The organism is Vibrio nigripulchritudo ATCC 27043, from assembly GCF_000222685.1.
GTDB lineage: Bacteria > Pseudomonadota > Gammaproteobacteria > Enterobacterales > Vibrionaceae > Vibrio > Vibrio nigripulchritudo.
This window is the reverse complement of sequence record NZ_AFWJ01000146.1, coordinates 1-57,373: the sequence shown is the minus strand read 5'-3', so window position 1 is coordinate 57,373 and position 57,373 is coordinate 1. Positions and strand designations below refer to the sequence as shown.

General features: G+C 43.8%; 44 protein-coding genes. 19 read left to right on the top strand and 25 right to left on the bottom strand.

Features of this window, described 5'->3' with window-relative positions; all coding sequences use genetic code 11:
• From RH89_RS13305 to RH89_RS13270, 8 genes are all read right to left on the bottom strand, one after another.
• Positions 1-2,878: zinc-dependent metalloprotease (locus RH89_RS13305; RefSeq protein WP_004402645.1), on the bottom strand; the 2,878-nt coding region annotated here is incomplete at its 3' end.
• A 29-nt stretch (positions 2,879-2,907) separates the two neighbouring features.
• A complete protein-coding gene (locus tag RH89_RS13300; RefSeq protein ID WP_004402643.1) occupies positions 2,908-3,765 on the bottom strand; it encodes a hypothetical protein in 858 nt (285 codons plus the stop codon).
• A gap of 570 nt (positions 3,766-4,335) precedes the next feature.
• On the bottom strand, positions 4,336-5,193 hold the full coding sequence (locus RH89_RS13295; RefSeq protein WP_004402640.1) for an ABC transporter ATP-binding protein: 858 nt from the start codon (positions 5,191-5,193) through the stop codon (positions 4,336-4,338).
• An 8-nt stretch (positions 5,194-5,201) separates the two neighbouring features.
• The gene (locus tag RH89_RS13290) at positions 5,202-6,068 is read right to left on the bottom strand and encodes an ABC transporter ATP-binding protein (protein ID WP_004402637.1); all 867 of its coding nucleotides are present in this window, start codon (positions 6,066-6,068) and stop codon (positions 5,202-5,204) included.
• Positions 6,069-6,091: 23 nt separating this feature from the next.
• Entirely contained in the window at positions 6,092-7,918 is a 1,827-nt protein-coding gene (locus RH89_RS13285) for an extracellular solute-binding protein (protein ID WP_004402634.1), read from the bottom strand.
• A 26-nt stretch (positions 7,919-7,944) separates the two neighbouring features.
• Positions 7,945-8,988, bottom strand: a complete 1,044-nt coding sequence (locus tag RH89_RS13280; RefSeq protein WP_004402632.1) for an ABC transporter permease — start codon at positions 8,986-8,988, stop codon at positions 7,945-7,947.
• A 2-nt stretch (positions 8,989-8,990) separates the two neighbouring features.
• The gene (locus tag RH89_RS13275; protein ID WP_004402631.1) at positions 8,991-10,016 is read right to left on the bottom strand and encodes an ABC transporter permease subunit; all 1,026 of its coding nucleotides are present in this window, start codon (positions 10,014-10,016) and stop codon (positions 8,991-8,993) included.
• 748 nt (positions 10,017-10,764) lie between these two features.
• The gene (locus RH89_RS13270; RefSeq protein WP_004402628.1) at positions 10,765-11,352 is read right to left on the bottom strand and encodes a TfoX/Sxy family DNA transformation protein; all 588 of its coding nucleotides are present in this window, start codon (positions 11,350-11,352) and stop codon (positions 10,765-10,767) included.
• A gap of 412 nt (positions 11,353-11,764) precedes the next feature.
• On the opposite strand from RH89_RS13270, the gene RH89_RS13265 reads away from it, so the two are divergent.
• The 4 genes from RH89_RS13265 (at position 11,765) to RH89_RS13250 (ending at position 16,543) form a co-directional block, all read left to right on the top strand.
• The gene (locus RH89_RS13265) at positions 11,765-12,688 is read left to right on the top strand and encodes an HDOD domain-containing protein (protein ID WP_004402627.1); all 924 of its coding nucleotides are present in this window, start codon (positions 11,765-11,767) and stop codon (positions 12,686-12,688) included.
• A gap of 355 nt (positions 12,689-13,043) precedes the next feature.
• Complete coding sequence (locus tag RH89_RS13260) at positions 13,044-13,556, top strand: hypothetical protein (protein WP_004402625.1); 513 nt, start codon at positions 13,044-13,046, stop codon at positions 13,554-13,556.
• Between the two features lie 125 nt (positions 13,557-13,681).
• Complete coding sequence (gene panP / locus RH89_RS13255; RefSeq protein WP_004402622.1) at positions 13,682-15,337, top strand: pyridoxal-dependent aspartate 1-decarboxylase PanP; 1,656 nt, start codon at positions 13,682-13,684, stop codon at positions 15,335-15,337.
• Positions 15,338-15,688: 351 nt separating this feature from the next.
• Positions 15,689-16,543 carry a MurR/RpiR family transcriptional regulator gene (locus tag RH89_RS13250; RefSeq protein ID WP_004402620.1) on the top strand — a complete coding sequence of 285 codons (855 nt, stop codon included), beginning with the start codon at positions 15,689-15,691 and terminating at the stop codon, positions 16,541-16,543.
• A 38-nt stretch (positions 16,544-16,581) separates the two neighbouring features.
• On the opposite strand, the gene RH89_RS13245 is transcribed toward RH89_RS13250, so the two are convergent.
• Positions 16,582-17,838: an iron-containing alcohol dehydrogenase gene (locus RH89_RS13245; RefSeq protein ID WP_004402618.1), complete on the bottom strand. Its 1,257-nt coding sequence runs from the start codon at positions 17,836-17,838 to the stop codon at positions 16,582-16,584.
• 378 nt (positions 17,839-18,216) lie between these two features.
• On the opposite strand from RH89_RS13245, the gene RH89_RS13240 reads away from it, so the two are divergent.
• The gene (locus RH89_RS13240) at positions 18,217-18,480 is read left to right on the top strand and encodes a GrxA family glutaredoxin (protein WP_004402615.1); all 264 of its coding nucleotides are present in this window, start codon (positions 18,217-18,219) and stop codon (positions 18,478-18,480) included.
• A gap of 178 nt (positions 18,481-18,658) precedes the next feature.
• Positions 18,659-20,341, top strand: coding sequence for an aspartate:alanine antiporter (locus RH89_RS13235; RefSeq protein WP_004402614.1), 1,683 nt, complete (start codon positions 18,659-18,661; stop codon positions 20,339-20,341).
• Positions 20,342-20,409: 68 nt separating this feature from the next.
• Here the strand turns inward: RH89_RS13235 and fabV are convergent, their stop codons facing one another.
• From fabV to psrA, 3 genes are all read right to left on the bottom strand, one after another.
• The gene (gene fabV, locus RH89_RS13230) at positions 20,410-21,612 is read right to left on the bottom strand and encodes an enoyl-ACP reductase FabV (RefSeq protein WP_004402612.1); all 1,203 of its coding nucleotides are present in this window, start codon (positions 21,610-21,612) and stop codon (positions 20,410-20,412) included.
• Between the two features lie 151 nt (positions 21,613-21,763).
• The gene (locus RH89_RS13225) at positions 21,764-24,055 is read right to left on the bottom strand and encodes an acyl-CoA dehydrogenase (RefSeq protein WP_004402610.1); all 2,292 of its coding nucleotides are present in this window, start codon (positions 24,053-24,055) and stop codon (positions 21,764-21,766) included.
• A gap of 65 nt (positions 24,056-24,120) precedes the next feature.
• Positions 24,121-24,747 carry a TetR family transcriptional repressor PsrA gene (gene psrA, locus RH89_RS13220; protein WP_004402609.1) on the bottom strand — a complete coding sequence of 209 codons (627 nt, stop codon included), beginning with the start codon at positions 24,745-24,747 and terminating at the stop codon, positions 24,121-24,123.
• A 516-nt stretch (positions 24,748-25,263) separates the two neighbouring features.
• On the opposite strand from psrA, the gene RH89_RS29915 reads away from it, so the two are divergent.
• Together RH89_RS29915 and RH89_RS13215 are read left to right on the top strand one after the other, a co-directional pair.
• Positions 25,264-25,422 (top strand): hypothetical protein, encoded by a 159-nt coding sequence (locus RH89_RS29915; RefSeq protein WP_004402606.1) that lies wholly within the window; start codon positions 25,264-25,266, stop codon positions 25,420-25,422.
• Complete coding sequence (locus tag RH89_RS13215; RefSeq protein WP_004402604.1) at positions 25,409-27,625, top strand: hypothetical protein; 2,217 nt, start codon at positions 25,409-25,411, stop codon at positions 27,623-27,625. The genes RH89_RS29915 and RH89_RS13215 overlap by 14 nt, the downstream gene beginning before the upstream one ends.
• A 65-nt stretch (positions 27,626-27,690) precedes the next feature.
• Here RH89_RS13215 and RH89_RS13210 read toward each other — a convergent pair whose 3' ends face one another.
• The 5 genes from RH89_RS13210 to RH89_RS13190 form a co-directional block, all read right to left on the bottom strand.
• Complete coding sequence (locus RH89_RS13210; RefSeq protein WP_004402602.1) at positions 27,691-28,368, bottom strand: ABC transporter permease; 678 nt, start codon at positions 28,366-28,368, stop codon at positions 27,691-27,693.
• 3 nt (positions 28,369-28,371) lie between these two features.
• Positions 28,372-29,112: an ABC transporter permease gene (locus tag RH89_RS13205; RefSeq protein WP_004402600.1), complete on the bottom strand. Its 741-nt coding sequence runs from the start codon at positions 29,110-29,112 to the stop codon at positions 28,372-28,374.
• 125 nt (positions 29,113-29,237) lie between these two features.
• Positions 29,238-30,005, bottom strand: a complete 768-nt coding sequence (locus tag RH89_RS13200) for an ABC transporter substrate-binding protein (protein WP_022550232.1) — start codon at positions 30,003-30,005, stop codon at positions 29,238-29,240.
• Positions 30,006-30,068: 63 nt separating this feature from the next.
• Positions 30,069-30,839 (bottom strand): ABC transporter ATP-binding protein, encoded by a 771-nt coding sequence (locus RH89_RS13195; protein ID WP_004402594.1) that lies wholly within the window; start codon positions 30,837-30,839, stop codon positions 30,069-30,071.
• Positions 30,840-31,098: 259 nt separating this feature from the next.
• Positions 31,099-32,613, bottom strand: coding sequence for a hypothetical protein (locus RH89_RS13190; protein ID WP_004402591.1), 1,515 nt, complete (start codon positions 32,611-32,613; stop codon positions 31,099-31,101).
• A 545-nt stretch (positions 32,614-33,158) separates the two neighbouring features.
• Between RH89_RS13190 and RH89_RS13180 the strand changes: the two genes are divergently transcribed.
• Together RH89_RS13180 and pflB are read left to right on the top strand one after the other, a co-directional pair.
• Positions 33,159-34,703 carry a DUF3360 family protein gene (locus RH89_RS13180; RefSeq protein WP_004402587.1) on the top strand — a complete coding sequence of 515 codons (1,545 nt, stop codon included), beginning with the start codon at positions 33,159-33,161 and terminating at the stop codon, positions 34,701-34,703.
• 287 nt (positions 34,704-34,990) lie between these two features.
• Complete coding sequence (pflB, locus tag RH89_RS13175) at positions 34,991-37,267, top strand: formate C-acetyltransferase (RefSeq protein ID WP_004402583.1); 2,277 nt, start codon at positions 34,991-34,993, stop codon at positions 37,265-37,267.
• A gap of 72 nt (positions 37,268-37,339) precedes the next feature.
• On the opposite strand, the gene RH89_RS13170 is transcribed toward pflB, so the two are convergent.
• Positions 37,340-39,220: a methyl-accepting chemotaxis protein gene (locus RH89_RS13170; protein ID WP_004402581.1), complete on the bottom strand. Its 1,881-nt coding sequence runs from the start codon at positions 39,218-39,220 to the stop codon at positions 37,340-37,342.
• 224 nt (positions 39,221-39,444) lie between these two features.
• Between RH89_RS13170 and RH89_RS13165 the strand changes: the two genes are divergently transcribed.
• From RH89_RS13165 to RH89_RS13135, 7 genes are all read left to right on the top strand, one after another.
• Entirely contained in the window at positions 39,445-40,395 is a 951-nt protein-coding gene (locus RH89_RS13165) for a lipid A deacylase LpxR family protein (RefSeq protein ID WP_004402580.1), read from the top strand.
• A 171-nt stretch (positions 40,396-40,566) separates the two neighbouring features.
• The gene (gene pflA / locus RH89_RS13160; RefSeq protein ID WP_004402578.1) at positions 40,567-41,307 is read left to right on the top strand and encodes a pyruvate formate lyase 1-activating protein; all 741 of its coding nucleotides are present in this window, start codon (positions 40,567-40,569) and stop codon (positions 41,305-41,307) included.
• A gap of 56 nt (positions 41,308-41,363) precedes the next feature.
• Positions 41,364-42,023, top strand: a complete 660-nt coding sequence (locus RH89_RS13155; RefSeq protein ID WP_004402577.1) for an energy-coupling factor ABC transporter permease — start codon at positions 41,364-41,366, stop codon at positions 42,021-42,023.
• Positions 42,024-42,185: 162 nt separating this feature from the next.
• Positions 42,186-42,686, top strand: a complete 501-nt coding sequence (locus RH89_RS13150) for a YfbU family protein (protein WP_004402575.1) — start codon at positions 42,186-42,188, stop codon at positions 42,684-42,686.
• 292 nt (positions 42,687-42,978) lie between these two features.
• A complete protein-coding gene (locus tag RH89_RS13145) occupies positions 42,979-44,913 on the top strand; it encodes a PrkA family serine protein kinase (protein ID WP_004402573.1) in 1,935 nt (644 codons plus the stop codon).
• Positions 44,914-45,004: 91 nt separating this feature from the next.
• On the top strand, positions 45,005-46,276 hold the full coding sequence (locus RH89_RS13140; protein WP_004402569.1) for a YeaH/YhbH family protein: 1,272 nt from the start codon (positions 45,005-45,007) through the stop codon (positions 46,274-46,276).
• An 11-nt stretch (positions 46,277-46,287) separates the two neighbouring features.
• Positions 46,288-47,832 carry a SpoVR family protein gene (locus RH89_RS13135; protein WP_004402568.1) on the top strand — a complete coding sequence of 515 codons (1,545 nt, stop codon included), beginning with the start codon at positions 46,288-46,290 and terminating at the stop codon, positions 47,830-47,832.
• 105 nt (positions 47,833-47,937) lie between these two features.
• Here the strand turns inward: RH89_RS13135 and RH89_RS30150 are convergent, their stop codons facing one another.
• The 3 genes from RH89_RS30150 to RH89_RS13120 all read right to left on the bottom strand — a co-directional run bounded on the left by RH89_RS30150 (position 47,938) and on the right by RH89_RS13120 (position 51,651).
• Positions 47,938-49,644, bottom strand: coding sequence for a hypothetical protein (locus RH89_RS30150; protein WP_004402566.1), 1,707 nt, complete (start codon positions 49,642-49,644; stop codon positions 47,938-47,940).
• Positions 49,645-49,895: 251 nt separating this feature from the next.
• Complete coding sequence (locus tag RH89_RS13125) at positions 49,896-51,332, bottom strand: hypothetical protein (protein WP_139063282.1); 1,437 nt, start codon at positions 51,330-51,332, stop codon at positions 49,896-49,898.
• Positions 51,333-51,354: 22 nt separating this feature from the next.
• A complete protein-coding gene (locus tag RH89_RS13120; protein WP_004402562.1) occupies positions 51,355-51,651 on the bottom strand; it encodes a hypothetical protein in 297 nt (98 codons plus the stop codon).
• A gap of 386 nt (positions 51,652-52,037) precedes the next feature.
• On the opposite strand from RH89_RS13120, the gene RH89_RS13115 reads away from it, so the two are divergent.
• Both RH89_RS13115 and RH89_RS13110 read left to right on the top strand, forming a co-directional pair.
• On the top strand, positions 52,038-53,066 hold the full coding sequence (locus RH89_RS13115; protein WP_004402560.1) for a glycosyltransferase family 2 protein: 1,029 nt from the start codon (positions 52,038-52,040) through the stop codon (positions 53,064-53,066).
• Complete coding sequence (locus RH89_RS13110) at positions 53,063-53,836, top strand: ChbG/HpnK family deacetylase (protein ID WP_004402558.1); 774 nt, start codon at positions 53,063-53,065, stop codon at positions 53,834-53,836. The genes RH89_RS13115 and RH89_RS13110 overlap by 4 nt, the downstream gene beginning before the upstream one ends.
• A 61-nt stretch (positions 53,837-53,897) precedes the next feature.
• Here RH89_RS13110 and kdsB read toward each other — a convergent pair whose 3' ends face one another.
• The 4 genes from kdsB to msbA form a co-directional block, all read right to left on the bottom strand.
• Positions 53,898-54,647 (bottom strand): 3-deoxy-manno-octulosonate cytidylyltransferase, encoded by a 750-nt coding sequence (kdsB, locus tag RH89_RS13105; protein ID WP_004402557.1) that lies wholly within the window; start codon positions 54,645-54,647, stop codon positions 53,898-53,900.
• Positions 54,648-54,827 (bottom strand): Trm112 family protein, encoded by a 180-nt coding sequence (locus RH89_RS13100; protein ID WP_004402555.1) that lies wholly within the window; start codon positions 54,825-54,827, stop codon positions 54,648-54,650.
• Positions 54,808-55,815 carry a tetraacyldisaccharide 4'-kinase gene (gene lpxK / locus RH89_RS13095; RefSeq protein WP_004402553.1) on the bottom strand — a complete coding sequence of 336 codons (1,008 nt, stop codon included), beginning with the start codon at positions 55,813-55,815 and terminating at the stop codon, positions 54,808-54,810. Before lpxK ends, RH89_RS13100 begins: the two co-directional genes overlap by 20 nt.
• A partial coding sequence (gene msbA, locus RH89_RS13090) for a lipid A ABC transporter ATP-binding protein/permease MsbA (RefSeq protein WP_004402552.1) occupies positions 55,816-57,373 on the bottom strand: 1,558 nt, incomplete at its 5' end.

Sequence of the window (57,373 nt, the reverse complement as noted above, 5' to 3'; positions counted from 1 at the left end):
GACCCATGTAGTCAATGAGATTTGAGTAGTTATTCTCTGCCGCTGACCGAGGTGCGCTACCGGAATTCAGATATTTACCAGTTTCTGCTACTGCAACTTGGTTAAAGCTCTCAAGAGTTTTAGTAACACTTGCATCAAAACAAGACGTTGGTACTTCATTAATGCCAAAGTTTCCAGCCTTACGGAAGTCACCGATGATATCTGCAAGTTTTTTGTGTGCAAAACTACCATCTGCATTTTTAACCTCACAATAATGATCTGGAGTCGACATAATCTCCAAGAGCTTGTCACGAACCATATCTACAGTTGCAGGTGTACCGTAATAAGGTCCCACAGCCCAATGCCACGGATGAGTGTTCGGGAAATCAGCATTGACAAACGATCTGATGAATATTTGGTGATCTTTATTAGTATCTCCCATAGAACGTTCGAAGTTGTGGGTGGAGTTTCTCCAATCCATGAACAAGTTTAGCCTTCTAAACAGATAGTTCGTTTGCGAGTATTCACTAAATGAGTCACGCATACCTCTGATTGTCGTGCGATAATAGCGCTCATCATATTTTCTGAATCGGTCTTTCATTATCTCAGCACGGTTTGCACCAGCGTCGAAACGGTTACAATCATCATTCAGTGAAACATGACCATCTGTACAGTACTTGTACACTCTAATCTTGCTTTCATCATGTGGAAGTTTTAGTTCAGGTTCACGACCGAGAACGCGTATAACACCGAATTCTGAAACGTCAGAGCGACCACCTAGAGGATCTAATGTTTCTTCTAGAAGCTTTTTGTCAAGAGTTTCAACACTTACAAAGTTGCTTTCAACGTTATACTTTTTGCTAAGACTATCAAGTTCAGGTTGAGTAGCTTGTACTTCAACTTGACGCTTATAACCAAAGCGAAGAGCCGCTAAGTCATATGGACCAAACACAGGTTCATCGTAGAAGGAGCCATTGTAATCCATGATGGAAGTGTAACCAGGTACAGTCCTTAGTTTGTGTTCAGCCAAATTGTCTTTAGCAAAAAAATTGCTAATGTCATTGCTTCCTTTGAAGTTATGGCGCAACCCTAAGTTATGCCCTAGTTCATGAACAAGAACTTGTGCATAGCTAACACCAGCAATAAATAGGCTTAATCGCTCCTGCTGTTCAGCAGTCAGTTCAGTCCAAACTTTCAGATAACCGGCTTTACCTGCATTTTGCGAGCCACCATTCCACCATTCTGGCGCTAGATAGTCGAAAGTGATACCACCGATCGCTTTAGGCAAGTTTGATACATGTATAATACCATGTGCCAAACTTTCTACTGGATACATGTTATTCTCAGCCCAAAGTCTCTTCTCTAGCGCATGAATTGACTCAGTTTGCTCGAACGTGTTGCCTTCATGAGAAATACGCGCCATTTCCTGTGTAACTATTTCTGCTACCTGTTCAATGCTCTCATACTCCTGAATTTCTGGAGTTCTAGCAGCATTGATAACATTCGCGTCGTCAGCATAGTAATCAACTACAGTAGATGACGAAAGCGGTATGCTACCTGAATTACTCGCAGATTGGACTTTCTCATCTTTAGGAGCCGTATCCACGCGCCCTTTGTTGAAGTCAGTCGCAATGCTATCCCAACGCCAAGAAGAACCAGCACGTATTACACCAGAATATTGGTTTACGTGACCGCTTATTATTTCACCTGTCAAAGGGTTAACCGCTGTTGGACCCAGTCCAGCCAAGCCGTTATCAAGTGGCTCATCAATCAAGTGAATAACGTTATAGCGTAAGTCACCTGCCTGCTTACCAGACGGCTCATGCAACTTGATTTGAGGAACTCCTACCTTGGTTATTTGAGAGTTCATTCTCTCAATCGTTTCTTGAGTTACTCTTTTAAAGAATTTGGATTCTTCGTTAACATTAAAGCTATCTGTTAAGTGGTAGTTGATAACTTCTTTGTTTGGGTTAAATCTGTGAAGATATTCGAATTCATTGTCCCACTCATTTCTAGAATAAGAGACATCGGGACGACCAACTTTATTGAAAAAATAACCAAAGCGGTCACTATCGTATCTCTGATAGACAACTGGCTCATAATCATCAGACTTCGATCGCACTAAATCTAATGGGACTAGAGAATAGAACTGAGAAACCGTGAATGAAAGGTTATCTAAATCTAGATCTTGCTGAACGTATTCACGGAGGAAACAGAAACCATCTTTTACTTTGAAGTCTTGTTCAACTTCGAAATTGATAACTCCATCAGCCGTAACTTCATATCCTTTCCAACCAGACTCCGGATTAGTCGCAAGTCTAGCTTTTCCAGAAGTTGAATAACAGTTATCTAAGCGTGTAGGTGCTAGAAAGTTAAATTGATGAACCTTTACATCCGCAAATTTTGGAAGGAAGTAATTTCTTAAATTCCAAGGTACTTCATTATTGTCTACTTTTTCTTCTTTGTTAGTACAATCACCATAGCTATCTTCTTTACACTGGTAATCAACAAAATCACCAGGAATTGTCAAGATTGGTTGAGCATTACTTTGCTCATCTAGCCATCGACCCAATTCATTACTATCTATTTCATTTTGGCTTATCAAATCTGGATTTAGTAACCTAGCCTTAAGTCCACCTGAAGTATCGTTATCAAAAGAACCTTCAAAAGATAAAGTCACCAGCTTCTCTTGACCTGGGTAAAAAGGCATCATACTCACAGCATATTTTGGCGCCTTAGCTAGAGACGGCATAAAGAGATAGACTTGATCAGTTTTAATGTTGCTTTTAGCAAACTGCTGTTCTGGTTTAGATACCGTATCATATGCTTGGTCATCAGCCCCACAGCCCACTAGCGCTGCTCCTACTGCTGTCACCAAGCTAAGTTTCTTAAAATTCATAAGTAACTACCTGTTGTTGTTTTTATTTCCTAAAAAGAGAATGTTGCAGTTGCAACATAGGTGGCACTCTCACTGTCAAACAGATCGATATTGCCTAATGTGCCTCGCTCAGCATCGGTGTATACACCACTAGAAGAAGCACTTAATGAAAGAGATAAGTAATCGGTGGCTTTGTAGCTGCCAGATAAGCTACCCGCATAGGTAAAACTGCTTCGTCTGGTGCCTTGATAACTTATAGAGTTACCGCCAAGCACTGAGGCACTGATTGAGAAGTCTCCCATTGAATAGCTCCCCCCAGCAGAGATGGAGTAGATCCACTCACTCAGAGAACTTCCGCCAGCTGTTTTGTAAGAATGGAAATTCTTTCTTAGCCTAGGGCTCACTGATAGGCTGACATCAGATACTTTTAAACTGATAGGTAGTGCCAGCCTTAAAGCGGTATTCAGATTCTGCTTTCTGGACGTTTCTGATGTCGGTACTGTAAGCTGACCGCTAATACCAACATTACCCGTCTCTCCAAATTTGCCGATACTCGAATATGAAAGTCCTATTGCTGTATCGGTAAAAAAGTCTCCAGTTCTGTCCTCAAGTGCTCGATAAGCACCTGTAGTGATAAACGTGGTTAACTTTCCTTCTGTAGCAGAGAACCTTGCATTCCAATTAAGTGCGCGCGAAGACCGATAATCGTCTGGGTGGTAGATGTTGGTTTGATAACCAAGCGACAAACTACCTCCGTATTTCGTTTCAACGACTTCTTCCTTAGCGACACTTTTCGCACCGTCGTCCTGCTCTGAGTTAACTGCTTCTTCAGCCATCGCATTAAACGAGGCTAGAGCTCCAGTCATCAGAACAAGTCCGGGCAACGAGGTTATTTTTGTGTGCTGCATAAACGTTTCCGTTTCGTTCCTGTTAAATTTCCTAAAATTTGAAGTGCAAGAGCCCTACCCTTAATTAACTAAAGGGTACAAAGGGTTATCCGAAAATATTCAGCCCTTAATCTTCAAAATATCAACAACATACTCAGAACGTAAAAGACCGCTTATTACTAAAATTCTAGCAATAAGGGTTAAGTACTTTGTATGTTTAAATAAATATTCAAATAAATTAAATAATTAAAGAAAAGTAATTACATCCTAAAAACATAACAACTTGTTACTTATTTTCATTATTTTAAATATTTAAATAGATCTATGATTCGATTTGATTATTTTTCATAAGCTATCCTGTAATTCCTTTTACATGTATCAAACTACTGGTGTAGTTGGTTAGCCTAGCCAAGACTTATATTTATTAGATGTGTAAAATAAGATAAAGCAGATTCCATACGCTTTATTTATTCTTTATATTGAAGGTAATTTCTAGTCTTTAATATCTCTTAATTACTTTCAAATTTCACTCTGTATATTGTTTCTAAGTATTAATATTCGAGTTAGTTCATCTTTTAAATGTAAATATTTTCAACCATCGATTAAAGAACGCTCGTTTTCTTCTTTTATTTTTTCTTTAGTATTCTTATGTTCTCTATATTTTGGATGAGTAATGGGTATTGCTGATAGAAGTTTCTTTGTGTAGTCCGCTTGAGGGTTATCGTAGATTTCTTTTACTCCACCCATTTCTACAATTTTTCCAAAATACATTACGGCAACTTTGTCCGAAATATGGCGAACGACAGAAAGATCATGAGAAATAAAAATCATCGCCAAATTCATCTCTTTCTGAAGACGAAGTAACAAGTTCAAAATCTGAGCCTGAACAGACACATCCAATGCAGAAACAGATTCGTCGCATATCAGAAGCTTGGGCTTAAGTGCGATAGCTCTCGCAATGCCAATTCGCTGTCTTTGCCCCCCAGAAAACTCATGAGGGTATCGCTCTGTTGAACTCGCTGGAAGACCGACTTTTTCTAGCAAGTCCAGTACCCATTGTTTTCTCTCTTTTGGTGTGCCGACACCGTGTATGATATAAGGCTCTTCCAAGATCATTCCGATGGTGTGTCTCTGGTTAAGTGACTCCATTGGGTCTTGAAAAACAATCTGCATGTCTTTACGAAGCAAGCGCATTTGTCTTGGTGAAAACTGAGTAATGTCCTCACCTTCAAAGAAAATTCGCCCTTCCGTCGGTTCAAATAACTTGAGTATGGTACGGCCGAGCGTACTTTTTCCGCATCCCGATTCCCCGACTAGGCCGAGTGTTTGCCCTCTCTCGACTGAAAATGAAACACCATCAACGGCTTTCACTGTGTAGCCTTTTTTAAACACACCTTTGCCAGAAACAAAGTGCTGTTTTAAATCAACAATTTTAAGTACTTCTTCCATTGCTGTGCTTACCCTTTGAACTCTGGAAACGCGGTAATATCGATAGGTTTAATCTCGATAGGCTGCTTGGGCTCGTTATCTAGGTTAGGCATAAGCCCCATCAATCGCTCGGTATATGGATGTTGAGGATTATCAAAAAGATCAAAGACATCAGCGAATTCGACCACTTTGCCGCCATACATCACCGCCACGTCATCACAAATCTCTGCAACCACACCTAAGTCATGAGTGATGAATATCATCGCCATTCCTGTTTCTTCCTGCAGTTCTCGCATAAGTTCAAGAATGGATGCCTGGACGGTTACGTCCAATGCCGTTGTAGGTTCATCACAAATCAAGATGTCTGGCTTACAAGCCAGTGCCATGGCAATCATGACTCGCTGGCGCATCCCGCCAGATAAGTTATGAGGATATTCATTCATCCTCTTCTCTGGCATTGGAATACGCACTTTTTTCAGCATTTCTAGCGAATAAGCGTTTCGCTCAGATTTTGATAAGTCTGGTCGGTGCAACTCCAACACTTCGTTAAGCTGTCGCCCTACGGTGTGAACAGGGTTTAACGCTGTCATCGGATCCTGAAAGATGATGGAGATATTATCTCCACGCATCTTATACATTTCCTCGGCTGGCAACGTCACCAAGTCGATCCCGCGATACAATATTTCGCCATTAGTCACCCGACCGTAAGGCTTGGGAAGCAGCCCCATGATCGACATGGAGGTAACACTCTTTCCACAACCCGACTCTCCAACTAAACCAAGTGTACGCCCCGCTTTCACATCGAAGTTAACACCATGAAGAATCTTCACCACACCATCATCGGTGGTGAATTCGGTTTCCAGATTTCTTACGCTTAATATTGTTTCCGCAGACATACGACTTCTCCTGACTGACTCATTTACAGCTTGTAGCGGGTGTCCATAACCGTAACCGGCTCGAACGTCTTTCCACTTTTCACTGCTTTTTTGGTTTCTTTCTTCATTTCAGAATCAATCCAGAATGTATGCAAACCTAAAACCCTGTTTGTTGGGAACATTGCCTCTGTCATTCGTGTCATCGCATTTTTCGGAAACTTAATGTAACGCCAGTGAGCTTCACGTGAATATGGCACCATGTAACCCGGCACGATGACATGGGCTTCTGTAATCTTCTGTTGAATTTGATGAGATAGGCTATGTCTCTTTTCTACATCAAATTCCTTTCTATATTGCTCGATAAGCTTGTCTAATTCTGGAGAACTAAAGTTGGTGTGGCTGTTAGTTTGAGCTTTATTTGCATTGGCTGAATGGAAGTATTCCCAGTAAGCTGGTACTTCTTTCCCGCCCATATTTAGGAATGCAAGTTCATGCTTTTTCTCTAAAACGAACTTAAATGCTGATGAGCCATCAACTAGATTAAGGTTAAACTCAATTCCGGCTTTCTTACCTTGCTCTTTCAAAAATGCAATTCTGGGTGTCCAAGAGTTGTAGCCATAAGTAATTGCAAAACTTAGGCGATCACCATTCGCGTTAACACGAATACCATCAGCTCCGATTTTGTCGAATCCAGCTTTGTTAAAGAATTCCCCAGCTAGCTCTGGATCAAATTTAGGAGGTACTGGATTAGGCTTGTCGTATTTCCCATGTCCAAATCCCATTGCATGCGGTTTGCGCGAGTAATCACCTCGAGTGATTTTCTCGATCATGCCGTCATAATCAGTTGCATGCATAATGCCCTGACGCAAATTGATGTCTCCAAGGTGCGTTTTTGACGTATTGATCCATAGACCACCAGCTCCCTGAGGTCTCTCATTGAACCCCCAGAAACGGTGTATGTAACCCTTCTGGTAAGGCTCAGAGTTGGTTTTTTCATGCCATACGCTTGGAAGAATAGTTGGGAATGCGTCTAGGTCACCCTTCTCAAAATGTTTACGTGCGATATCGTTATCGCGTATTACTTTGATTCGGATCTTATCCACATTGAAGCGATTCTTGTAATAAGGATTGCTGTATCCCCACCAGTCATCGCCAACGTGTTTGAATGTTAGGCTCTTACCTTTCTTTACTTTATCTAGGTAATAGGCGTAAGTCGTTGGTTCACCTTTGAAATTGTATTTACGGACAAAGTTATCATCAACTCCATCCCCATTTTCATCCTTTGAAGGCTTATAAAAGTGTTCTGGACGAGGGCGCAGAGAACCTAGAGCGTAAAGCAGGTCGTCCGGGTTCTTTTCCACACCCGAAACAGCTGCGATAGTATGCTCATCAATCTTGATTATTTCGTCGATCTGTTCTGAGTAGTAGGTGTTATACCAAGGTTCTACAATGTCTTTCGAGCGGTAGAAATTAAGCATAAAGACAAAGTCATCTGCGGTAACTTTCTCGCCGTCGGACCATTCTGCTTTTGGATTAAGTTTGAAATAGATGGTCTTATTATCACCTGCATAAGCCCATTCATTGGCTAGGTCAGGAATCCATTCAAGTGTGTCTGGATGCTTTCCAACCAGGGAAGGCACTTTATCTAAAAAGTAGTGGCGCAAGCCAGAGTTTGAATCCGGACCGACACTTCTTAGTGTCTGAGGAAAGCTAAGGATAAATGTTCGATAAGTTCCACCGCGTTCGGCTTCTTCCGAACCTATATTCGGTTCATCCCAATTGGTGTTCCAGGTCAACCCTTCAGGTAGTGTCGTTGCTTGTGCTGTAAACCCGACAGCAGAAAGCAGCGTAACCATTGCTAATTTTTTCATAAACATTCCCTATTTAATTATTCTAGTTATACGTAACGTGTAAATTTCTTAGGATCGAAGGCTGCACGTATCGCTTCGCCGATAAATGTCACCATAACCAATACAAAGACCAACGCAGTCACAACTGACGTAACAATCCACGGCGAATCCAAGTTTGACTTACCTTGCTGGAGCAATTCTCCCCAGCTTGGCGTTGGAGGACGAAGACCGAGTCCCAAGTAATCCAGCGCAGTCAGAGCAGCAATATTTCCTGCAATTGTGAAAGGTGCCAGAGTCACTATCATTACCATGGTATTAGGCAAAATGTGCCTGAATATGATTCTGAAGGTACTCGCCCCCAATGCACGCGCCGCCATTACGTACTCACGAGCAGATTCTTTGTAAGTCATGGTTCGCATATACCAGGTAATACCGATCCATCCGAACAATACGTTTATAGCAACGAAGAGAGTAAAAGTTGGCTGAGTGACCGAAACCAGAATCATGATCACATATAGGAATGGGACCAAAGACCAAACTTCTATCAGTCGTTGAGTGATCAAATCAAATTTGCCACCAAAGAAACCCATAGCACACCCCACAGCAGTCCCTATCGCGTAAGAGAATGCCATGGTAATCAGCGCAAACCCAATTGCTGTACGAAATCCGTATACCAGTCTCGCAAGAATGTCGCGACCGATAACGTCTGTCCCCAGATAATGCTTAGTTTCTGCGTCTGGTGCAGTAGGTGGGAAATCACCGCTAAAGTCCTGCTCATAAGGGTTCCAAGGGACTAACGGCATAACCACAAAGTTCTCTGAGTTTTGATCTTCAAAGGTCTGAGCCAGAAGCCTGTAATCCGCTTCCCCTGAATGCGTCTGACCAAAGCGTTCAGCTAAATGCACATCGCTCACGACCGGGAAGTACCAATCGCCTTCGTACTTAACGACTAAGGCTTTGCTGTTCACAAAAAATTCTGCAAGCAACGAGAGTAGGATCAATGCAGACAAAGTCAGAAATGACCAGTACCCGCGTTTAATCTCTTTGAAGCGTTTGATCTTTTTTCTTGTTAATGGAGTTAAGTTCAACATCTTTATTCTCCAAACTTCACACGAGGATCAACCAGTGCCACACAGATATCCGACACAATGTTTCCAATAAGTAATAAGACGGCATTGATAGCCACAATGCCCATAACCACTGGGTAGTCCCGTTCGATAATTGATTCGTAACCCAATAAACCAATGCCATCGATGTTAAAAATAACTTCGATAAGGAAAGAGCCCGTCATAAAGAATAAGAGAGAATTACCAAAGTGACTTGCAATCGGTATTAAGCTATTTCTAAGCGCGTGCTTTTTAACTGCTTGACGAAATGGTAGACCTTTTGCGATAGCGGTACGGATGTAATCTGAAGAAAGATTTTCCATCAGGTTATTTTTCATCGTCATGGTCAGTGTTGCGAAATCACCGATGAGATAACAAATTAGAGGCAATACCGCATGCCACATGATGTCTTGTGCGCGCTCGAAGAAAGTTTCGTAGTCGTCATAATCATCCCCTACGAATCCCCCCATAGGGAACCACTCTAGGTTATAACTAAACCAGGTAATGAGAAGCACACCGATAACGTAACCAGGCAATGCGTAGCCTAGGAAAATAAGAATGGATGAAGCGGAATCAAAAACACTGCCGTGTTTAAGCGCTTTAAAATAGCCGAGAGGAATAGAGATAAAGTAGCTAATAAAGAAAGTCATACCGCCGTAAAACAGAGATACGGGCAGCCTTTCTGCAATCATGTCACTGACTGGCTCGTAGTAGCGGGTTGACTCACCAAAGTCTAAAACTGCCAGCTTACTCAACCATTCAATATAAGCTTCAAAGACTGGCTTATCTAAGCCATAAAAAGCGTTGAGCTCCGCCATTTGCTCTTCAGAGAGTGCGGAGTTGTCTCCCGCTACTGATGAAGATTGTGCAGCATCACCCTGAGGCTGCATGTTGGCAAGCATACGCTCGACTGGACCACCAGGGACAAATCGAGTAATGGCAAATATTAAAATTGTTACTCCCAAAAACGTTGGAATAACAAGCGCTAAACGGCGTAAAAAATAAGATAACACGTACCGACCTTCTCCGAGTCTTATGTCCGCTTCGTCATAAAAGTGTCATCCTTTCAGGTTAAGTTAGGATTCGTACACTTCTAAGGAAGCCTAGTTGAACATCAATGTCCCAGTACCTTTTCGAATTCATCACATGAACTTTTTCGAGTTCAATTGGTCAGACAAAATCGAGACTACCTTATTCCATTATATTTATACGTCTTATGGATGATACTTGGTATCACTTTTGAAATTATGCCAAACGTTTACGCTAAATTCGCATCCATATCAGTCCTTATATCTACAAAATGATGACTATAAAGACTTATTGACCAACTAATAGATAAAATAAAAGTCAATTTTACTGACTAACAAATCAATATCAGCTTTCTTATCTTTATAAGGATCCGTTCACATAAACTGTCATATTACTTCATACCTCTGTCTGAATGTTAATAGACAGTCAATAAAGCCTGAGTAAGCATTCCGTATAGAATAATTCTCCACAAATAAACACTTAAACAGCCTCTGAGTTTAAGGTTCACTAAGTGGTTCACTTATTAATACCCTATTGACATATTAAACATAAATAGGTAAATAGTCAGAAAAGTCTATTTTTCACACAATTTCTGTGTCACGCCTAAATCATCAAAATATTCCGGCTTTGTTATTCTCTTTTGGTTGTTAGAAATATCCGTTTTCTTTTTATTTAGTTTTATAGAATTAAAAAAGGCTCGCATATGCGAGCCTTTATCAAACTAACTGAAATTTATACTTCCTGACACAAAGCGAGCAATTCTTCCTTTTGCTGCTCTTGAATCAGTTTCCAATGGCAACCTTTCACAGCACCAGCAAACTTCCAAAGTAAGCGAATATCAACTTCACCACCGTAAGTCTGCTTCACGCGTCTAAACACATCAACAGGACCTAAACGCATGAAAGTACTGACATCATCAATACCAGACTTCTTAACCATACGTTCCAGAGTCAACTGCATATTTGGAAGATCACGCAGTCTCCTGCTGTCTTTAGACTTTTGAAAAGCCCTTTGCTGCTTTGAAAAGTTGATAGATGCACGGACGATGCTTTCAAGCTCTTCATGCTGTGAATCGAACAAATCAGTAATATCGTAATAATTAACGATAGCTGTTGTTTGCTTCTTCACATGCTTATATTTTTCGCATCCGAGATCTGTCAATTTTTTGTCTAGGTTACCACCGCCACGAATAAAGATTGTTTCATTAGTCAGTAGTGCGTACATCGCTCCTTCATTGAATAAGCCAATTCCACCAAACATTGATCGCTTTTGATAACTGCCAAACTGATCAACAAAATCATAGAACATAGATTCCTTCATGTTCCGTAACCTCCAACTTATGTGTTAACCCCCCGATCAATACACAAGCGCCGATCATGAAATATCGACTTCAGAGACGTAACCAATAATCGGTTACAAAAATATTTCCATACCGGAAAATATACGATGAAGTTTATGACGAATAAGATCTTTATGAAACCGCATACTTAGCCCAATGAAATAAGTTAAGATGTTGCTCACAGTAAGCCCTCTGATCCGACCCAAAAAACGCATCAAAATCACAACTTAATGCAACAAGAAGTTAACCAATCAACAAAAATGATGTGAACGCTCTGTAATTTTGGGGTTTATTCACTGAATTACTGGACTTTTTTTCTAATGCGTTTTGTTGCGCGACCTTGCCATAGCACGTTAAACTGACCCTCAGAACAGATTGATCAAAGTACCCAAAATGAACCACTTATCATTTTACTGGTTACCTCATAACAACCAGTTACTTCTACAAGGACTTGAGTCCGAATTTGCTCAACTCGTTGAGCAATCCATAAACACTGGCAAGATCAGTCTTCCGCCTATTCCAGATGCTGTGCTTAAAATTCAGCAACTCTGTACGTCAGATACAACAGGGATTCCGGATATTGCAGAATGTCTGATGGAAGATCCTAGTCTCACTGCGGTGGTGATCCGTGTTGCTAACTCTGTTGTGTTCAACCGCAGAAACATCACCTGCACAGATCTCCAGACCGCAGTTTCGCGCTTAGGGATCTTAAGAGTGCGAGACATCGTGACAGCTCAGGCAATCGAGCAGCTTAAAAATTCGGTCAACCTGAATAAAGAATGCAACCATGTACTGACACACAGTGCGTCAGTTTCCCGACGCTTAGCGGCGACCATGGTGCTAGTCACACGCTCTTTCCTTGCAACTGAATCAGGTGAGAAATACGAATATTTGGAAGAAGAAAAAGCGCTTCTCAGTGGTTTACTTGCGGATATTGGTATTTTCTGTCTGGTCAACGAATACCACATGTATCTCGATAGAGGTAACTATCTGGACTATGACATTGCACTTCAGATTTTCCAGTCTCGCTGTGCGGTCACCAGCCAGTTAGTGCTAAACAGTTGGGGATTCGATCAAGATTTCTTAGAAGTTGCCACAAACAAACGAACTGAAACTCAGGAAGTTCCTGTCAGTTATTTGGATGTTGCCAGAATCGCAAACCACTTGCTGATGTTCAGAGACGACGACGATGCGATAGAAGAGCACGAAGTTGAGTTCGATGTGGATGGTGCTGAAGTGCTTTACGAATTGAGTAATCTATCTGATGCTGATTTCGAAAGCGAAATCAAAAAGATTATGAATTCTACTGGTTTTTAACCCTAAGTACTTTAGACAGGAAGCTATATACTCCGAGTCGCTTTCTTCAAAGATTCCATACGCCTTTGGTTTTCCTTTTTTAAAAACCAAAGGTGATTGTTTCAATCTTTCCATTTCTCACCTTTTCTTATTTGCTTCCAAATCGAACATAGAAAATCTCAAGCGTACCGAATAGCACTCGGAAATTCCTGTTCTACTGATTTTTTGGGTATCTGTTTCGGGTGTGTAAGCTATATCTCTCAAAGAGTTAGAGCTATGACGTTTACCAAAGTTTAACCAACGATTAATATAGGGTTATTCGGGTATAGAAAAATCAACACAATTCACCCGACATAAATAACCAAAGGAACATGTGATGAAACGTCTTGCTTTAGCCCTAATACTTGCCAGCTCGTCCACTACTGCGTTGGCAGATCAGACTTTATGCCTGGAAAAAAAATACGATTCTTATGTAGATGCTTCACTTAACTGGTATGAAGATCTTGTTGGAATTACTACTCAGCTTAACCCAGAGCTTACCGATGTAGGTCAATGGTTCTTAAAAGGCAGAACCAATCACTTCGAATTAAATCGCGAAGCAGTTCATTACTATTTATCTAACGATCCGAGTAAAGTCGCGACTGAGCAACCCGTTGAAGCCTGGCTAAAGCTGGAACAAAAAGAAATTAAAGTGCTGGCATCCAGAAGCGACAAATTAGGGCAGTTAGCGAAAAGAACGTTTGAAGATCGTCAGTCTAAACCTCATAACCAAAACTACGAGCTGAGAACGGCGTTTGCCGAATTGCTGAGCCATCCTAAAAAAATCGACAGCGCCCTGAACAAATACAACCAGTCTGTTACTAAACTGGAAGAACAGCGTTGCAATTAGCAGATTGCCACACTGCTCAAAAGTTCAACAAACATGCGGTTACCAAACAATAATAACGGGACTTTGCGCCCGTTTTCGTTTAGATTGACCCGCTCGCGAACGTAGAAATATAAGTAAATAAGGTTATGGTATCTGAGAATAAAACAGCAGATGTAAGCTTTGAAAGTTTGCTGAAAATCTTTACTGTGCCAGAAGCGCCAGATTCCACATTAGGTCATATCGAAAACAAACTCTCGCAAAACCTGAACCAGTTTTTGCGTGAACATATTGTTGCTGAAGAAAAACCGCTGGCCGATATTGAACAGCAGTTTTCAAACCCTTATTTGCCCGAACAACCTCAGTTTGTATCTGAACATACGCAGAACTTGCTCGATAACCTCGTTTCGCAGTCCGTTCATACCTCGGCACCCAGTTTCATCGGTCATATGACTTCAGCCCTGCCCTACTTTTTGATGCCACTATCAAAAATTATGATCGCGCTGAACCAAAACTTGGTGAAGATCGAAACCTCAAAAGCTTTCACCCCATTGGAAAGACAAGTTCTTGGTATGCTTCATGGTCTTATCTACCATGAAAAGCCAGAGTTTTATCAGCAATGGATGCACAGCGCCAATCATTCACTAGGCGCATTCTGCTCTGGTGGCACCATTGCGAATATCACTGCTCTCTGGGTTGCAAGGAACAACACGCTAAAAGCAGATGGAGAATTCAAAGGGGTAGAAAAAGAAGGCTTATTCAAAGCCATGAAGCATTATGGCTACGAGGGTTTAGCTATTTTAGTTTCAGAACGCGGGCACTACTCTTTGAAAAAAGCAGCAGATGTTTTGGGATTAGGTCAGGAATGCCTCGTTTCAGTCAAAACAAACAGCAAAAACAAACTGTGCCCTGACGACCTTGAACAAAAAATCGCCTTGCTTAAAAGCCAGAACATCAAACCATTTGCTATCGTCGGTGTCGCAGGTACTACCGAAACAGGAAACATTGATCCGCTAGAACGTATCGCGATGATCAGTCAGAAGCACGGCTGTCATTTCCATGTGGATGCCGCCTGGGGTGGCGCAACCCTGATGTCGAACAACTATCGCCATTTACTTAAAGGGATTGAGCTGGCAGATTCGGTCACCATTGATGCCCACAAGCAACTATACATACCAATGGGTGCTGGCATGGTTCTGTTTAAAGATCCAAGCGCTATGACCGCCATTGAGCATCACGCACAGTACATCCTCCGTAAAGGGTCGAAGGACTTAGGCAGTCATACACTGGAAGGCTCCCGTTCGGGAATGGCGATGCTGGTTTATTCGAGCATGCACATCATAAGTCGCCCAGGTTATGAACTCTTAATTGATCAGAGTATAGAAAAGGCAAAATACTTCGCCTCGCTGGTTTCTGAACAAGATGATTTTGAGCTGGTGACGGAACCAGAGCTTTGTCTTCTTACGTATCGCTATGTTCCAGAAGTAGCGAAAAAAGCGTTAGTTAATGCGAATGAAGACGAGAAAAATACCCTTCACGAAGCTTTGAACAATTTGACAAAGCAAATTCAAAAGAAGCAAAGGGAAACAGGTAAAACCTTTGTATCAAGAACCCGATTGAACCCAGTACAGTGGCAGCACAGAAATACCATTGTTTTCCGTGTAGTTCTGGCTAACCCACTTACTACACATGAAATATTGCAATCGGTATTATGTGAGCAAAGGGAAATTGCTGCCGGTTTTCCTAATCTGATGGCTCAAGTATCTGAGCTTTCTATGGAAATTTTGAATAAGAAGGCAAGCTAAGTTTTATAGCGCAACCCATCTCATATCTTTAGGTGGGTTACAGAAGTGAAATTTTCTTCCTAACATTGAAATTTGATCACACCAAATCGAGCGCAAATTTAGCGAATTGAGCGAAATCTCGATCAATAAGATTTCGGAACTGAAATTAAGTTTGAGGCTTGTCATATTATAGACATTTAATTCTCGTTTTGCGGGTCTTTTAGTCACTCAACGGACCTCGTTCGTTTATACTCGTTTGTATAAAAGCCACTGATCATACGAGATTATTCAGACTCGCTCTTTGCGAATCTCATCTTGTAAAAGATGACCAGATCCGGTCAGTGAAATGTTCTCTATGCCCTTGTGAACGTTATGAATACATTAGAAAAAATACAGAAAAATTTGGAGAACTTCAGTAAATCTGAGCGTAAAGTTGCTGAAGTAATTATGGCTTCTCCTCAAACTGCCATACACTCCAGCATTGCCACGCTTGCTAAGATGGCTGATGTCAGTGAGCCAACGGTTAACCGTTTCTGCCGTAGGTTAGACACCAAAGGATTTCCAGACTTCAAACTCCACTTAGCTCAGAGTTTGGCTAACGGTACACCTTATGTGAACCGTAATGTGGAAGAAGATGACGGTCCAGACGCTTACACACATAAGATTTTCGAATCGACTATGGCGTGTTTAGACGTTGCCAAAAACAGTATTGATGCAATGCAGGTTAACCGAGCGGTCGATTTGCTAACACAAGCCAAGCGTATCTCGTTTTTTGGCTTGGGCGCTTCGTCTGCCGTTGCCAAAGATGCACAAAACAAGTTCATTCGCTTCAATATACCTATCAGCTGCTTTGAAGATATCGTCATGCAGCGTATGAGCTGTATAAACTGTACCGACAATGATGTGATCGTTCTTATCTCTCACACAGGTCGTACTAAAAGCTTGGTAGAGATTGCCAATCTGGCGCGTGAGAATGGCGCAACGGTTATTGCCGTAACAGCCAAAGATTCACCACTGGATAGAGCGTCTTCACTCTCGATTTCTCTGGATGTTCCAGAAGACACCGATGTGTACATGCCAATGGCAAGTCGAGTTGTTCAGATGACAGTTATTGATGTTCTGGCAACAGGGTTTACATTGCGACGTGGAACAGGCTTCAGGGAAAACCTGAAACGAGTCAAAGACGCACTAAAAGACTCGCGATACGACAAAATCGCACAGTATTAAAAAACGGAGCCTTCAGGCTCCGTTTTTATTTTGTTGGTTCATTCTTCTGTTTCCAGATCATCATTAACGGATGTATGCGTTTTCCTGCGTTTCTTTAAGTAATGCTCAGAAAGGTTTGATATTGGGTGCGGAACAGAACCAGTCGTACAAGGACAAACCTGAGCCAAAATATAGATAAGGCGGTCGTAGTTCAGTGGAATTGGATTACCCTTAATAGCGACAGATCGCATGGCGTCTTCGGCAACTTGTTCAAATGAAGTGCTGCATACACCAAAGCTTTTTAGTTTCGGTAGCTTCAACTTATCTAGCATCGCTTTTACCCAAACAACACTGTCTTCTATATGGGCGTCTTCCTGTTTGAGTAGTATTGACGCTATTTTCTGGTAGCGTTCAAGAATGTCTTCCCTACCCAGTTGCTTTGCTGCATGAATGTTTTCCGACATCACATAAGGTGCCAATTGAGCTGCGATCACGCTATGAGGCGCATCCAGTTTTCCACCAAGTGCAGATGCCAAACCATGCGCTGCTCCAAGTTTGGCATTGGTGATTGCCATTCCGCCTAGCATGGCGGCAAAGGAAAGATCGCCGCGAGCCTCATGGTTGTCTTCTAAACACGCAGGAATAATCGCCCCAGAAAGCCGGCGTAAGCCCTCTTCGCAGATCATGTCTGTTAATGGATTGGGATCGCTACTTACGTACGCTTCCATCAAATGCGTAAATGCATCCATTGCTCCACGACCAGACGTGTATGCGTCGGTTCCATAAGTCAGCTCCGGATCGACAATAGCAATATCTGCCAACATATCTGGACTTCTTAGACTGACTTTGACCTGATCCTGCCCAGAGCGTAAGACGGCATTTCGCGTCACTTCTGCCCCTGTACTTGCTGTTGTTGGGATAGCAATGAAAGGCAAAGGTTTGGATTTTAGCGGGACATCACGTCCGACGACTTCGACATAGTCATAGAGATCGCCTTGATTCGGAATAATGGCGGCAAGTGCTTTGGCGGTATCGAGAACACTTCCTCCCCCAAAACCTATCACCATATCAGGTTGGAATTTACGGCCTTGAGAAGCGATCTCTTCCACCATGGCAATAAATGGCTCACTGGAGATGGCGACTTGCTGAAAACGTATCGCCTGCGCGTTGAGGTATTCAATAACAGGCTGTGCGCGGCTGATATCCTCACCTGTCACAAGTAGCGCACTGTAGCCATATTGCGAAATCGTAGACAAAGAAGACGCCAGCGCACCTTCACCGAATACAATTTTTGCGGATGTCATAAACTGGAACATGTTAACTCCTTTCAGCCCAGGTTAAGCTTTAAATCAATGAGTTAAGTTCTAAACAAAACAAATAAAATCGCGTTAATTTACACCGAAACAAAGTCCATTTTGCAGTATGGACACTATATGTTTTACGTTCAAATGCGTCTTCAGTCTATGTCTCAGAACAAAATCTGTCGCATCACGCTAAGAAGCAGATCGCAAATGTAGGTGCAACTTTACTCTTATAAAAAGACCGCTCCAACTGAGCCAAAATCTCAACGAATTTGACAAGAATTAACCAGACAAAGTTTGATAGGCAAAACCTATTGAAGCAAATGGTTTTTCGAGCTTTATTTCCCACGTTTGATCAGGCATAGTGGCACCATTAGAACAAAGGAGAAGAATATGTTTGTAGTGATTTTTGGTCGTCCTGGTTGCCCTTTCTGTGTGCGTGCGAAAGACCTTGCTGATAAATTGAAAGATGAACGTGACGATTTCAACTATCGCTACGTTGATATTCATGCTGAAGGCATCAGCAAAGCCGATTTGGAAAAGACGGTAGGTAAGCCTGTAGAAACCGTTCCTCAAATTTTTGTCGACCAAGACCACGTTGGTGGTTTCACAGAATTTGAAGCTTACGCGAAGGAAAACCTAGGTCTTTACGACTAATATCAAGTCGCTGATTTTATTAAAATACAGCCCGCATTTGCGGGCTGTATTTTTTTATCTGAACAACGCGTAAAAATTTAGTCAAAAAAGCTAATAAATCACTTATTACAGCAGTAACTTTCGGTTACACTTCACCTTCCTTTTCCATTCCTTCACAGCGATTCCGAGTTAGAGAGCAGTGAACATCGATATCGTTATCTTACTTGAGCAAAACCCAATTTTGCTCATCTTCGTCGTCCTGGCCATGGGGTTGGGTATCGGCAAAATTCAATTTGGTCGAATGCAGCTAGGCAGTGCCATTGGTGTGCTTATTAGCGCCATATTTATGGGAAATTTGGGTTTCTCATTTAATGCCGATGCGTTAACCATTGGCTTTATGTTATTCATCTTTTGCGTCGGCATCGAAGCCGGACCGAACTTCTTTGGTATTTTCTTCAGAGACGGCAAGCACTATTTTATTCTCAGCCTGACCGTGCTTTCCTCTGCCTTGGGGTTAACCTACTTTATCAGCAGTTATTTGGAACTAGACTTTGGTTTCTCTGCTGGAATGATGGCAGGTTCGCTTACCTCTACCCCGATATTGGTTGGTGCTCAGGATGCTTTAAAAACCGGTCTTGCTTCTGTTCCTGCAGACATCACCATGGATAAGGTAAGAGAGAACTTGTCGGTAGGTTATGCGATTGCTTATTTGGTAGGTTTAACCAGCATGATCCTGCTTGCCAAGCTTTTACCAAAGCTACAAAAGCAAAACCTGCACGACTCAGCAACTCAAATTGCTCAAGAACGTGGGCTAGATACCTCCGCTCAGAGAAAAGTCTATCTGCCTATCATTCGTGCCTATCGCGTTGGTATTGAACTGGTCGACTGGACAGATGGTAAAAACCTCCGTGAGCTGGGCATTTACCGTCAAACAGGTTGTTATATAGAGCGTATTCGTCGAAACGGTATTCTTGCCCACCCTGATGGTGATGCCATTCTTCAGGAAGGCGACGAAATCGCCTTGGTTGGTTACCCCGACAGCCATGCCCGACTCGACCCTAGCTTTAGGAACGGCAAGGAGGTTTTCGACCGTAACCTGCTCGACCTCCGAATTGTTGAAGAAGAAATCGTTGTAAAAAGTGACAGCATCGCAGGCAAAAAGCTTTCTGATTTGAACCTCTCTGAATACGGTTGTTTCCTAAACCGAGTCGTAAGAGCGCAAATTGAAATGCCGATGGATCTTAATATCGTGCTCGCGAAAGGCGACATTCTTCAGGTCAGTGGTGAGAAAAGCCGAGTGATGGGGCTAGCAGAACGAATCGGTTTCATCTCGATTCATAGCCAAATGGCCGACTTATTGGCGTTCTGTAGCTTCTTCATTCTAGGTATTTTATTTGGCTTGATTACCATGACCTTTGGTCAGGTTACCTTTGGATTGGGTAATGCCGTGGGGCTTTTACTTTCAGGAATCACACTTGGATTTTTGAGAGCCAACCACCCTACCTTCGGTTACGTCCCTCAGGGTGCATTGAATATGGTCAAAGACCTGGGATTAATGTTCTTTATGGTGGGTATTGGATTAAGTGCCGGTGACAGCATAGTGTCTTACATGACAAAAGTCGGCCCTCAGATATTAGGGGTAAGTTTACTGGTGAGTATAATTCCGGTGATGATTGCTTACCTGGTTGGTGCTTATGTTCTTAAGATGAACCGAGCACTTCTGATTGGTGCGATAGTGGGGGCACGAACCTGTGGTCCGGCAATGGACGTGGTTAACGAACAAGCTAAATCGACCATTCCAGCACTGGGTTACGCAGGTACTTACGCTATCGCTAATATCCTGATGACTTTGGCAGGTACGTTCTTGATCATCATTACCTAGAATCCGTTAATTTACGCAGTCACAAAAAAGGCGCTCACTGAGCGCCTTTCATATATCAAAGGTAATCGTTAGATGTCCTGAACATCAAACTCTACAGCAGGGTTAACATCTGCTTCGTAGTCAACACCTTCACAACCAAAGCCAAACAGCTTCAAGAACTCTTCTTTGTATTCAACGTAGTCCGTCAGCTCTTTCAAGTTTTCGCTGGTAATCTGAGGCCATAGATCACGACAGTACTGCTGAATGTCATCACGCAGTTCCCAGTCATCCAAGCGTAGACGGTTCTTCTCGTCTACTTCAGGTACTGAACCATCTTCTTTGTATAAGCGCTGGCTGAACATACGGAAGATCTGTTCCATACAACCTTCGTGTACACCTTCTTCACGCATTTTCTTGAAGACCATTGCGATGTAAAGAGGCATGACTGGAATCGCAGAACTCGCCTGAGTGACAACCGACTTCAGTACCGCAACATTTGCGCTACCGCCAGTCGCTGCAAGCTTGTCGTTAAGTGCAGAAGCCGCACGATCCAGATCCATCTTCGCCTGACCTAGAGCACCATCCCAGTAGATTGGCCAAGTCAGCTCGGTACCGATGTAGCTGTACGCTACTGTCTTACAACCTTCTGTCAGAACACCTGCTTCAGACAGGGCTTGAATCCACAATTCCCAGTCTTCGCCACCCATCACGGTAACCGTGTCTTTGATTTCCTGTTCTGTCGCTGGTTCAACACTCGCTTCGATGATCACATCTTTGTTAGTGTCTACCGCAGTTGAAGTGTACGTGTCACCGATAGGCTTAAGAGACGAACGGATTAGCTCACCCGTTTCAGGAAGCTTACGCACTGGAGAAGCCAGAGAGTAAACTACCATATCAATCTGACCCAAGTCTTCTTTGATCAAATCGATGGTCTTTTGTTTCGCTTCGTTTGAGAATGCGTCGCCGTTTAAGCTTTTAGAGTACAAGCCTTCTTCTTTTGCCAACTTGTCAAAAGCCGCTGAGTTGTACCAACCCGCTGTGCCAGGCTTTTTCTCTGTACCAGCTTTTTCGAAAAACACACCAATGGTTGATGCACCACCACCGAATGCAGCGGCAATACGAGAAGACAAGCCGTAACCGCTTGAAGAACCAACAACTAATACGCGCTTAGGAGCATTTTTGATAGGACCTTGCGCTTTGGTGTATTCGATTTGTTCTTTTACGTTTGCTTCACAGCCAACTGGGTGTGTCGTCGTACAAATGAAGCCACGAATTCTTGGTTTGATGATCATATTCATTTCCCTTAAAAAAACTTTGCTAGGATAAAAGTTTACAAAGCGTTTCGCACCTAATTTCTTGTGAAATGAGAAAGTGGTTGGAGCTGTTTGTACAAAAAAGCGCTGCATTGCTGCAGCGCTTTTGAAGTGTATGCTTTGTCAGCGTTTACGCGACGCTGTTCAGCGATACCGAGTTGGTTTTATGAGTCCGGGTTTCAACCATATCATGGCTGAAATGATCCACTTGAATCGCCTGATAACGCAGCTTGTCTGCACTCAAGATTTCGTCCACTTCAACTTTGTTCAAAATCTTGTGTTCCAATGCTTGCTCAAGCCTTTCTTGAAGAGGCGCTTTCTTATCAATCTTGCCGTCTTTGATACCCTGAATCACTTTCCGCTCATGACCACGCACTTTGTACATTGCCATGAATGCGTTTTCCATCAAGCCAACTGGGTCATCGTTGTCTTTTCCAACGTAACACAGGTGAGTCAGACGATCGCGATGCGCCCCCGGGGTCATCAAACTATTGGCGATAGAAACCGCGTTATCATCGGTCGACTTGTTAAAATGATTACCCAACGGGAAAACCAGGAAGTTCAGGAATTTGCCTGCCGCCTTGGATGGGAAGTTCGCATACGCCTCCTGCAACGACTTCGCGGCGTTATGCAGACAATGGTTCATTGCGTAGTGCACATAGTCGAGATCCGATTGCTGCCTGCCATCATCTTCATACTTTTTGAGCACTGCAGAGCCCATAAACAAGTAGCTAAGACCGTCGCCTAAGCGCGCCGAAATCATTTCTTTACGCTTCAATTCACCACCGAGAGTCAGCATTGCGACATCAGAGCTTATTGCTAAAGCACGGCTCAAACGCGTCATGTGTTGGTAGTAAACTTTGGTTTCGCCGCTCATAGATGCAGAAACAAACTTTGAACCCGTAAGCGCCGCGCCAAATGCACCGAATGCATTCTTGGTGGCGTGCCCAATGTGCTTAAACAACAGCTCATCAAACTCTTTCGCACCTTCTTTACTGTCTGGGTTGGCTGCCGCTTCCATCTCTTTCAAGACATATGGATGGCAACGAGTCGCTCCCTGACCAAAAATCATCAAGTTTCGTGTCAGGATATTCGCCCCCTCCACTGTAATCGCGACAGGGATCCCTGAGTAATGGTGCGCCAGGTAATTCATTGGTCCTGTCTGAATCGCACGCCCGGCATGAATGTCCATTGAATCGTTCAAAACAGTACGTGCGATTTCCGTCATATGGTACTTAGCGATAGCGGTAACGATTCCCGGTTTCTCTTTCATATCCAAAGACGTGGTTGTGAGTGTTCGGGTCGCTTCGAGCAGGTAAGTCAGACCACCGATGCGCCCCATTGCTTCTGCCACACCCTCAAATTTACCAATCGACATGCCGAACTGCTTACGCACATAGGCATACGCCCCAGTTGTACGTGAAGTGAGGTGTCCAATTGATGTACCTAAAGCGGGCAGTGAAATACCACGCCCCGCAGACAAACATTCCACCAGCATGCGCCAGCCTTTACCCGCGTAATCTGCTCCACCGATTAGCCATTCCATAGGAATAAACACGTCGTTACCACGCGTAGGACCATTCATAAACGCTAACCCGAGTGGGTCGTGTCTTTCTCCCAGTTCCACCCCTTTGTGGTCGGCTGGAATCAAAGCACAAGTAATGCCTAAATCAGGATTGTCACCTAATAAACCGTCTGGATCTTTTAGCTTGAATGCCAGACCAAGTACGGTCGCAACAGGAGCTAACGTGATGTAGCGCTTGTTCCAGCTTAGACGAATACCCAGAACTTCTTCGCCCTCGTATTCCCCCATGCATACAACACCCTGATCAGGAATGCCTCCAGCATCAGAACCCGCTTCTGGACCGGTTAATGCGAAACAAGGAATATCACGACCATCAGCCAGACGCGGCAACCAGTAGTCTTTTTGTTCCTGTGTTCCATAGTGTGATAACAACTCACCAGGACCAAGAGAGTTTGGAACCATCACGCAAACCGCAGCACTGATACTCTTAGTAGCGATTTTGGTAACAATGGTTGAGTTTGCCAGCGCAGAAAATTCACGTCCGCCGTACTCTTTGGAAATGATGAGTGAGAAGAAGCGTTCTTTTTTCAGGTAATCCCATACTTCTTCTGGTAAATCGCGATCGTGCCTTACGATCTGGTCATCATTGAGCATACCCAGCAAGGTTTCGAGTTCGTTATCGACAAAGCTTTGCTCCTCGTCCGTCAGCTCTGGTTTCGGGTATTGATGAAGCATATGCCAGTTCGGAGAACCGCTGAACAGTTCACCATCCCACCATACGCTGCCGGCTTCCATTGCTTCGCGCTCTGTATCAGAGAGTGGTGGCAATACCTTCTTAAAGAATTTGAAGGCAGGGTCACTGACCCATTTCCTTCTTAGGTTTTGTAGAGAGCTCATGTTTCAGTCCTTTTGTTTCTTTATATAACTGATCTTTATTTTTGTTATGGTTGGTCATTGACCGATTATTTTGCTGCGACGCCAGCCGCTAAATAGGGAATCAGTTGATCGATGATGGCTTCTGAGTCCACCTGTTTATCAAAGTCATTAAAGGCAATTTCTGCCAAAGCCTGGCTCGATGCCATTGTGAAGACACAGGTTCCTAACGTGAAGTGTAGTCGCCAGAATAGAGTTTCAGGTGTCAGTGCTGGGTTCGCCTTACTCACAGATCCCGTGAATTGCCCCAGAACTTCTTCGTATCGAGTGGTGATAAACCAGCGAAGGTGACCTTGTACATCGGTATAACCTCTGCCAATCAAAGACATAAAACGGCTCGCCCCGTTCGGACGTAAAGAGTTAAGCGATAGCAAAGGCTGTTTAAGTGAGAGGAATACCTCTTCCATGGAGAACTCTGATTTTTTGTTCAGTTCAGTCAGCGCTTCACCAAGTGCTGGCATAAAGGCTTCCAGATAGCGATTGAGAACTGCGCGTACCAAAGTCTTTTTGTCTCCAAAGTGATAATTCACAGAAGCCAGGTTGACGTTTGCTTTACTTGTTATGGTTCTTAGAGAAGTATCGTTAAAACCATGCTCTGCAAAGAGCGCCTCAGCCACATCCAAAATTTTGTCTTTCGTTTTATTCTTCGCACTCATTTTAATCACTCGTATTAAACGCTTGTTTGAAAATATACCGCCACACAGTTTATTTAACAAGGTGATAACATCACAATTCCATAACCTTGTGGCTAAACGCTTTATGAATAAGAAAAAAAATTTGAAAAAATTTTGAACTAACCGAATTTGGTCCGGTCATAAAATATGTAGCAAGCAGGGCATTCCGAGTCTGCGGTCGTATTGGACTGATTTATTTACTGCAACTTGTTACAAACGCTGCTTTTTTCTTATTAACTCCTATTTGTATCCGCCCAAACCCAAGTGGTTTGGGCTTTTTTTATCTCGCACCAATAGCCAACATGAGGCATAAGCTCATTATTTATTTAAAAGCTCAATAATGTATAAATATTAACTACCAAAAATCGAGCCAACCTCTCAACCTCCCCCCTACACCTCTGTTTAAAAACAATTTTAAATAACATTATTTTTAATGATGATTTCCTAAATAAGCGTTCTATATTTTTATTGTATGGCTTACCAAAGGGAGACATTACAATGAAAAAAGCCCTCTACAGCAGCTTAGCTGCTTTGATCATGGTATTAGGCGTCAGTGGCTGTGACAGCAGTAGTTCAGCCGCTCAGTCCCAAGCAACACCAACGTCTCAGTTGGTTCTTCCAGAACAGTTGGAGGTTGTGACCAATGAAAATAACTAAATCTCTGCTCGCATCGAGCATTTTTATTGCGACTTCAAGTCTCGCTGCCTTTGATGACACTGGAACTGACTATTCAAACGCCACTCAACGTTCTCATGTCTGGATAGAAGCGCTAGAGCCCATTGAGCTGGTTAACAGCATTTTGTGTTTTACCGCTCAATTCAAAGCAACAGACTTTGCAAACCAGGGACCTTATCTGGTCCTCGCAGATGAAGCGGCTTGTTTCGATAATGAAGACGACGGTTCAACCGGTCAGTCTTCAGGGGCAGCCAATACCCCTTCCTATTTAAAAGCGGTTGCTAACGTGACACGTGAATCAGACAGTGACCCTTTAGTTATTAGCGTCTGGATTCCAGAAATGTCTGGCGGAGATGGCGATCAGGCCATTAAGTTCAAAGCGGAGGTCACGTCGGGTGCCGGCGAGAGTAACCCTTTTGGAGCGTTCACATTCAACTTCGAAATGTTTGACCAGTTAGAAGGCACACAGAATGGCGCTGGCGAAATTGTTGCTTCTGATTCCGTCGCTAACTCCATTGGTTTTACACTCTACGAAACCAGTAACCGAGGCGCCGATACGTATGTCCAAAGCGCCAGTGTCGTGATGAGCGCTGATCGAGCTTCTGGTAACGCCATCACTTCTGCTGACAGAGGCAGCAATTCCGGAAACGCCTACGCATTAGCGTTCAACGCAAACAATGTACTTATCCAGTCCGCAAGTGATGTTGCCAGCCTGCCTTTCAAAACTGGTAGTAATTCAGGTCAATGTCTTGATAGAACCCAATTCACAGATTCTGCTCATCGATACGACCTTTACAACGCATCCACTGGAGCCGCGGTTTCTTTGAATAGTGGTTTCTCTTTCCGTTACGATAGCGACAGCGATAACCAAGTCGATGCTTACGGACATGTAGGCTATTGGGGGGTCTGGACGGAAGGTGATTCCAGCTTGGCAAACGGCACCACTTTGGTTAGAGAAGACCAGGGTTCTACCGAGAATTACACGCTGCTTACTGCCCCAGGTCGACTGATAAAGAATGAAGTGAAAACACTCGCACTCAGCAACGTAAGAGGTGTATCGTTCTCCTATTGGGATTCCAACGTGTACAGCTCGGGTTACAATCAGTGGGTAGTGAAATACCTGACTGTTAATGACGACTCAGTGGGAACCGACGGCTTTTACATTACAGCAGGTCTGAACTGGGGAGACAGCGGTCAGCAGATTACTGATGTAACCGACCAGCTCATTTCACTTAATGCTGGTGAGTCTTTGTATATGTGGTCTGAACAACTCGGTGGGGAAGTGAAATATCTTTATGGCTCTTCCAGCCTGACCTACTATGAACAGACCTTCTTAAATGGTAGCGAGACTGGCACTGGCGAGCTACTGGAAAATGGTTCTGTCACCTTGAAGTGCTTCGACCGATGCCCTATTGGTACATTTGATCTCACCGATCTCGCTAACTTTGAAGGAAGTGGCAGCCCATTCTCGACTCGGGCGTCTAACGTGGCGTCAGCCATAGACTTTTCCTTCTCTAACTCAGGAAGCAATGCCCTGACTCTGGTCAGAGACAGCAATAGCGAACCTGTTAGATACAATTCCTCCATAACCAAGCAGCAACTTAACAGCTCACCTCACAGCTGGGGAGTTCGCTCAGGCCCTATGGTAACAAGTACTGTGGCGTCGAGCATGACAAACGTCTGGGATATTTACGACCCAAGTGTCGTGACTACTTACTACGTTTGGGAGACGGGAATCAGCAGTTGGAATCAGTTATCTGCCGTTCGTAATAGCCAGAACAACATTGTGACCTTTGATAAACCAATACAGTTCAGTTATTCGCACAGTAATGCAAATGACCGCTCTGGTAATGCAGGGAATTACGATGGTCAAACCTTCCTGCTCAATTACGGGGGAAATGGGGATCTGTGGGGTATTCCTTATGAGAAGCAAGGTAATCAATACAGACCTAAATTCTCAATAGCAGATGGCACCTTAATGGGGTCCAGCAACCAATACGTGATTAAAGCAAAAGAGATAGAACAGCAGATGCAAAACGCAACAGGACAATGCACCGCACTCACTCTTCAGGATCCAGCAGTCGCTGTGCCAACATCGATTACAGGCAATGCCAATATCGGTGTCATGCCAACGGTCACGGGTGAGCCTTCTGTCATTGCAGGAGAAATCGTCTCTAATAATTAGGGTATTATATCGATACAAAAAAGCTCAATGGTTTTCGCCATTGAGCTTTTCTTTTTTTAAAGGTATTAAGAAAGCGGTCTTAAGTACGCTAGGAATTTCTTCTCTGCGACTTTGAAACATCCCAGAATGATAAAAGTCAGCGCCATATAAAATAGACCTGCAGTGAGGAAGGACTCGAAAGGCGCGTAATATCGGGAGTTTACTAACCTTGCTGCACCGGTTAAATCAATAATGGTCACGATACCGGCCACTGCCGAACCGTGAAGCATAAAGATCACTTCATTACTGTATGCCGGAAGCGCCCTTCTTAATGCGCTAGGCAAAATGATGCGACGGTAAGTCTTCCACGTACTCATGCCGTATGCTTTTGCCGCTTCCACTTCACCTTTAGGCAACCCATTGATCGCACCTCGGATAATTTCGGCGGTATATGCTGACGTATTCAACACAAAAGCCACCAAAGCACAGAACCACGCATGTTCCCATAGGGTATCTTTCACGGGGAAAAACTGGTCCATACCATAATAGATAAGGTACAACTGCACCAATAATGGTGTGCCTCGGAAGAAATAAATGAATGCCCAAGAAGGCATACTGATCAGATAATTCGCGCTATTTCTTGCCACTCCTAATGGAATCGCAACCATCAAACCGATAACAAGCGCTAACCCAACTAACCAGACCGTGGTCCACAGCCCTTCAAGATAAACAGGAAAGCTTTCTACAATTAAAGAAAAGTCCATGGTTTACCTCGCGTGAATACTGAATTTGCGCTCAACAAGCTTGAGTAAACCCGTTGATACACTGGTAAAGAAAAGGAAGATTACGGCAACCGTCATGTAGAAAGTAAACGGCATTTTTGTCGAACCAGCGGCCAGTGAACTCACACGTACCATATCCTCAAGACCGATAATTGACACCAGTGCAGTGGTTTTTAGTAAGACCAACCAGTTGTTGCCAAAACCCGGTAATGCGTGTCGAATCATTTGTGGAAGCAGAATACGGCGGAAAGATAAGAAACTGCTCATCCCATATGCCTTCGCTGCTTCTAACTCTCCTTTATCCACAGCCATAATGGCGCCACGGAAAGTTTCTGCCATATAAGCACCAAAGATAAAGCCTATCGTCAGTACCCCAGCAATGAACGGGCTGACATCAACATAATCTGGAAGGTAAGAAACCCACTCATGGTCTGGATTACTTGAGGTCATCCATTCATTTAGCCACTCATTCATTGAGTAGAGACTGTTGTTCAGTAGTATTTGTCCGCCGAAGAAAATCAGCATCATCAGCACGAGATCAGGTATACCGCGAATGACCGTGGTATAAAGCGTCGCGATTGCACGTGCCCAGCGGTATGGAGCTAACTTCGCCAGTGCCCCTAACATTCCAAGGAACATGGCAAGAATAAGAGACAGAACAGCCACTTCAATGGTAAGTAGCGCTCCCTTAAAAATTGAGACTTCGTATCCTTGAAGATCCAGCATATTTACATCCAGTAATACAACGAGCTGCAGAAGGCGAAAATTGCTCAGGGCATTAAAGTTACAGAGGCACACATTGCCTCTGCATTTATTATTGTTGCCTTCTGTTTAAGAAGAAAAGTCAGCGATTACTCGCCGTAAACGTCGTACTTAAAGTACTTAGCTGCAATTTCCTGATAGATGCCCTTCTCACGTAGAGCAAGAATTGCCGCATCCAGCTTCTTGGTCAGATCTTTGTCTTGTTTACGAACGGCAATACCGAAACCGTCACCAAACCATTTAGGGTCTGTCAAAGATGGACCAACAAACTCATAAGCGTCGCCGCCATCTTTGTTAAGCACACCCTCTTCAAGTGCAGATGCATCACCTAACACAGAAGCGATTCGACCGTTTGCTAGATCCAGGTAAGCTTCATCAAACGAACCGTAACGCACAATTTCCACTTTCTTGTAGTTATCGGTTAGATATTTGTCATGCGTGGTTGCACGTTGTACACCGATCTTCACACCATCCAGACTGCTAAAGTCAATGTCTGCACCTTTCTTAGCAATGAATTTGTTAGGAATAAGTGCGTACTTGCCTGTGAAATCGACTTTCTTTTTACGCTCTTCAGTAATCGACATTGCTGCGATAATAGCGTCGTATTTGCGTGCCAGAAGTGATGGGATAATGCCATCCCAGTCTTGTGGGACGATCTTACATTTCACTGCCATCTCTTTACAAAGCGCGTTCGCCATGTCGACATCAAAACCTTTAAGCGAACCATCGGCTTCCGTCCAGCTAAATGGAGGGTATGCACCTTCAATTCCAAAGCGTACCGTTTTCCAATCCTTCGCCTGAACAGTACCTGCAACAGCTGTCGCTGCCAAAGTCGCAGCAAGTAACCATTTTTTCATATCCATACTCCTGTGAATGGTTTAAATGTTGTGTTTGTTTTAATTAGTCTTATCAGACTGGTTTTAATAAATAGAAGAGATAAACTGCTGAAGTCTTTCCGACTCAGGGTTTGTAAACAGTTTAGATGGATCTCCCTGTTCTTCCACCAAACCCTGATGCAAAAACATAACGTGGTTAGAAACATCCCGGGCAAATGCCATCTCATGAGTGACCACCAGCATGGTTCTTCCCTCTTCAGCGAGATCACGCATAACACCAAGCACTTCACCAACTAATTCTGGATCAAGCGCCGATGTAGGTTCATCGAAAAGCATAACTTCGGGATCAACCGCCAGTGCTCTAGCTATAGCGGCGCGTTGTTGCTGACCGCCAGACAGGTGCCCTGGGTAATAATCTTTGCGCTCATAGAGACCGACTTTCTTTAGCAGTTCTTCTGCCTTGTCTCTTGCTTCTGCTTTAGGTACACCCAATACGTGAACTGGCGCTTCCATAACATTTTCTAAAACGGTCAAATGAGACCAAAGATTAAACCCCTGAAAAACCATTGCCAGACGAGAACGGATTCGTTGAACTTGTTTTTCGTTAGCGGGTAAAGATTCACCACGACGGTTAGTTTTCATCTGAATCAATTCTCCATTGACCCAAATTTCACCAGCAGTTGGTGTTTCTAAAAGATTGATACATCTAAGAAAGGTACTCTTACCGGAACCGGAAGAGCCGATAATGGAAATGACATCCCCTTTGTGAGCTTCAAGCGAAATGCCTTTTAAAACTTCGTTCTGACCGAACGTTTTGTGCAGTTCTTTTATATCCAGCGCGATTACATCCTTCATGCGCTTAACTCCCTGTGTAATTCCGACTGCAAGGTACTCCGACCTCTAAGTGTGTTACAAGCTAGCATTCAAGAAACCTTCTTGCAACATATTATTAACTTTAAAGTTTTTATTATTCAGACAATATATCTGAATAACTATGCATCCACCAGAGTTTATTTTCAGCTTTTCTGGATATTGATGTAAAAAGAGCCTCAATAATGAGGCTCTTAAAGGTTAATTTTTGTGAACTTGAAAAACCATCAGTTCACAATCTTCATCAGTTAACGCTATTTGATAGCGTGACACTTGTTTTGCCCATTAATGAAATATAGCGCGTCTTTTCAGATGAAGGCTGTATTACCGGACCATTTACGTCGAAGTTGTTGCTCGCCGTGCCTGATGCCAAATTTTGGACATCAATAAAGTTGGACATAAAGTGCTGAGTCATTGCTGAACTTGTCTCACTTAATGATCCCAACCCAATTTCTATTCTGTTGGAAGAAGATGGAGCTAGCGCTGAATACTTGCTCTCCATCAGTACCTGAGTACTACGGGGCATTGAGATAATCGTTTGGTAATAGTTGCTTCCATCCGACGTATTGGAACGGACATGAACACGCTGGATATTGTAATTTGAAGCGGTATACCCTTGGCTTTCTACACAGTGTGTACCACTGCAGTTTGCTGTCGTAACCGATGCGGCAAAATTAGTCAGAGTCGGCGGAGTGATAGTCTTCGCGGTTGAATTAACAGGATACATTCCTTTATACGCCCAAGACCCGTTCGTTGTTGTGCCGTTGATTTTCATCGCCCATGCACTGAATGGACCGTTTCCATCGACAAATGAAAAGTTTGAGCTTGACTGATAGATTGGCTGCCACTGATAAAGATGCCCATTGTGAGACACTTCTACCTCGTTTCCACTGGATAAGGTTAAGTCCGTAAAGCTTAAACCTGGCTGGACTAAATTGGTGTCGGAAAGCGTAACCGTTTTGCTATCGGGGTGAGTGTTCTGATTATGTGCGAAGTCACCGCCAACAAACGCGTAGTTCCGTAAATCTAGCGCCTGAGAACTGGTGTAGGTTTCATACTGTGTGAGTAGGATTTTTTCTGTCGCCGGAATTGGCGCGATAACAGGAATTTTGTTTGGAAAATTTGCCACTGCTCCCGAAGTGCCTTTATCGATATAACTCGATTGCACATATTTCGTCGCAGGTGCATTTACTGTTACACCAGCATTAGCATCAGGGGTGACGCTTGCAGGTAGCCCCTCACCAGTATAATAACAAGAGTAAGCGCCAGGCTTGCGTAAGTTGAAGACCATATTGTTCACAAATGGTTTTTCAACAGAATAAGAATACAGAGCTCTTCCTGAACCAATTAAGCCGTCCACTTCTTCTACAGTGACATATCCATTTGTTGGAATGTCATCATAGTTAATGCTTACTGTGCCATAAGCGTTGGGGGCGAGTTCTTTTACCAGTTTACCAACTGAGTTGTGTATTGAAATCACCACATTTTGTGTCGCACGGTACGCATAGATGCGCTTTGAACTGTCATTCGTGTCTACGGCGTAAACAGCACAATCGGCATTTGCTGAACTAGGCACTTCTGAACGCAGGTTAACAAGCTGCCAATTATAGATTGTTGGTGCAGGCGGCGGAGTCGGCGTCGGTGCAGGTGGTGTGGGTGGTTTACTGTTGCTGCCTGTGCTGCTCTTACTTTCTGAACCGCATCCAGACAAAATAACGGCTGTAGCCAAAGCAACAACACTGAATTTGAATTTTGTCATCTTTTCCCCTCATGAGCGGCAAGCCATTGCCACCACTCTTTCATTTCTCTGTCTGAGAAATGAAAGAGCAAAAACCAAGCCAGAAAAGAGCATCATTGTAAATTAGCTTAAAAACAGTACGTTGCGCTGTTAGATAGCCTCAAACAGCCGAACCAATTTCTGCTCACTTTCTCATCCCTTACATCACGTTAATGATAAAGATCATATTTTTATTTCTCTGGCTGATAGATGCTTCGCATAACTTGTATTTTTTCGAAAATAACCGTAACCAATTTACATAATTTGATGCAGGTACACGCATTATTAGCATCATGTTGTAGTTTTATTTCAACAATAGCCTTTAAGTGATCAAGATCAATCATGCTAAATAGGCCCGTTGATACACTCGGAACGAATACAAAAAACAACAATTTAATCAACAAAAGAGTTTCATATTGTGCAACACTAGCCCACATAGCTCGTGCCACAGTTTAGCGAATGCAACCGCTTATTTGCGGTTGTTTCAATGTTTAAAGAATTACTAACTTTAAGAAAACGAGGAATCTATGTCCGACGCCGTCAAAACAGACAACTCAGACGCTATGGATGAGAAAAGCTATAGCGAGCTGCACAAACCAGCTTCAGAGTTCAAGAGTCGTTCAGATTATCTAGACCATGAACTTCAAATAATGAAGCCTCGCCGCTATGGTCTGAACCTTCCCGGTCGCGACTTCCGCTTTGAATTGGAAGATTTAGTTCCAGCACTTGCTGGCACAATCGGTATCATTGCCATGTATTCAGCGGTAATGATGTCGTGGGCAGATGGTCTGTCCGCCGCTTGGGAACACGTCAATTTAGGTAAAGAATTTGCCATTGAAGTTGCTCGTGTTGAAATGCTAATCCCTGCTCTACTTTTCTGTGTACTCGCATCCGGTTTCATTAACCCTCGTGCTAACCTCGCAGGTAACCACGGACCAATGATCCCGCTCATCGGCACCATTGCTTTAGCCGGTGCTCACCCTCTTGCGCTTGCCATTCTTCTTGGGGTATTTGGTCTTCTTTTAAGTTACTTCAAGGGCGGTTCTAAACTCGTTAACTTAACTTCCCAAGGCACCGCTGGTGGTCTCCTGATATTCCTCGGTTTTACTGGAACCATGAGCCAGATCGGTTCAATTCAAAGTTGGGCAACGGGTCTTGAATCTGCGGAAGTGGCTGCAGGCAGCATGGGTTATGTCGGGTTGGTTGTACTCGCAATTACCATCGTTATTTATGCATTTCTAGCCAAAATCAACATGCGCTGGCTGGCAATTCCAGTGTGTGCGGCAGTTGGTCTGGTCGTTGCGTTAGCATTGGGCGCAAGCTTTGACCTGAAATTTGAAACTGAAATGGGCTTGCCTAACCTAAACCCTGTTTACTGGTGGGGCAGCACGGAAACGGGCTGGCAGCTTGGCTTGCCAACGCTTCAGCATTTCATTGCATCACTGCCATTTGCGATTCTGGCGGTAGCGATGTGGTCTCCTGACTTCCTTGGTCACCGTATTTTCCAAGAGCTTAACTACCCTAAGCGTACTGAAAAAGTACTTATGGATGTCGATGACACAATGACCATGTGTTCAATTCGTCAGATGGTTGGTACAGCAGTCGGTGGTGGTAACATCACTTCTTCTTGGGGTACGTACATGATCCCAGCTGCTATCGCCAAGCGCCCTATTCCTGGTGGTGCAATCCTGCTTGGCTTGATTGTTATGGCTGTCGCGATTCTTGGTTTCCCAATGGATGTCGCTGTTTGGCCTCCTGTCATGCGTGTTGCTCTTCTGGTTGGTGTATTCCTTCCATTGCTTGAAGCAGGCATGCAGATGGTGAAAGACACGAAAGATTCACAAGCAGCTGGTATCTGTATCTTTGGTAGTGCCGTGGTTAACCCTGTTCTGGCATGGGCTATCACAATGCTTCTGGATAACAACGGCCTAATTGGTGACAAAGAGCGCGCGAAGAAGCTTTCTTTCGTCGACAAAGTTGTGATCCCAGGTGGTGTACTGGTTATCTGTCTGATTGCTATGCTAGCGGTAGGTATGCTTGAAAGCCAATATGGCATCAAAGCCTGGCTTTAAATTCAAATAAATTTGTGGGTGGCAACAATTGCCACCCAATTTTTATCGATTTTTTTTAGGATTTATTGATTTAGTTTAAGGTTTGCAACTTTTTTTTAGACTATCTTGGAACTGAAGAAAAGAGACAGAATCTTAAAACTAGTGACAATATGTATAGCTTTAAGACGAAAAAAGCGAAGCTATTCATATTGTTATTCATAAAGAGTGTACTGCCCTCCCCGTAGGAGGTAGCTGGCTCAACGGCTAAAAACAGTACGTGTTTTTTCTACTAAAAAGGTAGGTATGTCATGGCAGAGCAATTTGCTAAAGCTTGGGAAGGTTTTGCACAAGGCGATTGGCAAAACGAAGTTAACGTTCGTGATTTCATTCAAAAGAACTACACGCCGTATGAAGGTGACGAATCTTTCCTAGTTTCTGAAGGTACTGAAGCAACGAATGCGCTTTGGGCTAAGGTAATGGAAGGTATCAAACAGGAAAACGCTACTCACGCACCTGTTGATTTCGATACTTCAGTTATCTCTACCATCACTTCTCATGATGCTGGCTACATCAACAAAGACCTAGAAACCATTGTTGGTCTTCAGACTGAGGCGCCTCTTAAGCGTGCAATCATGCCTAACGGCGGTGTACGTATGATCGAAGGATCATGCAAAGCGTACGGTCGCACACTAGATCCACAAGTTTCTAAAATCTACTCAGAGTACAGAAAAACACACAACCAAGGTGTTTTCGATGTTTACTCTCCAGATATTCTAAAATGTCGTAAGTCTGGTGTTCTGACTGGTCTTCCTGATGCATACGGTCGTGGTCGTATCATTGGTGACTACCGTCGTGTCGCTCTATACGGCGTAGACTTCCTAATGAAGGACAAGGTCGCTCAGTTCCACTCTACTCAAGAAAAACTTGAAGGTGGTGACGATCTACAAATGACCATGCAATTGCGTGAAGAGCTTCAAGAGCAGCACCGTGCACTAGGTCAATTGAAAGAAATGGCAGCGTCTTACGGCTTCGACATTTCTGGTCCTGCAACTACTGCACAGGAAGCAATCCAGTGGACTTACTTCGGTTACCTGGCTGCGGTTAAATCTCAAAACGGCGCGGCGATGTCTCTGGGCCGTACTTCGACTTTCCTAGACGTATACGTTGAGCGTGATATCGCTGCTGGCATCATCACAGAAGAACAAGCTCAGGAAATGATCGACCACTTCGTAATGAAGCTGCGTATGGTTCGCTTCCTACGTACTCCTGAGTACGATGAGCTATTCTCTGGCGACCCAATCTGGGCAACAGAATCTATGGGTGGTATGGGTGTTGACGGTCGTACTCTTGTTACACGTACAAACTTCCGTTTCCTAAACACGCTATACACTATGGGTCCTTCTCCAGAGCCAAACATCACTGTACTTTGGTCTGAGCAACTACCTGACGGCTTCAAGAAGTTCTGTGCGAAAGTATCTATCGATACTTCTTCTATCCAGTACGAGAACGATGACCTAATGCGTCCTGACTTCGACAACGATGACTACGCTATCGCTTGTTGTGTATCTCCAATGGTTATCGGTAAGCACATGCAGTTCTTCGGCGCTCGTGCAAACCTAGCCAAGACTCTACTTTACGTTATCAACGGCGGTGTAGATGAGAAGCTTAAGATGCAAGTTGGTCCTAAGACTGAACCAATGCTTGATGAAGTTCTGGACTTCGACAAAGTTTGGGCTGGTCTGGACAACTTCATGGACTGGCTGGCGAAGCAATATGTGACTGCGCTAAATGCTATCCACTACTCTCACGACAAGTACAGCTACGAAGCAGCTCTAATGGCACTTCACGATCGTGACGTTCGCCGTACAATGGCGTGTGGTATCGCAGGTCTTTCTGTTGCTGCTGACTCATTGTCTGCGATCAAGTACGGTCAAGTTAAGCCAATCCGTGACGAAGACGGCATTGCTATCGACTTCGACATCTCTGGCGACTACCCTAAATTTGGTAACAACGACGCACGTGTTGATGACATGGCTTGTGAACTTGTTTCTATCTTCATGGGTAAAATCCGTAAGCTTAAGACTTACCGTGATGCAGTTCCTACTCAGTCCATCCTTACTATCACTTCAAACGTGGTATACGGTAAGAAGACTGGTACAACACCAGATGGTCGTAAAGCAGGTGCACCATTTGCACCAGGTGCAAACCCAATGCACGGTCGTGATGAGAAAGGTGCAGTAGCATCTCTGACATCTGTCGGTAAACTGCCATTTGCTGATGCGAAAGACGGTATCTCTTACACATTCTCTATCGTGCCAAATGCACTAGGTAAAGAAGAGAATTCTCAACGTGCGAACCTGGCTGGTCTGATGGATGGTTACTTCCACCACGAGCAGGGTATCGAGGGTGGTCAGCACCTGAACGTAAACGTACTTAACCGTGAAACTCTAGAAGACGCAGTTAAGCACCCAGAGAACTACCCACAGCTGACAATCCGTGTATCTGGTTACGCTGTACGTTTTAACTCTCTGACTGTAGAGCAGCAAAAAGACGTAATCGCGCGTACATTTACTGAGTCTCTATAAGATTCTTAGTTACCAATGACAAAGCCCCGCAAATGCGGGGCTTTTTGTTTTTCTGCAATGATATGTTGATGGCTACACTGAAAACTGGTTGCATTCCTGCATCAAAATGCCAGAGCGTTCATCTACCCGACCACTGGTTTGACGCAATTGAGTGTTGTTGTCCTCAATAGTACTCATTGAACCGGAAATCTGCGACATACTGTCTGCCATAGACTGGCTTGTAGCAGCCAGCTCCCGAATTGCCTGGAAAATACCTTCCGTCTGTTCACTTGCTTCACTAACCTGCTCGGTGATCAAACGTAATGCTTCCATGGCTTCGTGCCCTTTTTCACGTCCTTTTCGCATAGAAACTTCAGACTGCCCGATATACTGAATCACCTCGGCGCTCTCTTTTTTCATTGTCTCGATGGTTCCGGAAATTTCTGCCACCGCATCTACGGTTCTTACGGCCAGGCTTCGAACTTCATCGGCAACCACAGCAAAACCACGCCCTTGCTCCCCTGCTCTGGCAGCTTCAATCGCGGCATTCAACGCCAATAAGTTAGTTTGTTCTGCAATACCATTGATGATTTCCATAACAGAATCGACTTTTGATGACGCGTCTTCCAGTAACTTGATATGGCTTGCCGCGTTGCCAAGAATTTCCCCAATATCTTCAATCGAATCAATGGCGCTGGTGATCACCGAGGCACCTTTTTGTGCAGATTTACTGGATTCTTCGCTCACCTTAACCACAAGTTCCAGACTACCTGAAACATCCTGGGTCGTCGCATTCACTTCTTCGGTTGCCGAAGCAAGCACTTGCGTCTGTACAACAACGTCGTGCTGACTTGCAACCAAATCATCTAGACCGGAATTCAATTCCGTTGCATTAGACGAAAGCGCTGTACTGCTTTGTTGCACTCCCTTAACCAACTCACCAAGATGCTGGCAAGCCAGATTGATGTTAATGGCCAGACGGTTAAATTCATCATTTTTGTTTGAAGAAACGGGCATTCTCTTTGAAAGATCACCTGAAGAAATTCGTTCCAGCATTTCTGTTACTTTCTTTAGAGAGCGAGAAATAGAGAGGTTTTGAGAAACAAAAATGAACAGCGTAAACAGGGCTAGAATCAGGCAGGCAATCAGCGTTGAAAACTGAACGGTTGAGGAAGTTTGCTGCGCCGCCTCACCGAACTGGGCGCTAATGATATTCATCTCTTTTGCCAGGTTAGAGACCGTTTTCTGAACATCTTGTTGACGTATGAATAAGTTTTCTTCGACTGTTTTCAGTTCGACCGACAACTCACTCACCCGAGCAGAATGCTCCTTAAACAATTCAACTTCCTTCTCATAGAGGTCGAGCATGGCATACGAGTTAGACATATTGATAAACATCGCTAACGCACGGTTAAAAAACTTCAAATTCTCTTCGTTAGGTTGAAGTAAGTACGCTTGCTGCGTTTTGACCATATTTTGAAAGTCTGAATTGATGCTCACCATGCCTGTTTCTGCAATTTTTGCTTCAATGGTGTTGGCGAGTTGCTTAAGTTGTCCCAACTTGCCATCATCAACGTTAAATCCCATCTCTTCACGAATGGACAACCACGGAGACATGGCTGCTTTGTAAGCGGACACCGATTCCACAAACTCCACGGCTCCCTGATTTAGCCCAACGTCTGAAAGAATGTATTTCTTTGCTTCCGCTTTTTCAGAAATAGTGCTTAGCAAAGCTTTAATTTCAGGTACTTGGTCAACTGTTAAGTTATTTAGCCTAGCGGCCAGTTCCAGAAGTCCAATCTGAGTTTCGCTAATTTGAGAGACTCCTTCTTGAATGTCACTTTGTTTTTTATATTGTCCAGTAACCGCTCCAATTTTGACTGAAATAAACAAAGACAACCCGACGAAACCTGCCATCAAAGCCGCCAGATATATCCATACCTTTTGCTTTTGTGAGAGCGCAAAGCTTTTCATCACTCCCTCCTTTTCGGATAAAAAAACTTAGAACACAACAAAAGCCAAGCACTTTGGTTGTATTTACATTTTTCTAACATTTGACAATTGACATTTCCATCAATTAATTTTTAACACTTCCTTTTACGTGAGGATGTTCAAAACTGTTACTGGCTGAATTGCATAAAAAATGAAATCAGTTCACATTGCTATTATGAGCTCGATAGCTAAGGAGTAGAATTGCTATGAAAACTGCGTCACTTCTCTTTGTTTCCTTGGCACTTTCGCCTCTTTTTTCTCACGCCAAAACGCTTTGGTCTCTGACCATGGATAACGACTCCATGGTAACCAGCGACAGGGATTACAGCAGCGGCATTACCCTCGGATTTTCCACTGAACTAGAAAGCGAACCCAGCTATCTAAGTTGGTTTGATAAAAGTAGCGATCGTCTCTACTTTGGTATCGATTTCGGGCAAAAGCTCTGGACGCCTGACGATATTGAATCTACCACCCAAAAACCAAATGAACGCCCTTATGCCGGTTTGAGCTACCTGGACTCACATCTGGCTTCAGGAGACAGCAATACCTACCAAAATATTCATGTTCTCATGGGAGTGATGGGACGTAATGCTCAGGCAGACAGTACCCAAACTTTTGTCCATGACATTATCGGCTCCCCTAAACCGCGAGGATGGGAGCATCAGATCGAAGAATCTTTTGTTTACCAATTGGGCTATTCACATCAAAAACTCCTTAGCCGCAGCTCTGGGCTTCTTGGAGAAACAGAAATATCCTGGACGAATCGTCTGGAACTGGGAAACTTCCGCTCTGAATTAGGCAGTGGCGTGCTCTTTCGCTGGGGTGATGCGCTGGGCAATTCCTTTGGCTCCATTGCAATAAAATACGACAATCCCGCTCACAGGCTGAGGCTGGATGATGGACGTTCTGGGTGGTTCTTGTTTTCTGGCTTAGAAGCAAGGTACCGACACAACGACATTACGATTACAGGTCAAAGACCAGATGAGAAATATCCTGTTTCTGTAACTCACTTTCAGTCTACAGCGATTTTAGGAGGATTAGCTCATTATAAAGACGTTGGTGCATCACTGACTTTCTCGCTCAAGACTCCCGATTTCAAAGAAGATCAGTTTGATTTCCACGGTACTGGCTCGCTTTCGCTTTTCTGGCTATTTTGATGTTTTATAAACAGTTATTACTCAGTTCATTTCAAATAAGAATCATTCACTAAGTCAAAATGGAAATTCGAAATTATTTCCTCTCTTGGTGAAAAATAACCTCAGTTTTTCCTAGGGTAAGCGTGCATTTTGTAATAAAATGACAATAAACAAATCCTAAGAGATGAGCTCATGTCTACTACTGGTCGTATTCATTCATTCGAATCTTGTGGCACTGTGGATGGTCCTGGAATCCGCTTCATCGTTTTCCTTCAGGGATGCCTGATGCGATGTAAGTATTGTCACAACCGGGACACATGGGATACCCATGACGGCAAGGAAGTTAGCGTCGAAGAAATCATCAATGAGGCAAAGTCCTACAAACACTTTATGCGTGCTTCTGGTGGTGGTGTTACCTGCTCTGGCGGTGAAGCCATGTTGCAACCAGAGTTTGTTCGAGATTTCTTCAGAGCAGCCAAAGAAGAAGGCATGCACACCTGCCTCGATACCAATGGCTATATAAGAAAACACACCGATGTGGTTGATGAGGTTCTGGAAGCCTCTGATCTGGTGATGCTGGATCTCAAACACATGAAGGATGAAATCCATCAGGATTTTATTGGTGTCTCCAACCGAAGAACTCTGGATTTTGCTCGCTACCTACACAAAATTGGGCAAACCACCTGGATCCGTTATGTTGTTGTCCCCGGCTACACAGATGATGAAGAAGCAGCACATATGCTCGGTGATTTCATCAAAGACATGGACAATATTGAAAAGGTTGAGTTGCTTCCCTACCACAAGCTAGGCGCTCATAAGTGGGAAGCGTTGGGTCATGACTACCCGTTAGAAGGTGTAGAGCCTCCTTCGAAAGAAGTCATGGACTCCATCAAAGGTATTCTTGAGCAATATACCGATAATGTGAAATACTAGTTAGACACTAAGCCAGCATTCTCCATGCTGGCTTTTTCTTTGTTGGGAAGGACAGGATGTCGGTTTTTCAATTTCTTTGTTTTTTAGCGTTAGTCTTCACATGTTATCGGTGCTGGCATGACGTGAAAAGCGTGTTCATCCCCAAGTTCGTACAGGAACGCAGTTTCCAGAACCTCACCATTATTTGTTGCGCAATTCTGTTTTTCCTTTGGCAAACTAAAGCCGGAGTGAAAAGCGGTTTAGATATTCATTTCCTTGGCTTAACGGCTTTCACCATGATGTTTGGCTGGCGAATTGCGTGCGTTTTGTTAATCCCTATTTTTGCTTTGATAGCCGTTTGGGATGGCTGGTTAATCGCCGACTTTTCTGTGCAGGTTTTAATATCCGGTCTAATACCAGTTTTGGTCAGCTATGGCATTTTTTCTCTTAGCTATCATTACCTTCCTAAAAATGTATTTGTTTTTATTTTTGTCGCAGGCTTTTTCAATGCCATGTTTACGGGCAGTGTTCACTTATTGGTCAGAGGCACTTATTACCTTTGGCAAGGCACTTACGATCTCACTACCGTGGTGGATAATTTCTTTGTTCTCATTCCATTGATGGCTTTTCCCGAAGGGCTATTAAATGGCATGACACTGGCCATTCTTTGCGTTTACAAACCCGAGTGGTTACGAGTTTTTTCTGACCGTCACTACCTCTATTCCAACAAGTCTTAAAAACTATTCCAACAAGTCCAGAAAACTATCCATAGAAGCACGAAAAAATCGTTCAAACTCTCAACAAACCTTATTAAACATGTGTTGAGATCATGTTTCTGGTCGGATACTTACTGTTACTCTGGTTCGCAGATTAAGTAATAAATTTTGAGAGACCATGCTATGGAAATGACTAACGCTCAACGCCTGATCCTGTCGAACCAGTATTACCTGATGTCACAAATGGACCCTGACAATTCAGCGAAGTATCAGCGTTTACAAACCATCGTGGAACGCGGTTATGAATTGCAAATGCAGGAACTGAACAAAGAGTACGGCTGCCTGGATGAAACTCAGTGCCGTGAAGTTCTGGAAATCATGGAAATGTATCACGCGATGCAGGAGTCCAATAAGATGCTTGCCGACTTAGATCGAGAGCAAGTGGACCAGCGCCGTTTGAACTTCCTTGGATTTGACATTGCATCCGAAGCGCAACTGGTGAATTACGTTCGCTTTTTGGTTGATTCAGAAGGCTTATACACCCAGTTTGATAAGGCTGACCACCACTTCAATGCTCAAATGCCGATGTTAGAAAAATATCGCCGAATGCTGAAGACTTGGAAGGCATGTCCAAGACAGTATCACTTGTCTGCTGCTGAATTTGCACAAATCTTTAATGCTTAGCACATAAAATTAATGTAAGTCTTTCACATTATTTGAAAATATTTTTAAAGCACCACGTTCATGTGGTGCTTTTCTTTTACCACGTTAGGCAGGACAACGCTTCACAGCGTTTGAAACACATAAATCCCACCAATACAAACCCTTACCGAGCTCATATTTTTTTAGTAAAAAATCGAAATAAATATCGAATTAATAAGCAGAATTCAAAATCTGGGTCTAACCTTAATCAGTGAAGGACGTGACATTTTCGCTGTTAATTAGTCGATTTGACAGGTTTAGAGGGGTATTCGCTATGAGCATTTTTGACCACTACCAGGCTCGCTATGAAGCAGCCAAGGATGAAGAACTATCACTGCAGGACTTTTTATCGTTATGTCGTGACGACAAAAGCGCTTATGCCAACGCTGCTGAGCGCCTCTTGTTAGCGATCGGAGAACCTGAGGTTATCGACACCGCACTCGACCCGAGACTGAGTCGTATTTTCTCCAATAGAGTGATTTCCCGATACAAAACATTCGAAGACTTTTATGGCATGGAAGACGCCATTGAGCAAATCGTGTCTTACCTAAAGCACGCCGCTCAGGGTCTGGAAGAACGCAAACAGATTTTATACCTTCTGGGTCCGGTAGGTGGCGGTAAGTCATCGTTGGCCGAGAAACTGAAAGCACTGATGGAAAAAATGCCAATCTATGTGCTTTCTGCAAACGGGGAGCGCAGCCCTGTTAACGATCACCCATTCTGTTTATTTGACGTGAACGAAGACGGTGATTTGCTGCAAAGCGAATACGGCATCGAGAAGCGCTACCTACGCTCCATCATGTCACCTTGGGCGGCAAAACGCCTGACGGAATTCGGCGGCGACATTTCAAAATTCAAGGTGGTGAAAGTCAGACCATCCATTCTGGCACAAACTGCGATCGCTAAAACCGAGCCAGGCGACGAAAACAACCAAGACATCTCTTCCCTTGTTGGTAAAGTGGACATCCGCCAACTTGAGCATTTCTCTCAGGACGATCCAGATGCATACAGCTACTCCGGTGCATTGTGTCGAGCTAACCAAGGCTTGATGGAATTCGTAGAGATGTTCAAAGCACCAATCAAGGTATTGCACCCACTACTAACTGCAACTCAGGAAGGCAACTACAACGGTACCGAAGGTCTGTCTGCTTTACCATTTGACGGCATGATTCTGGCGCACTCGAATGAGTCTGAGTGGCAAACCTTCCGAAATAACAAGAACAACGAAGCGTTCCTTGACCGTGTGTACATTGTTAAAGTCCCTTACTGCTTGCGCGTGTCGGAAGAAGTCAAAATCTACCAGAAACTGCTTGACCACAGTGAGCTATCCAAAGCACCGTGCTCACCCAGCACCTTGGACATTCTGGCGCAGTTCAGTATCTTGTCTCGTCTGAAAGATCCTGAAAACTCCTCCATATTCTCTAAGATGCGCGTTTACGACGGTGAAACACTCAAAGATACCGATCCAAAAGCGAAGAGTTACCAAGAGTACCGTGATTTTGCAGGCGTTGATGAAGGCATGTCCGGTCTCTCAACCCGTTTTGCGTTCAAGATTCTCTCTCGCGTATTTAACTTCGATCAGTCTGAAGTGGCAGCAAACCCAGTTCACCTGTTCTACGTGATTGAACAACAGGTAGAGCGCGAGCAGTTCCCACAAGATACTGCCGAGCGCTACCTTGAATTCTTGAAAGGCTACTTAGTACCTAAATACGTCGAGTTTATCGGTAAAGAGATTCAGACTGCTTACCTCGAATCCTATTCTGAGTACGGTCAGAACATTTTCGACCGCTACGTGACCTACGCTGATTTCTGGATTCAGGATCAGGAATATCGCGACCCAGAAACAGGGCAACTGTTTGACCGTGCGGCTCTGAACAACGAGCTTGAAAAAATCGAGAAAACAGCTGGTATCAGTAATCCGAAAGACTTCCGAAATGAGATTGTGAACTTTGTATTGCGCGCTCGTGCCAATAACAAAGGTCAGAACCCAGTTTGGACCAGCTACGAAAAACTCAGAACCGTTATCGAGAAGAAAATGTTCTCGAACACAGAAGAGTTACTTCCTGTTATTTCCTTTAATGCGAAAACCTCAACCGACGATCAGAAAAAACACGACGACTTTGTCGCTCGTATGATGGAGAAAGGCTACACCAAGAAACAAGTCAGACTGCTGTCAGAGTGGTACCTACGAGTTCGTAAGTCCTCTTAATACTAAGTGTCTGAAAAATGGGGACTGGCATGCATTGCCAGTCACTCATGGCACACAGTTCGACACTTTGACGTTTCAGAGGGATTAACGTATGGCGCAATTTATCGACAGAAGGCTCAATGGCAAGAACAAAAGCACGGTCAACAGACAGCGCTTTTTGCGTCGCCATAAAGAGCAAATAAAGGAATCGGTAGCCGATGCCGTGAATCGCCGTTCAATCACCAATACCGAAACTGGTGAGGACATCTCGATTCCGCACAAAGACATCAAAGAGCCTATTTTTCATCAGGGACAAGGAGGAGTGAGAGAGCGTGTTCACCCAGGCAATGACCAGTTCATTACCGGTGACAAAATTGAACGCCCAAAAGGTGGCGGTCAAGGCGGAGGCTCTGGTGAAGGTGACGCAAGTGCAGACGGCGAAGGTCAAGACGATTTTGTATTCCAAATCTCCAAAGATGAATATCTCGACATTCTGTTTGAAGATTTAGAACTACCCAACCTGCAAAAAAATCAAATCAACAAAATTACGGAATGGAAAACCCACAGAGCTGGTTTCCAGACAGCCGGTATTCCTGCCAACATCAGTGTTGTGCGCTCTCTCCAGCAATCGCTGGCTCGCAGAACGGCAATGACGGCTGGCAAGAAGCGTCTGCTTAATGAGCTGGAAGAAGAGCTTGAGCGTATAGAGAACAACGAACCTGCTCAGCCTTTGGAAGAAAAGCGTCTTCAACAGGAAATTGAAGAACTTCGTCAGAAAATCAGCAGTGTTCCGTTTATTGATACGTTCGATCTTCGCTTTAAAAATTATGAAAAGCGCCCTATTCCATCCAGCCAAGCAGTCATGTTTTGCTTAATGGATGTGTCCGGCTCAATGGATCAGGCGACCAAAGACATCGCAAAACGTTTTTATGTCCTGCTTTATCTGTTCCTGACTCGCACCTACGAGAATGTGGAAGTGGTCTTCATCCGCCATCACACTCAGGCAAAAGAAGTGGACGAGCACGAGTTTTTCTACTCGCAGGAAACGGGTGGCACCATCGTATCCAGTGCACTGAAGCTAATGGATGAGATAGTGAAAGACAGGTATCCAACCAACGAGTGGAACATTTACGCCGCGCAGGCATCGGATGGCGATAACTGGGCAGACGACTCCCCTCGATGTAAGGAACTGTTGGTCAACAACATATTACCCGACTGCCAATACTACTCCTATATAGAAATTACAAGAAGAACCCACCAAACCTTGTGGCATGAATATCAGAAGCTGGAAGAAGCTTTCGACAACTTTGCCATGAAAAATATTCGTACTGTGGATGATATTTTCCCAGTATTCAGGGAACTGTTTCAGAAAGAAACAGCTTAGGGAGGCGCGCTATGGCTACTAAAACAGCTAAGAAAAAAGCTACCGACAGCAAGCGCTTGCCAGATGGTCCGGACTGGACGTTTGAACTTCTGGAGCGCTACCATACTGAAATTAAACGTGTTGCTGAACACTATCGACTGGACACTTACCCTAACCAAATCGAAGTGATCACAGCAGAGCAAATGATGGATGCTTATTCAAGTATCGGCATGCCCATCAACTACCATCACTGGTCATTCGGTAAAAAGTTCATACAAACCGAACAGAACTACAAGCACGGTCAGATGGGTCTTGCGTATGAAATAGTGATCAATTCAGACCCCTGTATTGCTTACCTGATGGAAGAAAACACGGTAACCATGCAAGCACTGGTTATGGCGCATGCCTGCTACGGTCACAACTCTTTCTTCAAAGGTAATTATCTTTTCCAAACCTGGACAGACGCAAGCTCAATCGTCGACTACCTGCTCTTCGCAAGAAACTACATTACCGAGTGCGAGGAAAAGCACGGTGTAGAAGAGGTCGAACAGCTTCTCGACTCTTGTCACGCACTAATGAACTTTGGTGTAGATCGATACAAACGCCCGGAGAAAATCTCCATTGTCGAAGAAAAGGCGAGGCAAGAAGCCCGCGAGGCGTATTTGCAGTCTCAGGTGAATGAGCTTTGGAAAACCGTTCCAAAAAGTGAAGAGAAAGAAGCGTCTCAGAAAATTCGTTTTCCGAGTGAGCCTCAGGAAAACATCCTGTACTTCATTGAAAAACATGCGCCTTTACTAGAGCCTTGGCAGCGCGAAATCGTACGAATCGTAAGAAAGGTCAGTCAGTATTTCTACCCTCAGAAACAAACTCAGGTAATGAATGAAGGCTGGGCTACCTTTTGGCACTACACCATCTTGAATCATATGTATGATGAGGGTTTGGTGTCTGAGAAGTTTATGTTGGAATTTCTTCACAGCCACACAAATGTCGTCGCGCAGCCTCCTTACAATAGCCCGTACTTTAGTGGTATCAACCCCTATGCTTTGGGCTTTGCAATGTTCCAGGACATTCGCAGAATGTGTGAAGACCCAACCGATGAAGACAAAGAGTGGTTCCCAGATATAGCTGGTGGCGACTGGTTAGAAACAGCGCACTTTGCCATGGAGAACTTTAAAGACGAAAGCTTTATTAGCCAGTATTTGTCTCCCAAAGTCATGCGTGACTTTAAATTGTTTGCCATCAATGACGATGATCGTAAAAACCACATCGAAGTCAGTGCAATACATGATGAAGTTGGTTATCGCCAAATCCGGGAAAAATTGGCAGCACAATACAACCTGAGCAACCTGGAACCGAATATTCAGGTCTGGAATGTGGACGTGCGCGGCGATCGCTCACTGGTTCTTCAATATGTTCCACACGACCGAATTCCATTGGGCAAGAGCTACCCGGAAGTTCTCAAACATCTTTACCGCCTATGGGGTTTTGATGTGATTCTTGAGCAAAGAAACGAATCTGGTCGAAAAGAAATTCTAGGTACATGCCCAGAAAGAGAAGAGTACAACTCTGAGATTTAAACCTTAAATCGTCCTCCTATTTGCCCACGAAGTCTGTGGGCTTTTTTGTGCAGGAAAAAGAAAGCCAGCTTAACAAAGCTGGCTAAAGTCTTACGGGATTTTAAGTTACTTAAACACAAACTCGATTGTTTTGGCTTTTGGTCCCTTGGTTGAAATTGTCATTTCTACATTGTCGATAGTGTACATACCATCCTTAAACAGTGACTCGTCCGTTTTTAATGACAGAGGATTGTTTGGGATGGCAAACGAGTATTTATTAGGAATAATGATTACCGTTTCATCTTCATTGGTTGATACGGTTGCTAATGTAATTCCAGTACCAAATTCTGGTGTCCCAGGTGAGCTTGACTTAAGATCATTAACAAGAGTGGTATTCTCCATCATCCAGTCAAAACGGTCATTTTGCGCGTTGAACCACAACCAAAAGTGACCATTTTTAGTACTTAGATGAATTAACTGTAAAGTATTCTCTTTAGGGTTGAAGCCATTTAACACAAGGGTTTTAGACTCATTGACTGTTGCCACTTTATCTTGGCTGACCATACCTAAGCGATATTGGAAGTATGGTAAAACCTCTTGACCAATCTCACCTTTGCCTCCCATAACACCGTTGTGGACCCCATAGTTGAACGAAAAGAACTTATTAAATTCTTTGTGGAACTTGTGCATTACTTCTTTATTTAGTTTTTCAGTTTTCGTCCAATCACAAGACTGAACAAAGTCGAAAACTTTATCCCCATTAGTGAAATGCTTATAGGAACAAGGAGATATAGAAGCGTGACCTAAACCAAGACCATGAACGTATTCATGTACAAACAAGATCTGATCAGGTGATAGACTTTTCGCTGTAGGGTCGATGCCCAGTTTCGACGGTTTAGACTGGCTGGTTAAATCACTAATGATGATAAATCGGTTTTTTAGGACAGTTCCATCGCTCAATGTCTCGGTCTTATATATATTGCCGTAGCTAGTGAGACCGGTATTGTTTCCTGCAATGTAGACAAGCGCCAATTGGTCATACTTGGATGGTTCCAATTTAGAACCATCGAATTGGGTAAGTGATTGGTTAATGATCTGATTCTTGTAAGGTAATGAAACCTTATTGTCGCCATCAGACTCAATACCACTCACGGCTAACTCAGAAGCAACAGTAAGAGTAACGTTTTTATTCAATGTTGCTTCTAAATGTTTATCCACATTTGAACCTTCACCGAACCTTGCCAACACCTCTTGTCGAATGTTCTTCGACGGTATTGTGTAACCGTCAATAACTACTGGAATTACTGCAATATTAATTTGCGGCTTCGTGACGCGGCAAATCATTCGAAATCGATCGTCATCGCTCTGATACAGTTTGGTAAACAACCTTTTGATTTTAGAACCACACTGAGAAAACTCATGAACCGTGTTTCCTGTAGTAATAGAGGAACACTGTCTTATTTCATCTTTCATTTTTGGAGTTATAGCGCTAGGAGCCTGACTCAATATGGCTTCCAGTGCTTGAGCAGAAGCCATTCCTTGAATGAACTTTTGCGTCTGAGAGTCGAGCTCAGCTTTATCTAAGATTTGTTGCTGAGGCAAGAATTCCATATGCTCTGGCAAATGCCATTCACCACACTCCGGTGCTGAGTTCACCTGCTTTTTGTAAGCATCAGCATCAAATTTAACTTTTGGAGTGGTTGAAGGTGTCGTTGGTAAAGTTGGTTGCGTCGTCGGTGAAGTAGACGGTGGCTTCGTCGGTGATGAAGTGTTGGAATTGTTGTTACAGCCGGATGCCATAACTGCAAGAGTAGCGACCACTGCTATGGTCATTAGGGAACGGTTAAACCTCATAAATTTATACCTAAAGCATTAGATGAAATAATTTTATTAGGCAGTTCTCAGTTCCCTTGATTGGACTGCGAGCAGATAGTAGCAGACTGTATTTCACCCCAATGTAAGGACATGTAAGCACCAAGGTAACTCGCTTACCTGAATCACTCCTTTACCTTGTATAAGTAATTGATATAAAAAGCCAGCAACATTTTGTTACTGGCTTACATAAACTCAAAAGAAGCTCAACTCTAATTAACGCTGTTCCAAGTGCTTATATTGATCGCTGACTTGTCAAAGCTAACAGGCTGCTCGTTCAATCCGTCAATTGCAGTAAGAACCTTCTTCTCATGTTCATTAGTAGCCGTAACAGAGTGCTGTTTTGAACTACCGCCCAAGATATGAAACGAGTTGTTATTTAGGTCAATATTAAAGCTATTCGGATAGATCTCGTTTTCTGGAAGGACTTTACTTAACCCAAATTGACCAATTAAGTTAATGAGTTTCAGGTCATTTGTGCTAACTTTGTGGTTACTGTCATATCGACCAACAACCAAACCTTCACTCAATTTATACCTGTCTATATATACATTTTCATAACTTGGATTTGCAGGTGTAGATGTATTTAGTCTTGCTTCTACTAGATACACGTCCTCCAGTGCATTTTCATTGACAAAACCTGGAATCAACTTCCCTGAAGTTTTGTCGACAACTGTTGTTGATGCGATAAAAGTTCGGTCATAAACATCATCACGTTCAGCGCCATTCACCCCTGGATTGTTGTACTCTCTGCGAGATTCAATTTTAAAAGACTCATTCGCAGTTTCACATTGCTTACAAATAACATTGCTAGAGAATTTAGATGCTGTTTCTGTCTTATTCGTAGGCTCTTCAACTCTGTAACGTCTAAAGATCCCTTCTTCTGGATTCCCATCTGCCGACGTTTGGTAAAATGTGAAGGATTCGTAAGAGACGTTCATCTTATTGTCTTGGTCTTCAGGCATATTATTTTCAAGAATGTAGACCAGTTCGCCACTTGCATTACCAATGTCACCTGAATAAGCAATTATTCCGCTAGGTACGGCTTTCAATGCGTTAGAATTCGCATTTTTCTTTAACTTGGGGTTCCAATCCTCTGGCTTACCGCAGTTTCCAGTATTCATATCAGGCGTATAGATTGTAGAGACCTCAACTTTGGTAAACTGAGTATCAGATCTCTTTCCGTATTTAGAGATCACATCATCAATTCCAGGCCATAAACTGGCGTCTATTCCGTCTGCTCGGCAAAAGGTCATTGATTGCTTTTCAACATCTTTCATCCCTTGAGACTTCAGATAGTTAATAACCATTCCTACTTCAGAGTATGCGTTTGCAAAGCTTTGGCGATCTTCAATTGAATATTGTGGATTCTTAGACGCCGCTTCTAGCTGACTTTGCAATTCAGCTGGTTTTGCCTGGTATCTGTCTTTTTTGGTCAGTTCCATGTAAGTTGCGGCAGAAGAAAAGAAAGACGCTTTTAGCTTTGCTGTGATCATTTCATCCACACTTTCTTCCATATTGGTGTTAACTGAAAAGGCACCAGCATACACATCTGTTAGTACGGTCGAACTTGCCATAGCGACTTGAGTTGTAGTCAGTCCACAAGTGGTCAAAGCACTAACCAGTAGAGCATTTTTTACTTTCATCATGTTATTCCTCTATTAGACCTGATTACTTTTGAGTTTTCTTGACAGAGTTGAACTTGCTTGGGACTGAAATCGACATGCTGGTCTTTCCTACCGGCATATTAATTATTGACTCGATGGCTTTTGATCGGCTTTCTAGGTCTGATGATTGCAACAGCGAAAGTTCTTTTTTCAAAGCTGAGTTCTTTGGAGCGACATTCACAACTTTAGGGGCAGAGTTTTTTGGTGCCGCTGTATTTTTATTTCCTTCACTCTTACTAAAACACCCTGCCAGCAAAAAAGCAGAGATAACTGGAACAAGTGGAATTAAATTTCTTTTCATACTTTTCTCCTCAAGCAACACATGAGCTAATTTCGATAGACGACTTATTCTTTTGAAAACTTAAGAAAAGAGGTTATCTTTGCCGTTGAAATCAAACTAAACGATTGCGTGTGAGATTTGTATATATGAATTTAAACAAAAAACAGAATGCGTTCAGAGACCATGAAAGATGGGGCGTAGAGCTACGTAGGAAATATCTAAACGGCACATCCCTGATGTTAAGCAACCCCAAAAATGAGCTTTAAGTTAAAATCACAAAATTTGGAGGATAGACGTGCATTGGAAGCAAATCTAAATATCACAGGTCCTTTATTTAATACTAAGGTCAAACCTGTATATAATGTCGCGTTATTGTCCTTCATGGTTTAAGTGAAGGTGAAGTCTACATGGGTGATAAAAATATGAGCGCTCCAAACGCCCCTCTTACTGAGAGCAAAAACCTTCGTGATCTGCCAAATATGATCACTTGTTTGTTGCCTGCCTATAACGAAGCTGAGAATCTTCCACAGGTAATTCCAGAAACCTACAACTACCTCAAACAGTTTTGTAATGAGGTGGAGATTCTTATTGTTGATGATGGCAGCCAAGATAACACTGTAGCCGTAGCTCAAGAGCTCTCTCAAAGCTACCCCATTTCTATCGTGAAGTTTTCTAGAAACTTCGGTAAAGAAATTGCGCTAAGTGCAGGTTTAGACAATGCTCGCGGCGATGTGGTCATCATTATGGATTCGGACGGTCAGCACCCTCTCCCAGTCATTGGTGATTTCATCAAGCATTGGCGCGACGGCTACGATATGGTTTACGGGGTTCGTGCTAACCGAGACGACGAATCCTTTGCCAAACGAGCCTTCACGAAAGTGTATTACGGGCTGCTAAAACGCATTTCCGATGTAGAAATTCACCCAGACGCCGGAGACTTCAGACTACTTGGTCGCAACGTTGTAGATGCACTGATTTCGCTTCCTGAACGGACGCGGATGATGAAAGGTCTTTACGCGTGGGTTGGATTTAAGAGCAAAGCGGTTTCATTTGAAGTTGTAGAACGTTTGAGTGGCGCCAGCACCTTTAGATTTCGCGATCTGACTTCTCTGGCGATCACTGGACTCACCTCGTTCAGTAGCATCCCACTCAAAATCTGGATGGTCGTGGGGGCTATTATTTCAGCCATGTCGTTTGGTTATGGCATGCTAATTTTACTTCGTACACTTCTGTTCGGAACCGATGTCCCAGGTTGGCCGACTCTAACCGTCTCCATCTTCTTCTTGGGCGGTATCCAATTGTTGTCTATCGGAATCATGGGTGATTATCTTGCCCGTGTTTTCTCGGAAGTTAAAAAACGCCCGTTGTACATTATTGAAGAGTACCAGCAGAGCGAAGACAAACGCGAATCAGGCAGTGAAGACGAGAAAGCATGAAGCAAGTAATTGTCTGTGCAGATGACTATGGCATGTCGGCAGAAGTCGACGCTGCCATTCTTGAGTTGATTGAAAACTCACGTATTTCCGCCACCAGTTGCATGACATTGATGCCTGACTGGTCGCAATCTGCTACACAGCTAAAACCTTTAGAAGGACAAGCCGCTTTTGGTCTTCATTTTGACTTAGGCGAATTTGCCAGCCTTGGCAAATTAATGCTTGGAGCTGTTACTCGAACCCTTAACACGGAGCAACTTACCAGTACGCTAAAAAAACAGCTGGATCGATTCGAGGACGAAATGAATCGCCGTCCAGACTATCTGGATGGTCATCAGCACGTTCACGCTTTTCCTGTTGTTCGTGACGTCGTTGCCAAAGAATTAAGACTGAGATACGACCAGGACATGCCTTGGGTCCGAAATCCTTGTGTCCCTCTAAGCGGTCACGACTCAGCATTGAAAGCGGTGGTGATTAAAGGAATGAATGCTGGATTTAAAAGTACGATTCAATCCGAAACTAAAGCGGCATTAAACTCGGATTTTGCGGGCTTGTATTCCATCAATGAGAAAGCCGATTTTGCTGGCATGATGGAGGGCTGGCTAGACAAGATATCCGATAATGGGCTTATTATGTGTCACCCTGCGATCCAAGGAGCGACAGTGGAGCATGGGCTGGCAAGAGTCAATGAGTACGATTTCCTAATGAGTGAGCGATATCAGGAATACCTCCAAGCTAACCACATTTTATTAGCTAAATCACCTAAGCAGTAAGGGTGAGTTTCTACAAAAAAGAGCAGCGAATTCGCTGCTCTTTTGCTATCAATTGCGCTTTCTATTGAGCCAGAAGCTTTCTGACTACTTCTAAATCTTCCGGAGTATCTACACCTGCTGCCGGGGTTTCTTTTGCCACCGCCACATGAATTTTCTCACCATACCAAAGCACTCTGAGCTGCTCCAAGCATTCGATTCTTTCAAGGGCACTTGGCTCCCATTCCACATAGGTTTTGATAAAGCCTGCGCGGTAAGCGTAAATGCCGATGTGACGCTGCAAAGGCTGTCGAATGCTTGGCGATTCTTTAGAGAAGTCGTCTCTGTCCCATGGAATAGAAGCTCGGCTAAAGTAAAGTGCATAACCGTTTTGATCGGTAACGACTTTAACCGCATTAGGGTTGAATACTTCACTTTCATCTTCGATCTCTACAGAAAGCGTTGCCATTGGCGCATCACTCATTTTCAGGTTTTCTGCCACTTGAGTGATGATAGATGGCGGAATTAAAGGTTCGTCACCCTGAACATTCACGACCACATGATCGGCAGGTATCTGCATTTTTTCGACCACTTCTGCCAGTCTTTCCGTCCCAGATTCATGCTTGTTTGAAGTCATACAAACCTGCGCACCAAAGCGCTCAGCCGCATTTTTCACCCGCTCATCATCGGTCGCAATAATAACCTGATCAGCTCCAGCCTGAATGGCTTGCTGATACACCCACTCAATCATAGGTTTGCCGGCAATATCTGCCAGTGGTTTACCCGGAAGTCTGGTCGACTGATAGCGGGCTGGAATGACGACAGTAAATGCCATTTATTTTCCCTCGTCCATGGAAATACTACGAGCTTCTGATGCTAAAAGAACGGGAATACCATCTTTAATTGGGTACGCGAGGCGAGCAACCTTGCTAATAAGCTCTTGTCTGTCTTTATCGTAGGTCAATTTGCCTTTACAAACCGGGCACGCAACGATCTCAAGCAGTCGATGATCCATAATCTTTCATTACCTCTTTGATTCTTTGTAATATTCTTTCTGCGTTTTGGTCTGCAAGTTTTGCAGACACAGGCAAATACCACCAATTGTCCTTCGCAAATGACAGACATTTAACCGCATCCTTTTCAGTCATAATAATAGGAGTGTCTGGCATTTCAATCTCAGCGATCTGCCCCTCTGTCATTTTTTGGTGGTCAGCAAAACCGTGTTCAGCTTTCAACGACACGCCTAATCGTTTGAGTGTGTTGAAAAAGCGAGGAGGATGACCGATTCCAGCCATAGCCACCACGCTCTCTAAATCCAAGACATTGAGAGTTTCACCAGTAACCAGGTTCTTGGCGAGAGCAGGCTCTAATGTCATGGCGATTTCCTGTGATTTGGGTTCGCCACCATTGGTTACGATAAAATCGACACTTTCCAATCTTGATACCGGTTCGCGCAGCGGTCCCATCGGAATCAGCTTTTCGTTGCCCATTCTTCTCTTACCATCGACCACTGCAATTTCAATATCACGCTCTAAAGCGTAGTGCTGCAACCCATCGTCGGTCACAACAACATCGACACCTTGCTCAACCAAAGCTTTTACCGCGTTGCTACGAACCGGGTCTACGGCAACAGGCGCATGAGTCCGTCTGTGAATCAACAAAGGCTCATCACCACAATGTTCAGGGTTGGAGTTTTCTGAAACTAGATAAGGGTATTTAGGCGCTTTGGCTCCATAACCACGAGAAACAACCCCTGGGTTCAGCCCCATTTGTTGTAACTGTTCAACCAACCAAACCACCATCGGCGTTTTTCCATTTCCGCCCGCGGTGATATTTCCGACCACCACAACCGGAACTGGAGCGCGATATCTCGGTTTCGTGCCAGCCTCAAAATCTCGTTTTCTGTTTTCACTGATCTTCCGGTACAAACAAGATAGCGGCCAAAGAATCGGCCACAACACAACACCCAACCAGTGATTCTCGAACCAGATTTTTTCTACCATTTAATGCGACTCATCAAACTGAATAGAATAGAGCTGAGCATAAGATCCACCCAGTTCAATCAACGATTCATGGTCACCACGTTCGATCACTTCACCGCTATCAACCACCAGAATTTCATCTGCATTTTCAATCGTAGACAACCTGTGAGCGATCACCAGAACCGTTTTGTCCTTTTGAAGTTCATCCAGCGCAGACTGAATCGCTCTTTCCGATTCGGTATCCAGCGCAGATGTCGCTTCATCCAATATCAACACAGGCGCGTTACGTAGCAAAGCACGTGCGATGGCAAGGCGTTGGCGCTGTCCGCCAGACAAGTTCACACCGTTTTCACCTATTACAGTGTCGTAGCCATTATCGAGCTTCTCGATAAAATCATGAGCATAAGCCAGTTTTGCGGCTTCAACGATCTGCTCTCGGGAGTATTGCTCTTCTGCGGCGTACGCAATGTTGTTGGCGACGGTATCGTTGAACAGATGGACATGCTGAGAAACCAAACCAAAGTGCTGGCGTAGGTTCTCTAGTTCAAAATCTCTTACATCAACACCATCAAGGGAAATCGTACCTTCATCGAGTTCGTAAAAGCGAGTAAACAGGCTAGCGATGGTACTTTTGCCCGAACCAGAGCGACCAACCAATGCAACCGTTTTTCCCTGTGGGATTGAAAAACTCACGTTCTTGAGGGCTGGTGTTTCTTTTGTCGGGTATGTAAAGGTGATATTGCTTACTTCGATATCGCCTTTGACTGCGTCTTTCTTTACCTTGCCTAAATCGGTTTCAGTCGGCATATCTAGCAGACTAAACAAGGTTTGAGACGCTGCCATACCACGTTGGAAATCGGACATCACCGCGGTTAAGCCACGAAGCGGACGAAGCATGCTCAACAGAGAAGAGAAAACCACGGTAAAAGCACCTGCCGTCAGCTCAGCGCGAATTGAATCCATGGATGCCAAGAAAAGAACAGTCACCAGAGCGGATGACCCAATCATCTGAACCACTGGGCTTGATATCTGCTGCACCACGACCATCTTCATGTTTTGCTGACGCATGGCATTGCTGACGTGATTAAAGCGTTGCTCTTCAACTTCCTGACCGCCACAACTGAGTACCACTTTGTGACCATTGAGCATTTGCTCGGAAGACGTGGTCAGGTTACCCATCTCTGTCTGCATGTTTTTGGAGATTTTTCTCAGCCTGCGAGAAACAGTACTGATGGCAACGGCGACAACAGGTCCCACCACCAGAACCACAAGAGAAAGCTGCCAGCTTGTGTAAACCATAAGACCAATAAAGCCCAGTAAGCTTGCGGTTTCACGGACAATATTCACTAAAGCCTGGCTGGTTGCACCAGCGACTTGTTCTGTATCGTAAGTAATACGAGAAAGTAGGCGCCCTGTCGACTCTTTATCGAAGAATGAAACGGGCATCTTCATAAAGTGATTGAATATTTCGCGACGTAGCTTCATCACAACGTGGTTAGATACCCAACTCATAAAGTAAGCAGACAGAAATCCGCTACCGCCACGCACCAGCATCAAGACAAGGATGATGATTGGCATC

Excerpts from the sequence above, each read along its gene's own strand:
- RH89_RS13200 (WP_022550232.1), bottom strand. The coding sequence starts at position 30,005 with ATGAAAAAATGGTTACTTGCTGCGACTTTGGCAGCGACAGCTGTTGCA.
- RH89_RS13280 (WP_004402632.1), bottom strand. The coding sequence starts at position 8,988 with ATGTTGAACTTAACTCCATTAACAAGAAAAAAGATCAAACGCTTCAAA.
- RH89_RS13210 (WP_004402602.1), bottom strand. The coding sequence starts at position 28,368 with ATGGACTTTTCTTTAATTGTAGAAAGCTTTCCTGTTTATCTTGAAGGG.
- RH89_RS13205 (WP_004402600.1), bottom strand. The coding sequence starts at position 29,112 with ATGCTGGATCTTCAAGGATACGAAGTCTCAATTTTTAAGGGAGCGCTA.
- RH89_RS13260 (WP_004402625.1), top strand. The coding sequence starts at position 13,044 with ATGAAACGTCTTGCTTTAGCCCTAATACTTGCCAGCTCGTCCACTACT.
- RH89_RS13270 (WP_004402628.1), bottom strand. The coding sequence starts at position 11,352 with ATGAAGGAATCTATGTTCTATGATTTTGTTGATCAGTTTGGCAGTTAT.
- psrA (WP_004402609.1), bottom strand. The coding sequence starts at position 24,747 with ATGAGTGCGAAGAATAAAACGAAAGACAAAATTTTGGATGTGGCTGAG.
- RH89_RS13150 (WP_004402575.1), top strand. The coding sequence starts at position 42,186 with ATGGAAATGACTAACGCTCAACGCCTGATCCTGTCGAACCAGTATTAC.
- RH89_RS13285 (WP_004402634.1), bottom strand. The coding sequence starts at position 7,918 with ATGAAAAAATTAGCAATGGTTACGCTGCTTTCTGCTGTCGGGTTTACA.
- RH89_RS13250 (WP_004402620.1), top strand. The coding sequence starts at position 15,689 with ATGAATACATTAGAAAAAATACAGAAAAATTTGGAGAACTTCAGTAAA.
- RH89_RS13145 (WP_004402573.1), top strand. The coding sequence starts at position 42,979 with ATGAGCATTTTTGACCACTACCAGGCTCGCTATGAAGCAGCCAAGGAT.
- lpxK (WP_004402553.1), bottom strand. The coding sequence starts at position 55,815 with ATGGTAGAAAAAATCTGGTTCGAGAATCACTGGTTGGGTGTTGTGTTG.
- kdsB (WP_004402557.1), bottom strand. The coding sequence starts at position 54,647 with ATGGCATTTACTGTCGTCATTCCAGCCCGCTATCAGTCGACCAGACTT.
- RH89_RS13225 (WP_004402610.1), bottom strand. The coding sequence starts at position 24,055 with ATGAGCTCTCTACAAAACCTAAGAAGGAAATGGGTCAGTGACCCTGCC.
- RH89_RS13265 (WP_004402627.1), top strand. The coding sequence starts at position 11,765 with ATGAACCACTTATCATTTTACTGGTTACCTCATAACAACCAGTTACTT.
- RH89_RS13115 (WP_004402560.1), top strand. The coding sequence starts at position 52,038 with ATGGGTGATAAAAATATGAGCGCTCCAAACGCCCCTCTTACTGAGAGC.
- RH89_RS13165 (WP_004402580.1), top strand. The coding sequence starts at position 39,445 with ATGAAAACTGCGTCACTTCTCTTTGTTTCCTTGGCACTTTCGCCTCTT.
- RH89_RS29915 (WP_004402606.1), top strand. The coding sequence starts at position 25,264 with ATGAAAAAAGCCCTCTACAGCAGCTTAGCTGCTTTGATCATGGTATTA.
- panP (WP_004402622.1), top strand. The coding sequence starts at position 13,682 with ATGGTATCTGAGAATAAAACAGCAGATGTAAGCTTTGAAAGTTTGCTG.
- RH89_RS13190 (WP_004402591.1), bottom strand. The coding sequence starts at position 32,613 with ATGACAAAATTCAAATTCAGTGTTGTTGCTTTGGCTACAGCCGTTATT.
- pflB (WP_004402583.1), top strand. The coding sequence starts at position 34,991 with ATGGCAGAGCAATTTGCTAAAGCTTGGGAAGGTTTTGCACAAGGCGAT.
- RH89_RS13135 (WP_004402568.1), top strand. The coding sequence starts at position 46,288 with ATGGCTACTAAAACAGCTAAGAAAAAAGCTACCGACAGCAAGCGCTTG.
- RH89_RS13110 (WP_004402558.1), top strand. The coding sequence starts at position 53,063 with ATGAAGCAAGTAATTGTCTGTGCAGATGACTATGGCATGTCGGCAGAA.
- fabV (WP_004402612.1), bottom strand. The coding sequence starts at position 21,612 with ATGATCATCAAACCAAGAATTCGTGGCTTCATTTGTACGACGACACAC.
- RH89_RS13215 (WP_004402604.1), top strand. The coding sequence starts at position 25,409 with ATGAAAATAACTAAATCTCTGCTCGCATCGAGCATTTTTATTGCGACT.
- RH89_RS13120 (WP_004402562.1), bottom strand. The coding sequence starts at position 51,651 with ATGAAAAGAAATTTAATTCCACTTGTTCCAGTTATCTCTGCTTTTTTG.
- RH89_RS13195 (WP_004402594.1), bottom strand. The coding sequence starts at position 30,839 with ATGAAGGATGTAATCGCGCTGGATATAAAAGAACTGCACAAAACGTTC.
- RH89_RS13245 (WP_004402618.1), bottom strand. The coding sequence starts at position 17,838 with ATGTTCCAGTTTATGACATCCGCAAAAATTGTATTCGGTGAAGGTGCG.
- RH89_RS13100 (WP_004402555.1), bottom strand. The coding sequence starts at position 54,827 with ATGGATCATCGACTGCTTGAGATCGTTGCGTGCCCGGTTTGTAAAGGC.
- RH89_RS13140 (WP_004402569.1), top strand. The coding sequence starts at position 45,005 with ATGGCGCAATTTATCGACAGAAGGCTCAATGGCAAGAACAAAAGCACG.
- RH89_RS13170 (WP_004402581.1), bottom strand. The coding sequence starts at position 39,220 with ATGAAAAGCTTTGCGCTCTCACAAAAGCAAAAGGTATGGATATATCTG.
- RH89_RS13295 (WP_004402640.1), bottom strand. The coding sequence starts at position 5,193 with ATGGAAGAAGTACTTAAAATTGTTGATTTAAAACAGCACTTTGTTTCT.
- RH89_RS13180 (WP_004402587.1), top strand. The coding sequence starts at position 33,159 with ATGTCCGACGCCGTCAAAACAGACAACTCAGACGCTATGGATGAGAAA.
- RH89_RS13155 (WP_004402577.1), top strand. The coding sequence starts at position 41,364 with ATGTCGGTTTTTCAATTTCTTTGTTTTTTAGCGTTAGTCTTCACATGT.
- RH89_RS13290 (WP_004402637.1), bottom strand. The coding sequence starts at position 6,068 with ATGTCTGCGGAAACAATATTAAGCGTAAGAAATCTGGAAACCGAATTC.
- RH89_RS30150 (WP_004402566.1), bottom strand. The coding sequence starts at position 49,644 with ATGACCATAGCAGTGGTCGCTACTCTTGCAGTTATGGCATCCGGCTGT.
- RH89_RS13300 (WP_004402643.1), bottom strand. The coding sequence starts at position 3,765 with ATGCAGCACACAAAAATAACCTCGTTGCCCGGACTTGTTCTGATGACT.
- RH89_RS13125 (WP_139063282.1), bottom strand. The coding sequence starts at position 51,332 with ATGATGAAAGTAAAAAATGCTCTACTGGTTAGTGCTTTGACCACTTGT.
- pflA (WP_004402578.1), top strand. The coding sequence starts at position 40,567 with ATGTCTACTACTGGTCGTATTCATTCATTCGAATCTTGTGGCACTGTG.
- RH89_RS13240 (WP_004402615.1), top strand. The coding sequence starts at position 18,217 with ATGTTTGTAGTGATTTTTGGTCGTCCTGGTTGCCCTTTCTGTGTGCGT.